Origin of the sequence: Nocardia coffeae (genome assembly GCF_019890715.1) — a bacterium.
Taxonomy (GTDB): Bacteria; Actinomycetota; Actinomycetes; order Mycobacteriales; family Mycobacteriaceae; genus Nocardia; species Nocardia jiangxiensis.
In genome coordinates, this window is sequence record NZ_JAINZY010000006.1 from 1 (window position 1) to 57671 (window position 57671).

55 protein-coding genes and 1 pseudogene are annotated in these 57671 nt (G+C 67.3%); 34 read left to right on the plus strand and 22 right to left on the minus strand.

Features of this window, described 5'->3' with window-relative positions; genetic code table 11:
- The first annotated feature begins 29 nt into the window (after positions 1-29).
- Complete coding sequence (locus K7711_RS22020) at positions 30-1088, plus strand: TIGR03857 family LLM class F420-dependent oxidoreductase (protein WP_222971345.1); 1059 nt, start codon at positions 30-32, stop codon at positions 1086-1088.
- Entirely contained in the window at positions 1085-2146 is a 1062-nt protein-coding gene (locus tag K7711_RS22025) for a phosphotransferase family protein (protein WP_222971346.1), read from the plus strand. The genes K7711_RS22020 and K7711_RS22025 overlap by 4 nt, the downstream gene beginning before the upstream one ends.
- A 147-nt stretch (positions 2147-2293) precedes the next feature.
- Here K7711_RS22025 and K7711_RS22030 read toward each other — a convergent pair whose 3' ends face one another.
- Positions 2294-2902, minus strand: a complete 609-nt coding sequence (locus K7711_RS22030) for a TetR/AcrR family transcriptional regulator (protein ID WP_222971347.1) — start codon at positions 2900-2902, stop codon at positions 2294-2296.
- 143 nt (positions 2903-3045) lie between these two features.
- Between K7711_RS22030 and K7711_RS22035 the strand changes: the two genes are divergently transcribed.
- Genes K7711_RS22035 through K7711_RS22045 form a run of 3 tightly spaced genes read left to right on the plus strand, consistent with a single transcriptional unit; the run spans position 3046 to position 6154 of the window.
- A complete protein-coding gene (locus K7711_RS22035; RefSeq protein WP_222971348.1) occupies positions 3046-4422 on the plus strand; it encodes a flavin-containing monooxygenase in 1377 nt (458 codons plus the stop codon).
- Positions 4419-5375 (plus strand): alpha/beta hydrolase, encoded by a 957-nt coding sequence (locus K7711_RS22040; protein ID WP_222971349.1) that lies wholly within the window; start codon positions 4419-4421, stop codon positions 5373-5375. Before K7711_RS22035 ends, K7711_RS22040 begins: the two co-directional genes overlap by 4 nt.
- Positions 5372-6154 carry an SDR family NAD(P)-dependent oxidoreductase gene (locus tag K7711_RS22045; protein ID WP_222971350.1) on the plus strand — a complete coding sequence of 261 codons (783 nt, stop codon included), beginning with the start codon at positions 5372-5374 and terminating at the stop codon, positions 6152-6154. Before K7711_RS22040 ends, K7711_RS22045 begins: the two co-directional genes overlap by 4 nt.
- Before the next feature lie 43 nt (positions 6155-6197).
- Here K7711_RS22045 and K7711_RS22050 read toward each other — a convergent pair whose 3' ends face one another.
- On the minus strand, positions 6198-7802 hold the full coding sequence (locus tag K7711_RS22050) for an FAD-dependent oxidoreductase (RefSeq protein ID WP_235747613.1): 1605 nt from the start codon (positions 7800-7802) through the stop codon (positions 6198-6200).
- 119 nt (positions 7803-7921) lie between these two features.
- Here K7711_RS22050 and K7711_RS22055 point away from each other — a divergent pair, with 119 nt between their 5' ends.
- On the plus strand, positions 7922-8518 hold the full coding sequence (locus K7711_RS22055) for a TetR/AcrR family transcriptional regulator (RefSeq protein WP_222971352.1): 597 nt from the start codon (positions 7922-7924) through the stop codon (positions 8516-8518).
- Positions 8519-8676: 158 nt separating this feature from the next.
- Here K7711_RS22055 and K7711_RS22060 read toward each other — a convergent pair whose 3' ends face one another.
- The gene (locus tag K7711_RS22060) at positions 8677-9819 is read right to left on the minus strand and encodes an acyl-CoA dehydrogenase family protein (RefSeq protein ID WP_222971353.1); all 1143 of its coding nucleotides are present in this window, start codon (positions 9817-9819) and stop codon (positions 8677-8679) included.
- A 131-nt stretch (positions 9820-9950) separates the two neighbouring features.
- Between K7711_RS22060 and K7711_RS22065 the strand changes: the two genes are divergently transcribed.
- A complete protein-coding gene (locus K7711_RS22065; RefSeq protein ID WP_222971354.1) occupies positions 9951-10526 on the plus strand; it encodes a TetR/AcrR family transcriptional regulator in 576 nt (191 codons plus the stop codon).
- 128 nt (positions 10527-10654) lie between these two features.
- Positions 10655-11464 carry a COG4705 family protein gene (locus tag K7711_RS22070; protein WP_222971355.1) on the plus strand — a complete coding sequence of 270 codons (810 nt, stop codon included), beginning with the start codon at positions 10655-10657 and terminating at the stop codon, positions 11462-11464.
- A 34-nt stretch (positions 11465-11498) separates the two neighbouring features.
- Here K7711_RS22070 and K7711_RS22075 read toward each other — a convergent pair whose 3' ends face one another.
- Positions 11499-12089: a TetR/AcrR family transcriptional regulator gene (locus tag K7711_RS22075; protein WP_222971356.1), complete on the minus strand. Its 591-nt coding sequence runs from the start codon at positions 12087-12089 to the stop codon at positions 11499-11501.
- 109 nt (positions 12090-12198) lie between these two features.
- Here K7711_RS22075 and K7711_RS22080 point away from each other — a divergent pair, with 109 nt between their 5' ends.
- Together K7711_RS22080 and K7711_RS22085 are read left to right on the plus strand one after the other, a co-directional pair.
- On the plus strand, positions 12199-13431 hold the full coding sequence (locus K7711_RS22080) for an NAD(P)-binding domain-containing protein (protein WP_222971357.1): 1233 nt from the start codon (positions 12199-12201) through the stop codon (positions 13429-13431).
- Between the two features lie 24 nt (positions 13432-13455).
- Entirely contained in the window at positions 13456-14454 is a 999-nt protein-coding gene (locus tag K7711_RS22085) for an NAD-dependent epimerase/dehydratase family protein (protein ID WP_222971358.1), read from the plus strand.
- A gap of 12 nt (positions 14455-14466) precedes the next feature.
- Here K7711_RS22085 and K7711_RS22090 read toward each other — a convergent pair whose 3' ends face one another.
- Positions 14467-15093 carry a GntR family transcriptional regulator gene (locus K7711_RS22090; RefSeq protein ID WP_222971359.1) on the minus strand — a complete coding sequence of 209 codons (627 nt, stop codon included), beginning with the start codon at positions 15091-15093 and terminating at the stop codon, positions 14467-14469.
- A gap of 198 nt (positions 15094-15291) precedes the next feature.
- Between K7711_RS22090 and K7711_RS22095 the strand changes: the two genes are divergently transcribed.
- The 6 genes from K7711_RS22095 to K7711_RS22120 all read left to right on the plus strand — a co-directional run bounded on the left by K7711_RS22095 (position 15292) and on the right by K7711_RS22120 (position 20170).
- Positions 15292-16128: an ABC transporter permease subunit gene (locus K7711_RS22095; protein WP_308014880.1), complete on the plus strand. Its 837-nt coding sequence runs from the start codon at positions 15292-15294 to the stop codon at positions 16126-16128.
- On the plus strand, positions 16125-16856 hold the full coding sequence (locus K7711_RS22100; protein ID WP_222971360.1) for an ABC transporter ATP-binding protein: 732 nt from the start codon (positions 16125-16127) through the stop codon (positions 16854-16856). Before K7711_RS22095 ends, K7711_RS22100 begins: the two co-directional genes overlap by 4 nt.
- 21 nt (positions 16857-16877) lie before the next feature.
- Complete coding sequence (locus K7711_RS22105) at positions 16878-17942, plus strand: ABC transporter substrate-binding protein (protein ID WP_222971361.1); 1065 nt, start codon at positions 16878-16880, stop codon at positions 17940-17942.
- A gap of 15 nt (positions 17943-17957) precedes the next feature.
- A complete protein-coding gene (locus K7711_RS22110; RefSeq protein ID WP_222971362.1) occupies positions 17958-19322 on the plus strand; it encodes an LLM class flavin-dependent oxidoreductase in 1365 nt (454 codons plus the stop codon).
- A complete protein-coding gene (locus K7711_RS22115) occupies positions 19319-19729 on the plus strand; it encodes an OsmC family protein (protein WP_222971363.1) in 411 nt (136 codons plus the stop codon). Before K7711_RS22110 ends, K7711_RS22115 begins: the two co-directional genes overlap by 4 nt.
- 171 nt (positions 19730-19900) lie before the next feature.
- Entirely contained in the window at positions 19901-20170 is a 270-nt protein-coding gene (locus tag K7711_RS22120) for a hypothetical protein (RefSeq protein WP_222971364.1), read from the plus strand.
- A 71-nt stretch (positions 20171-20241) separates the two neighbouring features.
- On the opposite strand, the gene car is transcribed toward K7711_RS22120, so the two are convergent.
- The 3 genes from car to K7711_RS22135 all read right to left on the minus strand — a co-directional run bounded on the left by car (position 20242) and on the right by K7711_RS22135 (position 25338).
- Complete coding sequence (gene car, locus K7711_RS22125; RefSeq protein ID WP_222971365.1) at positions 20242-23760, minus strand: carboxylic acid reductase; 3519 nt, start codon at positions 23758-23760, stop codon at positions 20242-20244.
- 244 nt (positions 23761-24004) lie between these two features.
- Positions 24005-24562, minus strand: coding sequence for a TetR/AcrR family transcriptional regulator (locus K7711_RS22130; RefSeq protein WP_222971366.1), 558 nt, complete (start codon positions 24560-24562; stop codon positions 24005-24007).
- Positions 24563-24726: 164 nt separating this feature from the next.
- Positions 24727-25338 carry an SACE_7040 family transcriptional regulator gene (locus tag K7711_RS22135; protein WP_222971753.1) on the minus strand — a complete coding sequence of 204 codons (612 nt, stop codon included), beginning with the start codon at positions 25336-25338 and terminating at the stop codon, positions 24727-24729.
- Between the two features lie 132 nt (positions 25339-25470).
- On the opposite strand from K7711_RS22135, the gene K7711_RS22140 reads away from it, so the two are divergent.
- The 5 genes from K7711_RS22140 (at position 25471) to K7711_RS22160 (ending at position 31784) form a co-directional block, all read left to right on the plus strand.
- Positions 25471-27066: a carboxyl transferase domain-containing protein gene (locus K7711_RS22140; RefSeq protein WP_222971367.1), complete on the plus strand. Its 1596-nt coding sequence runs from the start codon at positions 25471-25473 to the stop codon at positions 27064-27066.
- 180 nt (positions 27067-27246) lie between these two features.
- Positions 27247-29289: an acetyl-CoA carboxylase biotin carboxylase subunit gene (locus tag K7711_RS22145; protein ID WP_222971368.1), complete on the plus strand. Its 2043-nt coding sequence runs from the start codon at positions 27247-27249 to the stop codon at positions 29287-29289.
- Complete coding sequence (locus K7711_RS22150; protein WP_222971369.1) at positions 29286-30449, plus strand: acyl-CoA dehydrogenase family protein; 1164 nt, start codon at positions 29286-29288, stop codon at positions 30447-30449. The genes K7711_RS22145 and K7711_RS22150 overlap by 4 nt, the downstream gene beginning before the upstream one ends.
- Positions 30446-30946 (plus strand): MaoC family dehydratase, encoded by a 501-nt coding sequence (locus tag K7711_RS22155; protein WP_308014881.1) that lies wholly within the window; start codon positions 30446-30448, stop codon positions 30944-30946. The genes K7711_RS22150 and K7711_RS22155 overlap by 4 nt, the downstream gene beginning before the upstream one ends.
- 1 nt (position 30947) lies before the next feature.
- Complete coding sequence (locus K7711_RS22160; RefSeq protein WP_222971370.1) at positions 30948-31784, plus strand: HpcH/HpaI aldolase/citrate lyase family protein; 837 nt, start codon at positions 30948-30950, stop codon at positions 31782-31784.
- Between the two features lie 13 nt (positions 31785-31797).
- Here K7711_RS22160 and K7711_RS22165 read toward each other — a convergent pair whose 3' ends face one another.
- Positions 31798-32571 carry an IclR family transcriptional regulator gene (locus K7711_RS22165; protein ID WP_222971371.1) on the minus strand — a complete coding sequence of 258 codons (774 nt, stop codon included), beginning with the start codon at positions 32569-32571 and terminating at the stop codon, positions 31798-31800.
- A gap of 165 nt (positions 32572-32736) precedes the next feature.
- On the opposite strand from K7711_RS22165, the gene K7711_RS22170 reads away from it, so the two are divergent.
- The 3 genes from K7711_RS22170 (at position 32737) to K7711_RS22180 (ending at position 35396) form a co-directional block, all read left to right on the plus strand.
- Entirely contained in the window at positions 32737-33486 is a 750-nt protein-coding gene (locus K7711_RS22170; protein ID WP_222971372.1) for a CoA transferase subunit A, read from the plus strand.
- A gap of 70 nt (positions 33487-33556) precedes the next feature.
- Complete coding sequence (locus K7711_RS22175; protein WP_222971373.1) at positions 33557-34210, plus strand: CoA transferase subunit B; 654 nt, start codon at positions 33557-33559, stop codon at positions 34208-34210.
- Positions 34203-35396, plus strand: a complete 1194-nt coding sequence (locus K7711_RS22180) for an acetyl-CoA C-acetyltransferase (RefSeq protein ID WP_222971374.1) — start codon at positions 34203-34205, stop codon at positions 35394-35396. Before K7711_RS22175 ends, K7711_RS22180 begins: the two co-directional genes overlap by 8 nt.
- A 74-nt stretch (positions 35397-35470) precedes the next feature.
- Here the strand turns inward: K7711_RS22180 and K7711_RS22185 are convergent, their stop codons facing one another.
- From K7711_RS22185 to K7711_RS22210, 6 genes are all read right to left on the minus strand, one after another.
- On the minus strand, positions 35471-36610 hold the full coding sequence (locus K7711_RS22185; protein WP_308014882.1) for an MBL fold metallo-hydrolase: 1140 nt from the start codon (positions 36608-36610) through the stop codon (positions 35471-35473).
- A gap of 17 nt (positions 36611-36627) precedes the next feature.
- Positions 36628-38097 (minus strand): NAD-dependent succinate-semialdehyde dehydrogenase, encoded by a 1470-nt coding sequence (locus K7711_RS22190; protein WP_222971375.1) that lies wholly within the window; start codon positions 38095-38097, stop codon positions 36628-36630.
- A gap of 64 nt (positions 38098-38161) precedes the next feature.
- Entirely contained in the window at positions 38162-38560 is a 399-nt protein-coding gene (locus tag K7711_RS22195; RefSeq protein ID WP_222971376.1) for a RidA family protein, read from the minus strand.
- Positions 38557-39417 carry a fumarylacetoacetate hydrolase family protein gene (locus K7711_RS22200; RefSeq protein WP_222971377.1) on the minus strand — a complete coding sequence of 287 codons (861 nt, stop codon included), beginning with the start codon at positions 39415-39417 and terminating at the stop codon, positions 38557-38559. Before K7711_RS22200 ends, K7711_RS22195 begins: the two co-directional genes overlap by 4 nt.
- Positions 39414-39920, minus strand: coding sequence for a YybH family protein (locus K7711_RS22205; RefSeq protein ID WP_222971378.1), 507 nt, complete (start codon positions 39918-39920; stop codon positions 39414-39416). The genes K7711_RS22200 and K7711_RS22205 overlap by 4 nt, the downstream gene beginning before the upstream one ends.
- Before the next feature lie 23 nt (positions 39921-39943).
- Positions 39944-41218, minus strand: coding sequence for an FAD-dependent monooxygenase (locus K7711_RS22210; RefSeq protein ID WP_222971379.1), 1275 nt, complete (start codon positions 41216-41218; stop codon positions 39944-39946).
- A gap of 108 nt (positions 41219-41326) precedes the next feature.
- Here K7711_RS22210 and K7711_RS22215 point away from each other — a divergent pair, with 108 nt between their 5' ends.
- From K7711_RS22215 to K7711_RS22250, 8 genes and pseudogenes are all read left to right on the plus strand, one after another.
- On the plus strand, positions 41327-42376 hold the full coding sequence (locus K7711_RS22215) for an amidohydrolase family protein (RefSeq protein ID WP_222971380.1): 1050 nt from the start codon (positions 41327-41329) through the stop codon (positions 42374-42376).
- 48 nt (positions 42377-42424) lie between these two features.
- Positions 42425-43738, plus strand: coding sequence for a DUF3500 domain-containing protein (locus tag K7711_RS22220; protein WP_222971381.1), 1314 nt, complete (start codon positions 42425-42427; stop codon positions 43736-43738).
- Between the two features lie 41 nt (positions 43739-43779).
- The gene (hpaD, locus tag K7711_RS22225) at positions 43780-44775 is read left to right on the plus strand and encodes a 3,4-dihydroxyphenylacetate 2,3-dioxygenase (protein WP_222971382.1); all 996 of its coding nucleotides are present in this window, start codon (positions 43780-43782) and stop codon (positions 44773-44775) included.
- Between the two features lie 151 nt (positions 44776-44926).
- Positions 44927-45628, plus strand: a pseudogene (locus tag K7711_RS22230) (RraA family protein); the annotation flags it as partial.
- Positions 45628-46413 carry a 2-oxo-hept-4-ene-1,7-dioate hydratase gene (gene hpaH, locus K7711_RS22235; protein ID WP_222971384.1) on the plus strand — a complete coding sequence of 262 codons (786 nt, stop codon included), beginning with the start codon at positions 45628-45630 and terminating at the stop codon, positions 46411-46413. The pseudogene K7711_RS22230 and the gene hpaH, both read left to right, overlap by 1 nt.
- A complete protein-coding gene (locus tag K7711_RS22240) occupies positions 46398-47195 on the plus strand; it encodes an HpcH/HpaI aldolase family protein (protein WP_308014883.1) in 798 nt (265 codons plus the stop codon). The genes hpaH and K7711_RS22240 overlap by 16 nt, the downstream gene beginning before the upstream one ends.
- Positions 47196-47356: 161 nt before the next feature.
- Positions 47357-47851, plus strand: coding sequence for a hypothetical protein (locus tag K7711_RS22245; RefSeq protein WP_222971385.1), 495 nt, complete (start codon positions 47357-47359; stop codon positions 47849-47851).
- A gap of 35 nt (positions 47852-47886) precedes the next feature.
- A complete protein-coding gene (locus K7711_RS22250) occupies positions 47887-48576 on the plus strand; it encodes a hypothetical protein (RefSeq protein WP_222971386.1) in 690 nt (229 codons plus the stop codon).
- Between the two features lie 78 nt (positions 48577-48654).
- Here the strand turns inward: K7711_RS22250 and K7711_RS22255 are convergent, their stop codons facing one another.
- Positions 48655-49989, minus strand: coding sequence for a hypothetical protein (locus tag K7711_RS22255; RefSeq protein ID WP_222971387.1), 1335 nt, complete (start codon positions 49987-49989; stop codon positions 48655-48657).
- 111 nt (positions 49990-50100) lie between these two features.
- Between K7711_RS22255 and K7711_RS22260 the strand changes: the two genes are divergently transcribed.
- Positions 50101-50577, plus strand: a complete 477-nt coding sequence (locus K7711_RS22260) for a MarR family winged helix-turn-helix transcriptional regulator (RefSeq protein ID WP_222971388.1) — start codon at positions 50101-50103, stop codon at positions 50575-50577.
- Between the two features lie 43 nt (positions 50578-50620).
- Here K7711_RS22260 and K7711_RS22265 read toward each other — a convergent pair whose 3' ends face one another.
- From K7711_RS22265 to K7711_RS22290, 6 genes are read right to left on the minus strand one after another with little or no spacing between them, the layout of a single operon-like run.
- Positions 50621-52180, minus strand: coding sequence for an MFS transporter (locus K7711_RS22265; RefSeq protein ID WP_222971389.1), 1560 nt, complete (start codon positions 52178-52180; stop codon positions 50621-50623).
- On the minus strand, positions 52177-53040 hold the full coding sequence (folP, locus tag K7711_RS22270; RefSeq protein WP_222971390.1) for a dihydropteroate synthase: 864 nt from the start codon (positions 53038-53040) through the stop codon (positions 52177-52179). The genes K7711_RS22265 and folP overlap by 4 nt, the downstream gene beginning before the upstream one ends.
- The gene (locus tag K7711_RS48475) at positions 53040-53933 is read right to left on the minus strand and encodes a bifunctional 5,10-methylenetetrahydrofolate dehydrogenase/5,10-methenyltetrahydrofolate cyclohydrolase (RefSeq protein ID WP_222971391.1); all 894 of its coding nucleotides are present in this window, start codon (positions 53931-53933) and stop codon (positions 53040-53042) included. Before K7711_RS48475 ends, folP begins: the two co-directional genes overlap by 1 nt.
- Positions 53934-53963: 30 nt before the next feature.
- Positions 53964-54875, minus strand: a complete 912-nt coding sequence (purU, locus tag K7711_RS22280; protein ID WP_222971392.1) for a formyltetrahydrofolate deformylase — start codon at positions 54873-54875, stop codon at positions 53964-53966.
- Positions 54872-55741, minus strand: coding sequence for a methylenetetrahydrofolate reductase (locus K7711_RS22285; protein WP_222971393.1), 870 nt, complete (start codon positions 55739-55741; stop codon positions 54872-54874). Before K7711_RS22285 ends, purU begins: the two co-directional genes overlap by 4 nt.
- A 13-nt stretch (positions 55742-55754) precedes the next feature.
- A complete protein-coding gene (locus tag K7711_RS22290) occupies positions 55755-57101 on the minus strand; it encodes a hypothetical protein (RefSeq protein ID WP_222971394.1) in 1347 nt (448 codons plus the stop codon).
- A gap of 74 nt (positions 57102-57175) precedes the next feature.
- On the opposite strand from K7711_RS22290, the gene K7711_RS22295 reads away from it, so the two are divergent.
- Positions 57176-57643 carry a MarR family winged helix-turn-helix transcriptional regulator gene (locus K7711_RS22295; RefSeq protein ID WP_222971395.1) on the plus strand — a complete coding sequence of 156 codons (468 nt, stop codon included), beginning with the start codon at positions 57176-57178 and terminating at the stop codon, positions 57641-57643.
- The last annotated feature ends 28 nt before the right edge of the window (positions 57644-57671 follow it).

Sequence of the window (57671 nt, forward strand, 5' to 3'; positions counted from 1 at the left end):
AGTCACCGAAGAACTCAAGGCGCTCTGACATGTCGACCACACTCGATGAACTCGGCTACTACCTCCTCGCGGGTGCGGCCAGCACCGGGCCCGCCGCCTTGATCGAGGAAGCGCGTCAGGGGGAGGAGATGGGGTTCGGCACCGCCTTCATCTCCGAGCGGTGGAATGTCAAGGAGGCCGCCTCGCTCGTCGGCGCGGCCTGCGCGGTCACCGAACGCATCCAGATCGCCACGGCCGCAACCAATCACAACACCCGGCATCCGCTGGTGACCGCATCGTGGGCCACAACGATGCACCGGCTCTCGGGTGGCCGGTTCACCCTGGGGATCGGTCGCGGCATCGCGCCCATGCAGGCCGCCTTCGGCGTGCCGCCGGTGACCACGGCGCAGATGGAAGACTGGGCGCAGGTGATGCGCCGATTGTGGCGCGGCGAGGCCATCATCGGACACGACGGGCCGATGGGCCGGTATCCGGCGCTGGTGCTGGATCCCGATTTCGACGAGGACATCCGGCTCGGTCTGGTCGCCTTCGGACCGAAAACCCTTGCCCTGGGCGGACGTTCGTTCGACGACGTCATCCTGCACACCTACTTCCCGCCCGAAACCCTGCGTCGCTGCGTCGACACGGTGAAGATCGCGGCCGAACGCGCCGGTCGCGATCCCGCGGACGTCCGAGTGTGGTCCTGCCTGGCGACCGTGGGCGACCATCTGCCCGAACCTGTCCGGCTGCGCAAGACCGTCGCGCGCCTGTCCTCGTATCTCCAGGGCTACGGCGATTTGATGGTGCGGACGAACCGATGGGATCCCGCTGTGCTGCAACGTTTCCGGAACGATCCGGTGGTCACCTCGATTCCGGGCGCGATCGACGCCAAGGCCACCGACGAGCAGATCGCGCATATCGCCGAACTGATTCCGGACGAATGGCTCGCCGCCTCGGCCACCGGCTCGCCCGATGCCTGCGTGGACCGCATTCGCACCGAATTCGATCTCGGGGCGGACCGTGTCATCCTGCACGGTGCTTCACCGCGAGAACTGGAACCGATCGTGACGGCCTACCGCAGCCGCCGTGACGCCGAGGAGATCCGATGACCGATCTCGACGATATCCCCACGGATGCAAGCGAACTCACTCCGGACTACCTCACCGCCCTGCTGAGTGATGCGGGGCAGGACGTAGTTGTCGAGTCCGTGACCGCCACGCCGATCGGCTCGGGCCAGATGGCGGGTTCCTTCCGCCTGGACCTGGCGTACCGAAGTGCGACCGGCCTCCCGCCTCGCATGGTCGCCAAACTTGCCACCGGCCCGAAAGCGCAGCGCGACTTCGGATCCGGCGCATTCCGCAACGAGGTGCGGTTCTACCGCGATCTGGCCGCGACGGTTCGTGCGCCGGTTCCGCGCTGTCACGCCTCGGCGGTGTCCGAGTCGGGGAGCGAATTCCTGCTGCTGCTGGACGATCTCGCGCCCGCCGAACAGGGCGATCAGATCGCCGGATGCACCGTGGCGCAGGCGCGCGCCGTGGCCGTCGCGGCCGCCGGCCTGCACGGACCGCGCTGGTGTGACGAGACGCTGTTCGACGAGCCCGGACTCGCCCTGCCGACCGACGCGGATCGCGAGCTGATGGAATCGGTACTCGCCCCCATGACTTCGAGCTTCCGGGACAGATTCGCCGATCGTCTCACCGCACCGGAATCCGCCCTGCTGGACTGGCTCGAACGGACTGCCGGGGCGTGGCTGGTCGCCCCGATCGAGCAGTTCGCCCTGCTGCACGGCGATCTGCGCGTGGACAATGTCATGTTCGGCCCCGACGACACCGCCACCATCATCGACTGGCAGACCATCACTCCCGGACAACCGTTGCGCGACATAGCGTTTCTGCTGTCCACCAGCCTGACCGTCGACGATCGCCGGGCCGCGGAACAGAGCCTGCTCGCCGACTACCACGCGGCCCTGCTCGCGCAGGGTGTCACCGGTTACTCTCTGGAAGAATGCCGCCGCGACTACGCGGCCTCGCTCATCCAGGCTCCGCTGATCATCGTCTTCGGTTGCGGCGCAGCCCAACCCACGGAACGCGGCGACCGCATGTTCCTGACCATGCTCTCCCGCAGTGCCGCCGCGGTACACGATCTCGTGCCGGACGCACTGAGCTGACCGCATAGTGGCCGGAGCGTGCCATGGTTCGATTCCGGGGTGGAGGTCGACCCTCGTTGGTGCCGCGTGCCCATACGGCGTGGGTCGCAACGACCGTGTCGGGAGGGCAGTCGCGTCGGCCGGGATCGCTGACTGTACTGCGGCGCTTCAGGATTCGCGCAGTGGATCGGCACGCAGCCCCGGCAGGACGAAGCGGCGCATATGACGCAGGACCGCGGCCGGGTCGTCGGCGTCGATCGTCTCGCCGGGGATGGTGCCCAGGCTGATCAAGACCCGCGCGACCCATTCGGCGACCTCGGCCAGATCGTGGTGGCGGTGGATCTCGCCGCGGGCGGCCGCGGCCTCGACATAGGGCAGCCAGAACGTCGCCAGGTCCGGGACCAGACCCGTGACGCCCGCGCCCGCGCAGGCGGCGAACTCCTCGGGTTCGGTCATGCGCAGTCGCAGTGGTAGGGCGCCCGGCTCGTCATAGGTATGGCGGCCGATGCGCACGCCCGCGACGAGTTGTTCGGTGAAGCTGCCCAGGGTGTCCAATTCGGCGCGGGCATCGCTCCAGTAGCTGTCGCTCAGACGCACGATCGCCGCACCCAGCAGCGCCGACTTGTCCGGGAAATGCCGGTACAGCCATGCCCGCGACACCCCGGCCTCCTCGGCCACCTCGATGACGGTGGTGGCGCGAATTCCCTTGCGCGCCAGCAGTACCTGGGCAGCGTCGAGTAGCCGGTCCACCACCTGTGTCGTCGGTGCCTCGGTCACGCGCCCCGCTTCCGGTCGAAGGTCCGCCGAGGGCGGATCACCACTGGTTCCGCGAAAACCATAGCAAAGCGTAGACAGATCTGAGATTCTGTCTACCGTAGACAGAATCGTTCATCTGTCTACTGGTTCGGAAGGGATCGAGAATGTACCTACCGCGCACGGCCGTGATCGGCGCCGGTATCAGCGGGCTGACCGCGGGCAAGATGCTCAACGACTACGGCGTGCCGTACGTGTGCTTCGAATCCTCGGATCGGGTCGGCGGCAACTGGGCGTTCGGCAATCCGAACGGCCATTCCAGCGCCTACCGGTCCCTGCACATCGACACCTCGAAACATCAGCTGTCCTTCCGCGACTTCCCGATGCCCGAGAGCTATCCGGACTTCCCGCACCACACCCAGATCAAGCAGTATCTCGACGACTATTGCGCGGCTTTCGATCTCGGCTCGGCCATCGAATTCGGCAACGGCGTCACCCACGCGCGGCGACTGCCCGGCGGCGGCTGGGAACTCGACACCCAACAGGGACAGGCCCGGCGATTCGATCTGCTGGTGGTCGCCAACGGACATCACTGGGATCCGCGCTACCCGAATTTCCCGGGCGAGTTCACCGGTCACACGATGCACGCGCACCACTACATCGACCCGCGCACCCCGATGGACTTCCGGGACCAGCGAATTCTGGTGGTGGGCCTGGGCAACAGCGCGGCCGATATCGCCGTCGAGCTGTCCTCGAAGGCGCTGGGCAACCGGCTCACCCTGTCCACGCGCTCGAGTGCCTGGATCGTGCCCAAGTACATCGCGGGTCGTCCCGCCGACAAGTATTACCGCACGAGCCCCTATGTGCCGCTGTCCTGGCAGCGCAAGATCGCCCAGTGGGGGCAGCCGCTGACCGCGGGACGACCGGAGAACTACGGTCTGCCGACGCCGAATCACAATTTCTTCGAGGCACATCCGACGCAGTCGGTGGAGTTGCCGCTGCGCTTGGGCTCCGGTGATGTGCTGCCCAAGCCGAATATCACCCGATTCGACGGGCGCACAGTGTATTTCGAGGACGGCAGTAGCGATGATTTCGACATCATCATCTACGCGACCGGCTACAACATCACCTTCCCGTTCTTCGATCCCGACTTCATCAGCGCCCCGGACAACCGGATCGACCTGTACAAGCGAATGTTCCTGCCGGGCATGGAGGATCTGGTGTTCGCCGGATTCGCGCAGTCGACCCCGACGCTGTTCCCGTTCGTCGAATGCCAGGCGCGCCTGATCGGCGCGTATGCGGTCGGCGGATACCGGCTGCCCGCCGAGTCCGACATGCACCGAGTGATCGTCTCGGACCAGCAGCGCTACACCGGCCACATGCTCGACCGTCCGCGCCATACCCAGCAGGTCGACTACTTCCTCTACGAGCACGACATGCGCACCCGCGAGCTGCCCGCCGGAGCCCAGCGCGCGGCCTCGCAGGGTCCACCGATCTGGTCGCACGCGGGAGAGCAGGCAACGACGCAGGAGGCGAACAGATGAGCACGGACTATCGGCAGATCACCTTCCGCTCGGAGGGAACGGACTGTGACGCATGGTTTTTCGAGCCGAGCCCGGGTGGCGCCTTCCAGCGGGCCGAAGGGTGCCCGGTGGTGGTGATGGCGCACGGTTTCGGTGGGACGAAGGATTCCGGGCTGGAGCCGTTCGCACGGGCGCTGAGTGATTGCGGGCTGGCCGTGTTCGCCTTCGACTATCGGGGGTTCGGTGCCTCGGGAGGTGTTCGGCGGCAGCGGGTTTCGATGGTCGAGCAGGCGGGCGACTATCGGGCTGCGGTTGCGGCGGCCGCGCGGCAGCCCGGGGTGGATGCGGCGCGGGTGGTGCTGTGGGGTGTGTCGATGTCGGGTGGGCACGCGTTGACCGTCGCCGCGGATCGTACGGATGTGTGCGCGGTGATCGCGATGGTTCCGCTGGTGTCCGGGGCGGCCGCGGGGCGGCTGGCCTACGAGCAGGTGGGGCCCGGGGCGATCGCCGGATCGACGGTGCGGGCCGTGCGCAGTGCGCTGTCGTCGCGGGTGGGACGGGAGGCGGTGATGATGCCGCTGGTCGGCCGTCCGGGCGAACGTGCGGCGCTGACCGCCGACGGATATTACGAGAGTTATCTGGCTCTTGCCGGTCCGACCTGGCGTAACGAGGTGGACGCGGCGGTCGGGCTGGAGCTCGGCGGTTACCGGGTGGGACGGCGCGCGAGTCGCATCGCTGCGCCGGTGCTGATGCAGATCGCCGATTTCGACCGGGTCGCGCCACCGCATCCGGCGGCGAAGGTCGCCTTCGCGGCGCATGCCGAGGTTCGGCACTATCCGTGCGATCACTTCGACATATTTCCGGGGCAGGCGTGGTTCGAGCCCGCGCTCGCGCACCAGATCCGTTTCCTGAGCAGACATCTCGCCGAGGTCGCGACGGTCGATGCACAGGTCGATGCGGAGCGGACCGCATGAGCGCGCCGCAGGTCCGCACAGCGGTGGTGACGGGCGGGGCGTCGGGGATCGGCGCGGCTACGGTCCGGGCGCTGGTCGCCCAGGGGTATCGGGTCGTGGTGGCCGATATCGACGGAGACGCCGCGGGTCGGCTGGCCGACGAACTCGGTGACGCGGTGACGTCCGCGCGGATGGATGTGACCGACGAGGATTCGGTCGCCGAGGTATTCGCCGCCGCGTCGGGCGCGCAGGCGGTCGTGCACTGCGCGGGCGTCTCGGTGCCCGGCCCCATCACCGAACTCGAGCTGTCCGGCTGGCGCACAACCGTCGACGTCTGCCTGACCGGCTCCTTCCTGGTGGTCAAGCATGCCGGACGTCATCTGGCCGACGGCGGCAGCATCGTCTGCATCGCCTCCCTCAACGGTCGGCAACCGGGCACCGGCATGGCGGCCTACTGCGCCGCGAAGGCCGGTGTGCTGATGTTGATCGAGGTCGCCGCACTGGAACTGGCCGAGCGCGGTATCCGGGTCAATGCCATCTCGCCGGGCCTGGTCGACACTCCGCTGGTGGCGGGTGTCGCGCTGGTGCCGGGCCTGCGCGAGGAATATCTGGAGAACACCCCGCTCGGCCGCAGTGGTCGTCCCGAGGAGATCGCGGATGCGGCAGTGTTCCTCGCCTCGGATCAGACCCGGTGGATGACCGGCTCGACCATCGATCTCAACGGCGGCGCCCATCTGCGGCGTTACCCGGATGTGCTGGGACGGGTCCGGGCGATGGCGGAGGATGCGTCCGGTACGTGATCGGTTGCGCCGCAGCGGTATATGAGAACGGGTGCGATCACCTTCACACCCGGCTCTCGGCGGCCTCGGCCCGGGTCGCGGCGGCCGCGGTGGCCAGAACGTTCTCCAGTTCGTGTGCCGCATCCTGTGGTGCGGCAGGAGTACGCCAGGCGACGTAGCCATCGGGACGGATCAGCGTCGCACCCGTGGGGCCGATGCCGTAGGCGTGTTCGAACACTGCGGGTTCCTCGAACCGCACGTCGGTGCCGATCTGCTCGAAGACGACTCCGATACCCAGCCTCTCCGCGACTTGCGCTGCCGCGGAACGCCATTGGTCGTCGCGGGACAGCAATACCCAGTCGTGCCGGATCAGATCCAGCGTCGAGCGTTCGTGCCCGTCTACGGTGACCCACAGGTGCGGTGCGCGGGTACCGGGCTGACCGGCCCATTCGTCGGGCCGGGCGGCCGCAGGTAGGGACGAGTCCGCACCCAGGACCGCCGTGGAACGGTACAGCTGGCCCAATTCGATGGCAGCATCCTCGAGCACCGGGGTATCGGACTTCGCACCGGGCAGATACGCCTTGTAATCGGCACGGGCGAAGAGTTGATCGTGGCGCAGGTCCGCGACCGGACGGCGCTCGGCGTCGTAGGTGTCCAGCAGTCGGGAGTGGGACTTCCCGGACAACACCGCCGCCAGTTTCCACGCCAGGTTGTGCGCGTCGTCGATACCGGTGTTGGCGCCGAATCCGCCACGGTTGGGCGGCAATTGGTGCGCCGCGTCGCCCGCCAGGAAGATCCTGCCGGCCGAGAAACGGTCGGCGATCAGAGCCGTCAGATTCCATCGTCCGGTGGTGACGAGTTCGATCGGGATGTCGGTGCGGCCGATCGCGCGTTGGACGACCTCGATCCGCTGATCGGCGTCACGTTCGACGTCGTCGGACAGCATCAGCACCCAGCGACCGTCGCCGTAGGTGGTCAGGAATGCCCGCAGATCGGGCTGTTCGATCTCGAACTGGACCACCCCGTGTCGCAGGTACTCCTCGAGCGGGGCCCGGAACAGGATGCTGCGCTGCACCGAGAGCGGGCCGACGCCGTGCCGCTCGATACCCAGCTCGGTGCGCACCCCGCTGTCGCCACCGTCGGCGGCCACCACGTATCGGGCGCGCAGGGTGTACTCGTGGCCGTCGTCGCGGCGTCGCAGCACGGCGGTGACGCCGTCCTCGTCGGCTGTGAGCCCGAGAAGTTCGGTGCCCGAACGCAATTCGGCACCCAGCTCCATCGCCCGGTCGCGCAGCAACGGTTCGAGCCGATCCTGGGTGATGGCGACCGCGTGCACCGGTGACTGTTCGGCCCCGTACGCGCCGCCCCCGTCCGGGGTCCACGGATACTCCTGGATCCAGTTCCCGGTCAGACTCTCAACCCGGGCTCGCCGCGGCGGCTTCATCCCCTGCGTGGAGGCGGGTACCTCGATGCCGACCTGACGGAAGTGCTCGACCGTGCGGGTGGTGAACCCGATCGCGCGCGGGTGCGGCGAACTGCCGTAGTGCTTGTCGATCACTACGACGGGCACGCCCCGCCAGGACAGGAAAACGGCCGCGGACAAGCCGACGAGGCTGCCGCCGACGATGAGAACCGGTGTGGTGTCGATGTTTTCGATGTTGGTGTTCATCGTGATCATCCCTTCCCATGGTGTCGGTGGTGGTGAACTCTCAGAGAAAATGTAACTCACTAACAAACGTTACTCAATAACGAATCTGAGTGAGTTACGTCATTTGATAGAGTTCCGACATGACCAGCGAGCCGTCCGGACTGCGGGAACGCAAGAACGCCCGGACACGCCGCGCGCTCGCCGAGGCGGCGGAACGGTTGTTCCTGGAGAAGGGCTACGACCAGGTCGGCATCAAGGACATCGCCGATGCGGCCGATATCTCGGTGCCGACGATGTTCCGCCACGTCCCCGACGGCAAGGAAGCGGTGATGTTCGACGACGGGGTCGAGCGTCGGGAAAGTCTGCTCGCCGCGGTTCGCCGGCGTCCGCCGGGTCTGTCGCTGATGGCCGCCCTACGTGAGTTCATGGCAGGCCGGGGTCCGTTCCTCGTCGATCCGGGCCCGGAAATGCTCCGGCGCACCGAACTGATCATGAACACACCCGCGCTGCGTGAGTACTCCCGCCGATTGTGGATTCGCTGCGAAGCCCCCCTGGCCACGGCCATCGCCGCCGAACTCGGTCGCGAGCCCGACGACGTCACCGTACGCGCCATCGCGCGCTACGTCCTGGAGATTCCCCAATTCCTCGGCGACGAGCCCGATCCTCGCGCCGCACTCGACGCGGTCTTCGCCCTGCTCGAACGCGGCCTGGACGGGGTGAGTCGCCCTGCGTCCTAGACCATGCGGGGCGGGGCCGGACGAGGGGCTGCCGCCATATGATCGGTTGTGCGACAGTGTATACGGGCTCTGATGCAGTTTCGGTGCGTCGGATCCGCCGGGACGGCACGGCGCGGCCCCGGAACGTTGGAGTCGTCCGGGGGCCGTAGTGGATCGGGTCAGGATCCGGCGAGGGTTCGGGCGATGACCAGGCGTTGGATCTGGTTGGTGCCCTCGAAGATCTGGGTGATCTTGGCTTCGCGCATGTAGCGTTCGACGCGGAAGTCGCGGGTGTAGCCGTAGCCGCCGAGGACCTGGACCGCGTCGGTGGTGACCTTCATGGCGGCGTCGGTGGCGACGAGTTTGGCGACGGATGCGTTGCGGGAGTAGGGGAGTCCCGCGTCGCGGCGGCGGGCCGCGTCGAGGTAGGTGGCGCGGGCGGAGTCGACGGCCGCGGCCATGTCCGCGAGCAGGAAGCCCAGGCCCTGGTGGTCGATGATCTTGCGGCCGAACGTTGTTCGTTCTTTGGCGTAGGCCACGGCCTCGTCGAGGGCGGCCTGGGCCAGGCCCACGGCTACCGCGGCGATGCCTAGGCGTCCGGAATCCAGTGCGCTGAAAGCGATCTGGAGGCCCTGGCCCTCCTCGCCGATGCGGCGGGCGGAGTCGACGATCGCGTCGTCGTAGTGCGCGGTGGTGGTGGGGACCGCGGACAGGCCCATCTTCTCCTCGGGCTTGCCGAAGCTCAGTCCCGGGGTCTGCTTGTCGACCAGGAAGCACGAGATGCCGCGTGAGCCCTCGCCGGTGCGGGCGAACAGGGTGTAGAAGTCGGCGATGCCGCCGTGGGTGATCCACGCTTTGGTGCCGGAGATGCGGTAGCCGTCCGGGGTGGGTGTGGCCTTGCAGGCCAGTGCCGCGGCATCCGACCCGGCTTGCGGTTCGGACAGGCTGTAGGCCCCGATCGTGCTGCCGCCCAGCATATTCGGCAGCCAGCGCTGCTTCTGCTCGTCGGTGCCGAACACCATCAGGGGGTGGCACGAGAGGCTGTGCACGCTGACCGCCACAGCCACCGCCGCCCACCGGGCCGCGATCTCCTCGAGCACCTGCAGGTACACCTCGTACGGCTGGTCGCCGCCGCCCCACTCGGACGGATACGGCAGGCTCAGCAGACCGGCCTCGCCCAGGGTGGCGAAGACCCCGTCGGGATAGGTCTCGGCCTTCTCGTGGGCATCGGCGATCGGTGCGAGCGCCTTGTCGGCGATATCGCGGGTCAGCTGGATCAGATCCTGTGCCTCGGCGGTGGGCAGCAGACGATCGACGGCCACGGACAACTCCCTTGCCACTCGAATGAGATGGGTACGTACACCAGTACCGAGTTACGAGTCACAGTACTGCCAGACGCACAGTACTGCAAGGAGTACTTCAGTACTATTCGGGATATGGCATCATCGCGGACATGGCTCCGACCGAGTTCGCCACGCAGCGGCGCACCGAACTGTTCGACGCCCTGGTCGATCTGTTCCTCGCCGAAGGTTTCGCACACCTGACCCTGGGCGATATCGCCGCGCGGCTGCGTTGTTCGAAGTCCACGCTCTACACCCTGGCCGGGAGTAAGGAACAGCTGGTTCGCACCGCGACCGTGCACTTCTTCCGCCGCGCCACCGAACAGGTCGAGGCCCGCGTGCGGCCGGTCACCGGCGCACAGCAGCGGATCCTGGCCTACCTGTCCGCCGTCGGCACCGAGCTGTCGACCGCCTCGGACCGGTTCATGACCGATCTGGACGCCTTCCTACCTGCCCGCGAGATCTACGAACGCAACACCCGCATCGCCGCGGACCGCGTCCGCGAACTGATCGACGAAGGCGTCACCGCGGGCGAATTCCGCAGTGTCCATGCGGCATTCGCCGCCGACCTCACCGCCACCATGATGGTCCGTATCCAGCAGGGCGGCGTGCGGAACCGCACCGGACTCGATCACGCCGACGCCTACCGCGAACTCGCCACATTGCTCACCGCGGGAATCAGCGCCTGAAAATGCTTGTGGCGCAGTAATGATCGGTGTCCGGGCGTCCGCAGCCGGGTGTCGTGCCCGAACGGGTATACCCGACGTTCACCTGCGTCTCAGCGTCTCCACAGCGGCGCCCCGGCAAGGTGCGCGTCATGGATTACGTATCGGGGTACAAGCTGCCGCAGATCACTGTGCTGTTCTGGGTTCTGAAGATCGCCGCGACCACGTTGGGGGAGACCGGCGGGGACATGCTGTCGCAGACTCTGAACCTGGGGTATGTCGCCGCGTCGGTGGTGTTGTTCGCGATTTTCCTTGTGGCACTGGTGGTTCAGCTGCGGGTGCGGCGATTTCATCCGGCGCTGTACTGGCTGGTGATCGCGGCGACCAGTACGGCGGGCACCACGATGGCCGATCTGCTTACCCGGGGGCCGGGCTCGGGCACCTCCACCGACGGCGGGCTGGGATATGCGGGCGGAGCCGTGGTGTTGATCGCGGGACTGGCGCTGGTGTTCGCGGTGTGGAAGGTCACCGGCCTGAGCTATGACGTCACCAGGGTCACCACGTTCCGGGGTGAGTTGCTGTATTGGGCGGCGATCTTGTTGTCGAACACGTTGGGCACCACGACGGGTGACTATCTGGCCGACGAGACCGGGCTCGGGTACTGGCGTGCGGCGGTGGTGATCGCGGTGGTGATGGCGGTGATCCTGGCCGCGCACTACTTCACTCGGATCTCCGGAGTGGTGCTGTTCTGGATCGCGTTCATTCTGACTCGTCCGTTGGGTGCGACGGTGGGCAACTATCTGTCCAAGGAGCGCAGCAAGGGCGGTCTCGAGCTGGGCACCTACACGGTGTCGGCGGTCCTTGCCGCGGTACTGATCGCCGGTGTCGTCTACACGTACATCGCCATGCGCCGCACCCGGGAACCGGCTGCCCGTGATCTGGTCGGAGCGGACGCCGGGTGATTCCGGCCTCGTCGTCGGACGGAGAGAAGCGGAATCAGTTCTCGCGGTCGTCGATGAGAGTCTGGATGGCGTTCGCGTAGTACCGCAGCGATTCCGGGCCCCTCAGGTGGGCGCTGGATTCGAACAGGCAGATGCTCATCAGGATGCCGCCGATCTGGGCGGCGATCAGCTGGGCGCGCAGTTCCGGATTCGGGCCGGGGAGCCGCTCGGTCAGCGGTTCGATGATGTTGCGGGCGGTCGACTCGTCGAGGTAGCGGCGCACGTCGGGACGGTCCAGTGCGCCCAGGAGCGTCGCGTGCAGGCGCAGCGTCGAGTCGTCCGCCTCGATCAGCCGTTGCAGGATCGCGCGGCCGAGAGTGTCCAGCGGGCCCTCGACGAGTCCGCGCAGCTGCGGGGCCACGGTGACGGCCTCGAGGAAGAGTTTCTCCTTCGAACCGAAGTGCCGGATCACCACGGCGGGGTCGCTGCCGGCCTCGGTGGCGATGTCGCGCAGGGAGGCTCCGCTGAATCCGCGTTCGGCGAACAGCTTCGTCGCGGCCCGCCGGATCGCGTCGGGCGTCTCGGGGGAACGCGGGCGACCGGGCCGACGCGTGGGTGCGGGATCGGTGTTGCCGGATGCGGTCACCTGCCGAGTCTGTCCGAGCGCGGTAATTCTGTCAACGGCATTGACAGAAATGGGTGGGCGGAGAACAGTTGTCAATGACGTTGGCAAAACCCTCCGAAGGAGCACCGAGATGACCGAGGACGCGAAGACCGCGCAGACGACCCTTCGTGTCGGTGTGGTCGGTCTGGGGATGATCGGCGGCGGGGTCGCGGTGAGTCTCGTTCGGCGCGGCCGGATTCCGATCGTGTACGACGTTCGCCCGGACGCGTCCGACGGGCTCGACGGCGTGCCCCAGCAGGTCGACACGCTCGCCGAGGTGGCGCGCGAGAGTGATGTCATCCTGGTCGCCGTGGTGACCGCGGATCAGGCTCGCGAGGTGCTCACCGGCACCGAGGGTCTGCTCTCGGCGGCCCGCCCCGGCTCGACCGTGGTGTTGTTGTCCACCGTGAGCATCGAGACCGTTCGCGAACTCGCCGCGGTGTGCGCGCAGCACGAGGTGGCCTTCCTGGATGCCGGCGTGACGGGCGGGACCGAGGCGGCGAACAACGGTCTCACCGTGATGGTGGGCGGTCCGGAACAGACTGTGCACCAGGCGCTTCCGGTTCTGGAGGATTTCGCGAAACAGGTCGTGCACTGCGGGGATCTCGGCGCCGGGATGGTCACCAAACTCGCCCGCAACGCCTTGACCTATGCCGTCTGGGCGGCGGTGCGCGAGGCCGCCTCGATCGCCACCGCGGGCGGAGTGTCGCTGGATCGGCTGCTGCAGGTGTTGCAGAACACCGACGGCGGCACCTCGCCGCTGACCCTGCTGCAGGTACACGCCGCGGGCATCGAGATTCCCGAGGAGCGAATCGAATCGGCGGATGCGTTGGCGCAGAAGGATCTTGCCGCGGCGCAGGAATTCGCGGGCAGCGTCGGGCTGGAAGTGCCGATCACCGATGTGGTGCGGCCCCGGATGCGTGCGGTCTACAGCGGTGAACTGCCGGACGCGCTACCCGAGGACCCGCGCGAACGCGGCCTGGCCATGATGGACCGCGTCTACGGCACCGGTTATCACGAACTCGTTCCGCGCAACACCACCATCCCCAGCATCGAGCACACCGTCGAGCGGTTGTTCGCCCAGGTCTGGGCGCGGCCCTATCTGACATTGCGCGACCGGCGACTGCTCACCTTCGGCGTCACCGCCATGCGGGACCGGGGCGATCTGCTGCGCACCCAGCTGTCCGGCGCGATGGCCAACCAGGAATTCACCCTCGACCAGCTCCGCGAGATCGTGTTGCATCTGCACTACTACACGGGCTGGCCCGCGGGGTCCACGGTGCAGGGAGTTTTCGAGGAACTCATCGCCCGGACCGCGGCGTAGCCGATCGAAGCGGAGGTACCAGCGGTGGACACACCCCAACTCGTCATCGGTGCGAGCGGTTTCCTGGGCTCGCACGTCACCCGGACGTTGGTCGAACGCGGTGCGCGCGTGCGGGTGATGGTGCGCAGGACCAGTTCGCTACGCGCACTGCGGGATCTGGACGTGGAATACGTCTTCGGCGATATCACCGATCCCGATTCGCTGCGGGCGGCGATGCGCGACTGCGAGGTCGTCTACTACTGCGTCGTCGACGCGCGGCCGTGGTTGCGCGATCCCGCGCCGCTGTTCCGCACGAACGTGTCGGGTCTGCGCACCGTCCTGGACGTCGCGGCCGAGGCCGGGCTGCGGCGCTTCGTGTTCACCAGTTCGGTGGCGACGTTGCCGATCGGGACCGAAGTGATCGACGAGGCTGCGGGACAGCACAATTGGGAGCGGCTCGGCGGTGCGTACGTGCGCTCGCGGGTGCGGGCCGAGCGGCTGGTCCTGGACTACGCGCGTGATCGCGGATTGCCCGCGGTCGCGATGTGCGTGGCGAACACCTACGGGCCCGGCGATCATCTGCCCACTCCACACGGTGGGTTCGTGGCGGCCGCCGCACGCGGCAAGTTGCCGTTCTATGTGCGGGGCGCGGGTGCGGAGGTGGTCGATATCCGTGATGCCGCAACGGCTCTGGTGCTCGCCGGGGAACGGGGCAGGCCGGGGGAGCGGTACATCGTCTCGGCCGGATTTCGCAACACTCGCGAATTGCACGATCTCGCGGCCGGTGTCACCGGCGCGGCCCCGGCGCGTTACGGAATACCCCGTGCGGTGCTACCGGTGGCCGGGATCATCGGCGAACTCGTCGCCCGGATCAAGGGGACGGACGTGCGCGTGACGCGCACGACCATGCGTCTGATGCACACCATGACCCCGCTGGATCATTCGAAGGCCGAGCGCGAACTCGACTGGCATCCGCGCCCGATCGAGGACACGATCGCCGACGCCGCGCACTTCTTCACCCGGAACAGGAAGCGCCGCGACTGACGCGGCGCCGGGTCATGCTTCCCGGGCCGCGGCCGCTGCGATGCGCAGGTCCCGGGTGCGGACCTGGTGGGCGATCATGGCGGTGCGGGCGGCCTCGGCATCACCGGCGACCACCGCGGCCAGAATGTCGCGGTGCTCGTTCTCGATCTGCGCGAGATTGTCGGGTGACTGGGAGCGTTCGGTCTCGTAGACCGCCATCTGGGCGTCGAGCCGATCCATGAGTTCCTCGATGGTCCGGTTGTGCGCCGCCGCGCGCAGCGCGTGGTGCCAGTCGCTGTGCCGGCGCAGGCTCGTTTCGGGATCGCTTGCGGCGATGGCGGTTTCGAACATCCGCGTGAGCCGGGCCAGATCGATCTCCGAGCGGCGGGTCGCGGCGGAGAAGGCCACGGCCGATTCCAGGGCGATGCGCGCGTCGAAGATCTCGAGCAGTTCCTCGCTGGTGCGTTCGCGCACCCGGTAGCCGCGCGGGGCCTGCACCACCAGACCCTCGTATTCGAGCCGGTGCAGCGCCTCGCGCACCGGCGTCCTGGACACGCCGAGCTCGACCCCGACCGTCGCCGGAATCAGTTCCGTGCCCGGAGGGTAGGTCTGCCCGACGATGCGGTCGCGCAATTGCTTGTACGGCGACTCGTTGCTCATCGGCCCCGCTCCCTGTCGACTCCCTGTCCGCTTGCCTTCCAACGACTACCAGTACCGGTCGCCTGGCGCAAAGAGTTTGAATCCCGCTGTATACAACTGGCGTCATTTGTGTTCGATGGTGTCAGTGTCTTGCTCGCACATGTTGTTCTGCGAGGAGAGTCATGTACGTTCCCGTCCGGTCGCCGAGGTCTCGGCACCGTGTCTGACACCCTGACCACACCGGTCGCCCGGCCACTGCGCAGCACCGCGACCGTCCGCCGCCGGATACCGTTGACCGCGCTGCTGCCCTGGACGATGCCGGTCCTGCTGATCGTCGGCTGGCAGTGGGCCGCGTCCACCGGGATCGTCTCGGCCGAGATCCTGCCGCCACCCAGCAAGGTGCTCGATACCGCCGCAAACCTCTGGGGCACCGGCGAATTGCCCCGCTACCTGGGCGCCAGCATTCGGCGGGTGGCGATCGGATTCGGCATCGGCGCAGCCCTGGGCCTCGGGCTGGGATTCCTGGTGGGCCTGTCGCGCATCGCCGAGGCGCTGATCGACCGCAGCGTGCAGATGCTGCGCGCGGTCCCGCATCTGGCGGTGGTGCCGCTGCTGATCGCCGCGTTCGGCATCGGCGAATTGCCGAAGGTCGTGCTGGTGGCCCTCGGCGTCGTGTTCCCGGTCTATCTGAACACCGTCTCCGGAATCCGCTCGGTGGACCCGAAACTGGTGCAACTCGGCCGGTCCTACGGGCTCGGATATGCCGGTCTGCTGCGCGAGATCGTGATCCCGGGAGCCATGCCGATGATTCTCACCGGCATCCGGTACGCGCTCGGCGTCGCCTGGCTGACGCTGGTCATCGGCGAAACGATCGCCACCAGCGACGGCATCGGCTATCTCGCGCAGAACGGCCGCGACCTGCTGCGCAACGACCGCATCGTGCTGGCGATCGTGCTCTATGCGCTGGCCGGGCTGATCGCCGATCAGCTGGTCCGGCTGGTGGAGCGGCGGGTCCTGCGCTGGAATATCAACTACCGCAAGGGAAATGAGCGATGAGCCGGGTGCGCGCCGGGGGCGGGCTGGAACTGTCCGGCGTCGGCCATCGATATCGGGGTCAGCAGATCTTCGAGGGCATCGACCTCACCATCGAGCCCGGGGAGTTCGTGACGATCCTCGGGCCCAGCGGGGTCGGCAAGTCGACGCTGCTGCGGCTGCTGGCGGGGATCGAACAACCCGCCGCGGGCCGCGTCCGCTCGACCGGGGACGCGGAAGTGCTCTCGCGCATGATGTTTCAGGAGGATCGACTGCTGCCCTGGCGTTCGGTGCTCGACAACGTCCAGCTCGGTGTGCGCGGTCATCGCGACCGCGCGGTGGAACTGCTGCACGCGGTGGGGCTGGCCGGGCGCGAGCGGGACTGGCCGCAGGAGTTGTCCGGTGGACAGCGCCAGCGCGTCGCCCTGGCCAGGGCGCTGCTGCACCGTCCCGACGTCCTGCTGCTCGACGAGCCCTTCGGGGCGCTGGACGCCATCACCCGCGTCACCATGCAACGCCTGCTCGAACGGCTGCTCGCCGAACATCCGCGCACGGTCGTCCTGGTCACCCACGACGTGGAGGAGAGCCTGATCCTGTCCGACCGCGTGCTGCTGCTGACCGGCTCCGGCATCGCCCGCGACATCCGCATCGATCAGGCCCGCCCCCGATCGCCCGGCGACATCGAACTGGCCGCCCGCAAAGCCGATCTCCTCGACGCGCTGCTCGCCGCCGACCAGGCACTGCAGCCCTGACTCCCGAACGGAAGGTTCTCCATGTCATCACCCCCACGCACCCTGAACAGACGCGGATTCGTCGCCGCCGGAGCCGGACTGCTGGGTCTGTCCGCCCTCGCGGCGGCGGGTTGCGGCACCGGCGAGAAGGACGACGGCCCGCTGAAGCGGGTGCGTTACGCGTTGATCGGCGACGGCCGCGCCGAACCGGGCACCGTGCTGCGCAACAAACTCAGCGGCGTGGACCTCGGCGGCGAACTCGGCGTGCCGATCGAGTGGCCCACCGGATTTCCGGCCTCGCTGCCGGTGATGGAGGCGATCAAGGCGCACAGCGTGGACTTCTCCTTCGCGACCGCCACCGCCGTCATCTACGCCATCGGCGGCGGGGTTCCGATCGTCCCGCTGGTCGCCTACCCGCTCCCGGCGAACGAGGTCGACATCCTGGTTCCGCAGGGTTCGCCGATCCGGTCGGCCGCGGATCTGAAGGGCCGCCGCGTCGCCGACCAGCGCGGCACCACCGGAACCTACAGTCTGATCAAATATCTCGACAGCGCCGGACTCACGATCTCCGACGTCCAGTACGCGAATCTGACCGCCGCCGATGCCGAGGCCGCCTTCGCCCAGGGCAAGGTGGACGCCTGGATCACCTGGCAGCCCACCGCGGAATTGGCTCGCCGCAAGCACAATGCGGCGACGCTGCCCGATGTGCGCACCTACGACTACGCCTTCTTCGTGGCGAGCGAATCGTTCGCGAACAATCATCCGCAGCAGGCCGCGACGCTGGTGCGCAACGTGCGCGACGCACAGCGCTGGATCGAGAGCGATCCGCAGCGCGCGGTCGACGCCTTCACCCGGCTGGGCGGGTTCGGCAACAGCACATTGGAAGCCCAGGTCTATCAGGACCTGATCGAGAGCCGACGGCTGTCGTACTCCGGCGCGGGCTCCTTCGGCACGGTCGGCCACGACGCGATCGCGGGCACCCAGGACCTCGCCGACAACTTCCACCGCCTCGGCGTCTATCCGGACCGGGTCGATGTGACCGGCTGGCTGCAGAACTCGCGATTCGACGCGATAAAGCGCGTCATCGACCAGGAACTCACGAAATAGATTGCGACCGTAACCATGTCGATCCCACAGATGCATCTCGCCGCCTTCGTCACCGCCGGGCCGGGCCGACCGGGCGGCTGGCGGCACCCGTCCTCGGTGCCGGGGTGGCTCAACGCCGAGTACTACCAGAACATCGCCCGCACCCTCGAGGCCGGACGTTTCGATCTGGCCTTCTTCGCCGACATCCTGTCGGTGCCGGACCGATTCGGCGGCAGCACCGACAGCCAACTGCGCAACGGCGCGCTGGGCTCGCTGCGCCTGGATCCGCTGCACGTGCTCTCGTCGATGAGCGCGGTCACGACCCGGCTGGGCCTGGCCGCCACGGTGTCGACCACCTATGCCCAGCCGTACACGGTGGCGCGCTCGTTCGCCACCCTCGATCATCTCAGCGCCGGGCGCGCGGCCTGGAATATCGTCACCTCCTTCCAGGAAGCGGAGGCACGAAACTTCAACCGGGACAGTCAGTTTCCGCGCGAACTGCGTTACGAGCGGGCCGACGAATTCCTGGAGGTCGCCGGGAAGCTCTGGGACAGCTGGGACGAGGACGCCCTGGTTCTCGACGCCGCGCAGCCGCTGTTCGCCGATCCGGCGAAGGTGCACGAGATCGACCACGACGGCGAATTCTTCACCGTTCGTGGACCACTCAACGTGCCGCGCCCGCCGCAGGGCTATCCGGTGCTGATCCAGGCGGGCGCCTCGGCGAAGGGCAAGGATTTCGCGGCTCGCTGGTCGGACGTCATCTTCTGCAGCCACGCCTCGCTCGATTCCGCGCGGGCCTTCTACACCGAGATCAAGGAACGCGCGGCCACGCACGGACGTGATCCCGGGCAGATCAAGATCCTGCCGTCCATCACGCCGATCATCGGCACCACCACCGAGAACGCCCGCCGGTTGCACGACGAGATCTACGACATGGTGCCGCCGCTGGGCGGATTGTCCACGCTCGCTTACCATCTCGACGTCGACCTGTCGACGTTCCCGTTGGACGAGCGGCTGCCGGAGGTCGAGGTGCCCGGCGTGGAGGGGCACTACCGCGAGGTCCGCGAGATCACCGAACGCGACGGGCTGACCCTGCGCGAACTCGGCAAGCAGTACGGCGGCCGGGTCGAGGGCGGATTCGTCGGGACCGCCGCCGAGGTGGCCGACGGGCTCGAGGAGTGGTTCACCGGCGGCGCGTGCGACGGGTTCACCGTGCAGGTGCCCTACCAGCCGGGCGGATTCGAGGAGTTCACCCGGCAGGTGGTGCCGGAACTGCAGCGCCGCAACCTGTTTCGCACCGAGTACGAGGGGCGGACGTTGCGCGAGAATCTCGGTCTGGAGCGTCCGGGAGCGGGTGAGTGGGCGCACCGCGCACCGGTGTCCCGACGGGTGGCGTCATGAGCGACAACACCGTGACGGTCTCGGGCCACACCATTTCGGGCGTTCCCGGCCGGTTCGTCCTGGATGCCCGCACCAACCACCTGATCACCGATTCCCGTTTCGGTCCGGGCGAATCCGTGCAGGCGGGGGAGTTGTTCCTCGCCTCGCTGGTCTCCTGTGCGATGGCGAATATCGAATCGACCGCCACCGAAGCCGGTTATCCGGTCACCGGCATCCAGGTCAGCGCGAGGCACACGCGCGGGGTGGTCGATCCGACGCGCTACGAGGACACTCGGATCACGGTGCGGATTCAGGGGGTCGATGCGTCGGCAGCCGAAGAGCTGGCCGCGAGATTCACCGAGACCTGCCCGATCTACAACACCGTACGCCGCGGCACGGGCATCGAGTTGGAGGTCTTCGCCGAATAGCCTCGACAGACGTTCGGCCGCAAGCTATTTCGGCATGTCCCAGCGGTCGGGTGCGGGTGCGCGACGACGGCCTGTCCGGTGTCGGGCGATTCGGGAGTTACCCTGAACGGACCAAACGGCTGAAGGGAGGCAGCGATCGTGTGGCGATCGAGGGTGCTGAAGGATCCGCCGGTGGAACTCACCCGGTCGGAACGGCAGATGGGGTTGCGAGATGCGCGCGACGCGGCCCGCCAGGCGCGCAAATCGATGTGGCGAACCGCCGAATCGCAATATCGGCGCTACCGATCCACCGTGGGTGACGCGTATCTGGCCTGGCCGCAGTGGCATGCGGAATACCTGCGCACCTACCGAGGGCGCAACGCCATCACCACCGGGGCGGCGAACCCGTGGGGAGGTATGCCGCCCGGCGGCATCGGCGTGGGCGGTGTCGGTGGACCATGACGATCGCTCACTGACGATGAGCCGACCATTTCCCGGGGCGGGGCCGACGAGGCACCCCGCCCCGGAACGGTTCACAGCAGGTCGAGCTGGTGCAGGTCGTCGATGTATTTGACGATCAGACCGGGGGTGACCTGCGGGATCTCGTGCCGTCCGCCGACTCCGGTCTCGGCGACCGCACGCCGGAACTCGTCCGTCGGTGCGATCCCGCCGGACACCGGGGCCTGCGGCTTCTCGTAGGAGTGCAGCAGCGGCAGGAGCGAGTGCCGGCGTTGCTTCTCCGGCAGTGCCTTGATCGCCGTTTCGAAACGGGTCAGCCAGTCGGCGTAGTCGTCCACCCGCTTGATGGCGTAGCCCGCGTCGATGAGCCAGTCGACGTAGGTGTCCAGCGAAATCCCGTCGTCGTGCGGGTTGAACAGGTGGTAGGTGCGATAGCCGTCCGGGTGCTGGACGCCCAGGGTGTCCACCGCCTCGGCGCTGAAATCGACCGGCAGCCCGTCGTAGTGCGCGCGGGGTCGGGAGCCGTCCTCGCGCAGGGTGTAGAAGGACTTCGGCGCCAGGCCGGTGGCCACCAGGGTGAGCATCAGCCGGGTGAACATGTCGGGCACGTTGAGCTGGCCGGTGTAGCTGCTGTGGGCCAGGATCATGTCGGACCGGAACACCGTCACCGGCAGTCCGAACGCGTCGTGCGCCTCCCGGAGCAGGACCTCTCCAGCCCATTTGCTCATCGCGTATCCGTTGGCGTAGCCGTCGTGGACGCGCCGCGTCGAACTCAGCTCGCGGATGTCCGTGGTCTCGTCGAAGGTTCCTGGCACCATCTGGTCCGCGACGCCGAGGGTCGAGACATTGGTGAACGACTTGATCCGGGTGGTGATCGCCAGCCGGATCAGCTCGGCGGTGCCGAAGACGTTCGGTCCGAACATCTGGTCGTAGGGCAGCACGTGGTTGACCAGCGCGCCCGGGTGCATGACCACGTCGACTTCCGCGGTGAGGCGGTTCCAGGTGCTCTCGTCCAGGCCCAGCCGCGGCGCGCCGAGATCACCCGCGAGTACCTCGAGGTGCTGCTCGGCGAGTTTGCGGTAGTGGGCCAGCAGTTCGGCGTCGCCGGTGTCGAAGGTGTCGTCGAGCCGTTGACGAGCTGCCGCGTCATCGCTGCCGCGCACGACGCAGATCAGCTTGCCGCCGCGTTCGGACAGGCGCTCGAGCCAGTCGATGCACATGAACCGGCCGAGGTATCCCGTTGCGCCGGTGAGGAATACGGTCCGGGGCCCGGTGTGTTCCGGGGCGGGCAACTGCTCGGCGGCCGCGAGGATCTCGCGGTCGATGAACTTGTCCAGGCGCAGATCGCTCGCCGTGATCTCGGTCGCGCCGACGCCGTGCACCGAGCTGAAGGTCGGCAGGGTGCCGGTCTGATTCAGTTGGGCCGCAATGTAATCCGCGATCGCATGCAGGTCGTTGGCGGGGCTGATCGCGATGCTGACCGGTACTTCGACCTCGAAGATGTCCTTGAGCAGATTCGAGAACGACAGCGCCGAGAGCGAATCGCCGCCCAGATCGGTGAAGTGCGCGTCGGGGCGGGTCTCGGCATCCGAGCAGCCGAGCAACGCCCGCGCCGAGCGCGCGACCGTCTCGAATACCGGCTGGTCCTTGCCGTTGGCCCGCAGTTCCTGCAACTCCGCGGCCTCACCCTGGGCGAGTTCGAGGTAGAGCTGTTCGAGCCGGTCGCCGTAGTGTTCGCGCAACCGGGGACGCAGCAGCTTGCGGATATCTGAGAGCAGACCGTTGGCCATGCTGAACGGTTCGGTCTCGATCAAGAAGTCGCGCGGGATCTCGTAGGGCTCGAGCCCGGCGTCCTTCGCGGTCTGCTGCAGCGCCTCGACCAGCACCGGCTCGAGCGCCTCGACGTTGCCCGCCCGTTCGAGCGCCTGTTCGGTCGGCACGATCACCGCCAGCAGATACGGCCGTTCGCTGTTGCCGTACGGGTAGATCTGGCGGATGGCCGGGTTCGTGCTGAACACCGCCTCCACCTTGGACAGCGCGACGAACTCGCCTTGGGAGAGCTTCTGCACGTTGTTGCGCCGGTCGACGTAGCGCAGCTCGTCCGGGCCGGTCTCGGCCATGATGTCCCCGGTCATGTAGTACCCGTCCGCGTCGAACATCGAGGCGGTCACCTCGGGGCGGTTGTAGTAGCCGGGGAAGATGTTCTCGGTCTTGATCAGCAGCTCACCGCGCGGGTACGGCCGGTCGGTGTTGAAGTAGCCGAGTTCGGGGACGTCGGCGAGCTTGTAGTCGATGACCGGCGGGCGAATCACCTTGTCGTCCATCACCACGATGCCGGATTCGGTCGAGCCGTAGCCCTCGATCAGCGGCACGGCCAGGCACGACTGGGCGAACGCCTTGAGCTCCGCGGAGATCGGCGCGCTGCCCACCAGGCCGTGCAGCACCCGGCCGCCGAGCACCCGGTCGCGCAGGTCCGCCTTGACGGCCGCGTCCAGCTGTTCCTGGTCGTCGAATTCACTACTGCGCGTGTGCAATTCGCTCTGGTACATCTGGAACAGCATGTCGAAGATGCGCGGCACCGCGGCAAGTTCGGTCGGACGCGCGAGCGCGATGTCCTCGAACAGCGTCGACAGGTCGGCGCGCGCGGTGAAGTAGTTGATCCCGCCGCGGCTGAACGCGCCCATGATCGATGCCCGGCCCATCAGATGGCTCATCGGCATGTAGTTCACCGTGATCGACGGGAAGTCCCGGGTGCCCATCGCCTCGCCGGTCCAGTGCCCGCGCACGAGGTGTTCGTGGTACATCGCCCCCTTGGGGGTGCCGGTGCTGCCGGAGGTGTAGATCAGCAGGGTGAGCGGGCTCTGGCCGGGCTCGGGGTCGAACAGCGGTGCGGTCGGCAGATCCGCTGCGGCAGTGACGATTTCGTCCACGGTATCGATGGCCTGGCTGGTGTCGGCCAGGCGCTGGGCGGCGGTCGCGAGCGCTTCGCGGTCGTCGTCGACATCGGGATTCGCGTCGAAGACCAGGATCCGTGGCTTCGCAGGCGAGGCCAGCGCCAGTTCGAGCGCCTTGTTCAGGTAGGCCAGGCTCGTCGCGAGCACTTTCGGCGCGGTCTCGTCGACGATCGCCTGCAACGCGGGGACCACCGAGCTGGGCTGCAGCGGCACCGCGACCGCGCCGAGGTAGGTGGTGGCCAGATCCAGCGTCAGATATTCGGCGCTGGTGAAGCCGATGGTGGCGATGAATTCGCCCGGGAGGATGTCCTGCGTGGACCAGGCGGTCGCGACGGCACGCGCCCGATCCCAGACTTCGCCGTAGGTTCTGGTCGTGAAGTCCGGCAGCAAATGCGTTGTGGTCCGCCCGGTTTCGGTGTCGCGCACCAGTTCGGTCCGGCGCTGCGCGACCGCGGGGCGGTCCCGGTATCCGGTCATGAGCTGTTCGACGGTCCTGGCCAGGCCGAGGCCGGGTGCGCGCACGGCCGCGGTGACCGCATCGAGCGGTAATGTCTCTCGGAACTCACGGTCGGACGCTCTGAGCTCCGCCTCCAGCCGAGCTGCCCTGTCCTGGGGGTCTTGCTGATCCTTCTTGGTCACGCCATCACCAGCTTCCGTAACGAGCTGCGGGTATCGGTCCAATACGGCTCTGGGAGAAGGGAAATCGCTCTGCCCCTGCTCGGACTCACCGGACCCCAGAACCTATTGCTTGACTGTACTGTCAAGTAATGTAATTAGCACGGCGAAGGACTGTGAGACTCCGCTCACTACGAAGGGTGATGATCGGGCGCGCAAGTGGGAACTCTGGTTGCCCTGAAGCCGCCGAGGGCCCGGCCGCTCGCGTCTAGGGTGTGGTGTTGTCACCAGGGGGTCGGGCGATCAGCGGCCAGAGGAAATCGACACTGTCCCGGTCGATTTCGAGGGACGTGCCGGCCGTCTCGAAGTGGTCGACCAGTTGCACCCCGTACAACATCTTCGCCGCAAGCGCGCAGTCGAGGTCGGCCCGGACCTCTCCGCGTGCCCGCATCGTCTCGAGTAGATCGGTGATCTCCCGGACCGGGGGTTCGAGCAGGTACTCCCGCAGCAGTTCGCGCAACTCGGGCAGGCGGTGGCTCTCGGCGAGGATGGTGGCGTACAGCAGGCCGCGTTCGGGCTCGTCGCGTTGATGCAGCAGTTCCAGCACGCGGACCAGCCGCTCCTTGGCGGGCAGATCGTGCCAGGCGCGCGGCATCTCCGGTAACTTGCGCTCCAGTGTGCGGCGCACGGCGTCCACGACCAGTGCCTGTTTGGTCTCCCAGCGCAGATAGACCGTCGGCCGGGTGGTGCCCGCATCCGCGGCGATCCTGGCCAGCGACATGCCCCGGTAGCCGTCCTCGACGAGTCGGTGAATGGTCGCCTTCACGACCGCTTCCTCGATGCCCGGCATGCGGGGCCGTCCCGCTGCTGGGGCCCGGTCGGTGGTTTCAGCCACTATCACCTCTGGGTCTGTCTCGACGAGCCGCCCCATCGTACTGTCCGCATGTCCGATTCGGGTGCGGATGCGTATCGCCGGTAGCGGGAGTGGGGTCATACGCCGGGGGCGAGGGCGGCGACGGTCATCCGCCGCAGCACGTCCCGGGTGAGGGTCGGGGACGTGCGGCCCATGCTGTGTGGCGTGGAGTTGATCAGTCCGAAGATCGCGTGCGCCTTGGTGCGCGCCTCGGTCTCCGACAGGGGCGGGTCGGTTTCGCGCAGCACCTGCACCCACAGTTCGACGTAGCGGCGCTGGTACCGGCGCACCTGGCGGCGGGCGGCATCGGGCAGTGAGCCGAGGTCGCGGTCCTGGATGCGGATCAGATCGGATTCGCCCAGTGCGAAGTCGAGGTGGAATTCGATCAGGCCGGCCAGGGCTGCGGTGGGGACAGTGGCCGCGTCGACGACATCGGTGCCGCCCTCGAACAGTCGCGCGCTGATCCCCACGAGCAGTTCGACCAACACCGCCTCCTTGTTGGGGAAGTGCCGGTAGACCGCGGGCCCGCTGATGCCGACCGCGGAGCCGAGATCCTCGAGCCGGACCCCGGTGTAGCCGCGTTCGGCGATCAGGCGTGCGGCCGCGGTGAGCAGCTGACGCCGCCGGTCGGCCTTGGCCAGACTGCGCCGGGTGAGCCTCGGCTCGTCGCTCGGTTCGTGGTCGGGCAGCACCGCAGGATCTCCTCTCCGCGCAGGGGGTGTGGACAACTCAGTTAATCACAGTTATCTTAAATTCGGTGATCGAGGATTAACCGAATCGACTCGACGGTCACGAATGGCCGGAATACGACGGGCGGCGAGATGGGTGTGGACCGGGACGGCAACAGGGCCGAACACGAGCGGTTGGTGGCGGAACTGCGCGACAACCTCCGGGTGGCCGCACGGGGCGGCGGTGAGAAGGCGCGTCAGCGGCACATCGACCGCGGCAAGCTGCTGCCGCGGGACAGGGTGAACACGCTGCTCGATCCCGGGAGCCCGTTCCTGGAACTCTCGCCGTTGGCGGCCAACGGCCTGTACGACGACCAGTGCCCGGGTGCGGGCATGATCTCCGGCATCGGGCGGGTCTCGGGCCGCGAATGCGTGATCGTCGCCAACGACGCGACGGTCAAGGGCGGCACCTACTACCCGATGACGGTGAAGAAACATCTGCGCGCGCAGGAAGTGGCGTTGCAGAACAATCTGCCGTGCATCTACCTGGTGGATTCCGGCGGCGCGTTCCTGCCGCGACAGGACGAGGTGTTCCCGGACCGGGAGCATTTCGGGCGGATCTTCTACAACCAGGCCACCATGAGCGCCAAGGGGATCGCCCAGATCGCCTCGGTGATGGGCTCGTGCACCGCGGGCGGCGCCTACGTTCCGGCGATGAGCGACGAGGCGGTGATCGTGCGCAATCAGGGCACGATCTTCCTCGGCGGCCCGCCGCTGGTGCAGGCGGCCACCGGCGAGGTGGTCACGGCCGAGGAACTCGGCGGGGGCGATCTGCACTCGAAGGTTTCCGGGGTGACCGATCACCTCGCGGTCGACGATCAGGACGCGCTGCGCATCGTGCGGAACATCGTCGCCACGCTGGGCCCGCGCACGGCGCGGCCGTGGGAGGTGGCCCCGACGCTCGATCCGGTCGCGGACCCGTCCGAGCTGTACGACGTCGTGCCCACCGATTCGCGCACGCCGTACGACGTGCACGAGGTGATCGACCGGGTGGTCGACCGCGGCGACGCGCCCGGCGGTTCGAGCTTCCAGGAGTTCAAGGCCGAGTACGGCAAGACGCTGGTCACCGGTTTCGCGCGGATTCATGGGCATCCGGTCGGCATCGTCGCGAACAACGGTGTGCTGTTCGGTGAGTCGGCGATGAAGGGCGCGCACTTCATCGAGCTGTGCGACAAGCGCAGCATTCCGTTGCTGTTCCTGCAGAACATCACCGGGTTCATGGTCGGGCGCGAATACGAGGCCGGTGGTATCGCCAAGCACGGTGCGAAGATGGTCACCGCGGTCGCGTGCGCGCGGGTGCCGAAGTTGACCGTGGTGATCGGCGGTTCGTACGGCGCGGGCAATTATTCGATGTGCGGGCGGGCGTATTCGCCGCGGTTCCTGTGGATGTGGCCCAATGCCCGGATCTCGGTGATGGGCGGCGAGCAGGCGGCCTCGGTGCTGGCTACGGTGCGCAGCGACCAGCTCGACTCCTCGGGCAACCCGTGGTCGGCGCAGGACGAGGAGGCGTTCAAGGCGCCGATCCGGGAACAGTACGAGGCACAGGGCAACCCGTACTACTCGACCGCGCGCCTGTGGGACGACGGGATCATCGACCCCGCCGACACCAGAACGGTTCTCGGACTGGCACTTTCGGTGTGCGCGAACGCACCGATCGAGCCGGTGTCCTACGGCGTATTCCGGATGTAGCGGTGGATCGGATGACTATGACGGCGACTGACGGCGAGGTTCGCCTGTTCCCTACCGTGCCGGTGGCCCGATCGGGCAGATGTGACGAGATGACGGTGAGCAGATGAAGACGACAACGGCGGATAACGAGGCTCGGCCGTTCCGCGACGTGCCCGCGGCCGATCGGACCGAGGTGACGACATGACGGTGAGCGGGATGACGATGACAACGGCGGATGGCGAAACCCGCATCTTCCACACCGTGCTGGTGGCCAATCGGGGTGAGATCGCGGTGCGGGTCATCCGGACGTTGCGGGCGATGGGGATTCGGTCGGTCGCGGTGTACAGCGAGGCGGACGCGGATGCGCGGCATGTGCGGGAGGCGGATGTCGCGGTGCTGCTGGGGCCCGCCGCGGCGCGGGAGAGCTATCTCGACATCGGCAAGGTGGTCGAGGCCGCGCGGCGGACCGGTGCGCAGGCGGTGCATCCGGGGTACGGATTCCTTTCCGAGAATGCCGGTTTCGCCGCCGCCCTGGACGCGGCGGGGATCGTGTTCCTCGGTCCGTCCGCGCACGCGATCGAGGTGATGGGCGACAAGATCACCGCGAAGAACGCGGTCGCGGCATTCGACGTGCCGGTGGTGCCGGGGATCGCGAAGCCCGGTCTGACCGACGCCGACCTGATCGCCGCCGCCGCGGACATCGGGTATCCGGTGCTGGTCAAGCCCTCCGCGGGTGGTGGCGGCAAGGGGATGCGGATGGTCGAGGATCCGGCCGAGCTGTCCGCCGCACTGGTCAGCGCGCGTCGGGAGGCGGCGTCCGCATTCGGCGACGACACGTTGTTCCTCGAGCGATTCGTGTTGCGGCCCAGGCATATCGAGGTGCAGATCCTCGCCGACACACACGGCAACGTGATCCATCTGGGCGAGCGCGAGTGCAGTCTGCAGCGGCGGCATCAGAAGGTGATCGAGGAAGCTCCGTCGCCCCTGCTCGACGAGGCGACGCGTGCCCGGATCGGCGCCGCGGCCTGCGACACCGCGCGCAGTGTCGAGTACGCGGGTGCGGGGACGGTGGAGTTCATCGTGTCCGCGGATCGCCCGGACGAGTTCTTCTTCATGGAGATGAACACCCGGCTGCAGGTCGAGCATCCGGTCACCGAGCTGGTCACCGGTCTGGACCTGGTGGAATGGCAGGTGCGCGTCGCGGCCGGGGAGAAGCTGACGATCGCGCAGGAACAGATCACGATGACCGGGCACGCGATCGAGGCGCGCGTCTACGCCGAGGATCCCGCGCGCGGCTTCCTGCCCACCGGCGGCACGGTCGTGGATCTCGTCGAACCGGCCGGTTCCGGGGTGCGCGTCGATTCCGGCCTGCGGGTGGGCACGATCGTCGGCAGCGACTACGACCCCATGCTGGCGAAGGTGATCGCCTACGGCGCCGATCGCGCGGCGGCGCTGCGCGGGCTGGATCGGGCGCTGGCCGAGACCGCGGTGCTCGGGGTCGTCACCAATATCGAGTTCGCGCGCTTCCTGCTCGCCGATCCGGACGTCGTGGCCGGTCGCCTCGACACCGGGCTGTTGGACCGGCGGGTGGCGGATTTCGCCGCCGCGGAGCCCTCGGACGATCAGATCATCGCCGCCGGGGTATATCGCTGGTTGAGCCTGTGGCCGAGCGGCGCTGCCGACCCCTGGGATGTGCCGACCGGATGGCGGGTGGGCGGTCCGCAACCGACCACCGTCCGGCTCGCGACCGCGGGCCGTGTCGTGCACGTCGGCATCACCGGCAGTCCCGACGCGGCGGTCGTCGCGATCGAGGACGGCCAGGCCCGGTCTCTGACCGCCTCGCTGGCCGGGGCCGAGCTACGCGTGACGATCGGCGGCCTCGGTGCGACGTACCGGGTCGCCGAAGAGAACGAAAGTCTCTGGCTGGCAACGTCTTCGGGCGTAGTGACGATCCGCCAGGTCGCAGAGGAGAATGTGCGTACCGGCGACGCGCACGCCGGAGATGCGGAGCTGACCAGCCCGATGCCGGGCTCGGTCATCGCGGTCGGTGTCGAGTCCGGCGCCGTGGTCACCGCGGGCACGACGATCGTGGTCGTCGAGGCGATGAAGATGGAGCACGCGCTCACCGCACCCGTCGACGGCACCGTCGAGATCCATGTCTCCGCCGGCGACCAGGTCAAGGTCGACCAGTTGCTGGCCCGGGTGATTCCCAACGAGCAGAACGAGAAGGACGACGAGAAATGACCGACTATCTATCCACCGGGGCGCTGCCGGACGAGTACGCCCAGCTGGCGAAGACGGTCCGCGACTTCACCCGCTCGGTGGTCGCGCCGGTCGCTGCCGAGCACGACGCCAACCACACCTTCCCGTACGAAGTGATCGCGGGGATGGCCGAACTCGGCCTGTTCGGCCTGCCGTTTCCGGAGCAGTACGGCGGGCAGGGCGGTGACTACTTCGCACTGTGCCTCGCGCTCGAGGAACTCGCCAAGGCCGACCAGTCCGTCGCGATCACGCTCGAGGCGGGCGTCTCGCTCGGTGCGATGCCGGTGTACCGCTTCGGCAACGAGGAGCAGAAGCAGGAGTGGCTGCCGCAGCTGACGAGCGGAAAGGCTTTGGCCGCTTTCGGTTTGACCGAGCCGGGCGCGGGCAGCGACGCCGGGGGCACGCGCACCACCGCACTCGCGGACGGTGCGGACTGGGTGATCAACGGCAGTAAGCAGTTCATCACCAACTCCGGCACCGACATCACGAAGCTGGTCACGGTGACCGCCGTGACGGGTGTGAAAGACGGTGGCAAGAAAGAGATCTCGACGATCCTGGTGCCCACCTCCACGCCCGGTTTCACTGCCGAACCGGCCTACAACAAGGTCGGCTGGCACGCCTCGGACACCCATCCGCTCAGCTTCGACGACGTCCGGGTGCCGCAGGAGAATCTGCTCGGTGAGCGCGGGCGCGGCTACGCGAACTTCCTGCGGATCCTCGACGAGGGCCGGATCGCGATCGCGGCGCTGTCGGTGGGCGCGGCGCAGGGGTGCGTCGACGAATCGGTCCGGTATGCCAAGGAGCGCGAGGCATTCGGCCGGCCGATCGGTGCGAATCAGGCGATCGCGTTCAAGATCGCCCGGATGGAGGCGCGTGCGCACACCGCCCGCACCGCCTACTACGACGCGGCGGCATTGATGTTGTCGGGCAAGCCTTTCAAGAAGCAGGCGTCGATCGCGAAGCTGGCCGCGAGCGAGGCGGCGATGGACAACGCCCGCGATGCGACGCAGATCTTCGGCGGCTACGGATTCATGAACGAATACGCCGTGGCACGGCACTACCGGGATTCGAAGATTCTGGAGATCGGTGAGGGCACCACCGAGGTGCAGCTGATGTTGATCGCGCGGGAGGCGGGGTTGTGAGCGAGGAATCGGTGAATCAGCCGCGCCGGATCGTGCAGCGCGGCTTGTGGTTCGAGGAGTTCGAGACCGGCGCGGTGTACGAGCACCGGCCGGGGCGCACCGTCACCGAGGCGGACAACGTGCTGTTCACCACGTTGACGATGAACACCCAGGCGCTGCATCTCGACGCCGCGTTCGCCGACGATCTGCCGCCGTTCAACGCGCGACTGGTGAACTCGATGTTCACCCTGTCCACCCTGGTGGGGTTGTCGGTGGCGCAGTTGACCCAGGGCACCATCGTCGGCAATCTCGGATTCTCGGAGATCGCGTTCCCCAAGCCGGTGTTCCACGGCGACACGTTGTACGCGGAGACCGAGATCCTCGACAAGCGAGAGTCGAAGAGTCGCCCGGGGGAGGGCATCGTCACCTTCGCGCACACCGCGCGCAATCAACACGGTGACATCGTCGCGACCGCGGTCCGCAAGACGCTGGTGCGCACACAGCCGGAAGGACAGTGAGATGGATTCGACGCAGGAGTCCTGGACCCCGGCGGGTCCGGCGTGGTTGTTCTGCCCGGCCGATCGGCCCGAACGGTTCGCCAAGGCGGCAGCTGCCGCGGATGTGGTGATCCTGGACCTCGAGGACGGCGTCGCGGCGGCGGATCGCGCGGCGGCGCGGCGGGCGGTGATCGATACACCGCTCGATCCGGAGCGGACCGTGGTGCGCATCAACGCGCACGGCACCGAGGATCAGCGCCTGGATCTGGAGGCGTTGCGGGAGACCCGCTACACCCGGGTGATGTTGCCCAAATGTGAGTCGGCGGAACAGGTTTCCTCGCTCGCGCCGCGCTCGGTGATCGCGTTGATCGAATCGCCGCTCGGCGTGGTGACGGTCGCGGAATCCGCGCGGGCGGCCAATACGGTGGCTGTGATGTGGGGTGCGGAGGATCTGATCGCGGGTCTCGGCGGTACAGCGAGCCGCCGCGCGGACGGCACGTACCGGGACGTCGCGGTCCACCTGCGTTCGACGTGTCTGGTGGCCGCGAAGGCATACGGCAAGCTGGCGCTGGACGGTGTGTTCCTGGACATCAAGAATCTCGACGGGCTGCGGGCCGAGTCCGATGACGCCGTCGCGGTCGGATTCGAGGTGAAGGTCGCGATCCATCCGAGTCAGGTGGCGGTGATCCGTGCGGCATACGCGCCCACTGACGAGGAATTCGATTGGGCTAGCAGGGTTCTCGCGGCAGCGGGGAGCGAGCGCGGCGTCTTCAGTTTCGAGGGCAAGATGGTCGACGCTCCGGTGTTCCGGCATGCGGAGCAGATCGTGCGGCGAGCGGGGGACCGGGCGCTCGGCTGAGCGCGCAGGTCGATCAGAGAGATTTGAGCCGAACCGAGAGGCGATGGGCATGCTCCAGCAGGAGTGTGCCCAGCTCGGTTCGTCTCGGCTCCCGGAAGCGGGTCTCCACACCGGTGAGGCTCAGCGCCCACGCGGGACGTTCGCCCCGATCGAAGACCGCGGCCCCGATGCCCCAGCTGCCCTCGACGATCAGTCCCGGGTTCACGGCGTATCCGTCGGCCAGGGTCGTCGCGATCCGTTGGCGCACTTGCACTTCCGAATGCACTTCACCCCATTCGGGGGTGAGGTCGGTGTGGCGCAGGTAGTCGTCGACCTCCCGGGCCGGGAGGTGACTGAGAATGGCCAGGCCCGCCGAGGCCACGCCCAGCGGGAAGCGTTTGCCTTCGTGCAGGACGTGCGAACGCAGCGGAAAGCTGCCCTCGCGGCACAGAATGCAGACCGTTTCGTCGCCTCGATGGGCGGACAGGAAGGCGCTCTCCCCGGTGAGCCGGGCGAGCTGATCGACGATGTCGCGGGCCTGGTCGGTGATGTCGTATCGGTTCGTGGCCACCGCGCCCAGCAGATACAACTCGGGTCCGAGCGACCAGCGTCCGGTCTTCGGATCCCGATCCGCCAGGCCCTGTTCGGCCAGCGAGACCAGCAGTCTGTGGGCCGTGGGGCGCGCCAGGCCGGTCGTATTCGCCAGTTCGGTGGTCGACGCGCCGTCGGACCGGTACGCGCTGATGGCGCGCAGCAGACGCGCCGCGCGTTCGACCACGTGCGAACTTTCCTGCGTCGACCGAGCCATACCCCGAGCATAGGCGCACGCGTTCACTATGTGGACGCCAGGGTGGCGATCCGGTCGAATGTCGAGCACTTCAGGCGAGATGCTTCCCAGCTAGAGCCACGATATTGTTCACTACCGGGGAACGAGTACGACGTCCGTTCAGTGGACGAAAGGTGCGGTAACCCAGTGGCGGTGAAGATATACGGTTCGGCGGCCGAGGCCGTCGCGGACATTCCCGACGAAGCCTCGCTCGCGGTGGGCGGATTCGGCCTGTGCGGCATCCCGAACGAGTTGATCGGCGCGCTGGCCGATCGCGGGGTGTCCGGGCTCGAGGTGTTCTCCAACAACTGTGGCGTCGACGACTGGGGTTTGGGAATCCTGTTGTCGGCCGGGCGGATTCGTCGCGTGACCGCGTCGTACGTCGGTGAGAACAAGGAGTTCGCGCGGCAGTATCTGTCGGGCGAGCTGGAGGTGGAGTTGACTCCGCAGGGCACCCTGGCCGAGCGGCTGCGCGCCGGTGGCGCCGGAATTCCGGCGTTCTACACCCCCGCCGGGGTCGGCACCCCGATCTCCGAGGGCGGGCTGCCGTGGCGCTACAACTCGGACGGTTCGGTGGCGATCGCGTCGCCGCCCAAGGAGACCCGTGAGTTCCGCGGCCGCAGCTACGTGCTCGAAGAGTCGATCATGGCCGACTATGCGCTCGTGCACGCCGAAATCGGCGACACGCTGGGCAATCTCGTCTTCGACAAGACCGCGCTGAACTTCAATCCGCTGGCCGCGATGGCCGGCCGGACGACGATCGTGCAGGTCGAGAAGCTCGTCCAGCCCGGTGAGCTGAACCCGTCGCAGGTGCATCTGCCGGGCGTGTTCGTCCAGCGGCTGGTGCACACGGGGACGCAGGAGAAGCGGATCGAGAAGAGGACGGTATCGGCATGAGCGGTCAGGCGCGGAGGAGGCAGCGGAGCGTAACCACGCAGCGCCCCGCTCATGACGGAAAGGATGCGGCATGAGCTGGACGCGTGAGCAGATGGCCGCCCGTGCTGCGGCCGAGATGGTCGACGGTGAGTACGTGAACCTGGGGATCGGACTGCCGACCCTGATTCCGAACCACCTTCCCGAGGGCGTGAACGTGGTGTTGCACTCGGAGAACGGCATCCTGGGCACCGGTCCGTATCCGACCGAGGACGCGGTCGACCCGAATCTCATCAACGCGGGCAAGGAAACCGTGACGGTGAACCCGGGGGCGGCGTTCTTCGATTCGGCGTTGTCCTTCGGCATGATTCGCGGCGGTCACATCGACACCGCGGTCCTGGGCGGTATGCAGGTTTCGCGCGAGGGCGACCTGGCCAACTGGATGGTGCCGGGCAAGATGGTCAAGGGGATGGGCGGCGCCATGGATCTGGTGCACGGCGCCCGGCGCGTCATCGTGGTCATGGAGCACACCGACCGCGACGGCGGACCCAAGATCGTCGAGCGGTGTTCGCTGCCGTTGACGGGCAAGGCCGTGGTGCAGCGGATCATCACCGATCTGGGTGTCATCGATGTGCAGGACGGCACGCTGGTGCTGCGTGAGCTCGCGCCCGAGGTGACCGTCGAACAGATCACCGCCGCAACCGGTTACGAACTCATCGTCGCTCTGGAGGAACGAGCCAATGTCTGACGCACACACTTCGGTCATCGTCGCCGGCGCCCGGACTCCGGTCGGCCGGCTGCTCGGCGGTCTGTCCGGCTTCAGCGGTTCGGATCTGGGCGGTCTGGCGATCAAGGCGGCGCTGGACAAGGGCGGCGTCGCGCCCGAGCAGGTCGACTACGTGATCATGGGCCAGGTGCTGACCGCGGGAGCGGGCCAGATTCCGGCGCGTCAGGCCGCGGTGGCGGCCGGTATCCCGATGGACGTTCCGGCGCTGACGGTCAACAAGGTGTGTCTGTCGGGCATCAACGCGATCGCGTTGGCGGATCAGCTGATTCGCGCGGGGGAGTACGAGATCGTGGTCGCCGGTGGCCAGGAGTCGATGAGCCGTGCGCCGCATCTGCTCACCAAGAGTCGCGAAGGCTTCAAGTACGGCGACGCGACCCTGGACGACCACATGATCGCCGACGGTCTGCAGGACATCTTCACCGGTCAGGCGATGGGGACGTTGACCGACGCCCGCAACGCCGTGGACGCGATCAGCCGCGAGGATCAGGACGCCTTCGCCGCCGCCTCGCATCGCAATGCCGCGTCGGCCTGGAAGAACGGTGTGTTCACCGACGAGGTGACGCCGGTGTCGGTGCCGCAGCGCAAGGGCGATCCGATCGTGGTGAGTCAGGACGAGGGGATCCGGGCCGACACGACCGCCGAGTCGCTGGCCAAGCTCCGCCCCGCCTTCGCCCCGGACGGCACCATCACCGCGGGTTCGGCCTCGCAGATCTCCGACGGCGCTGCTGCGGTGGTCGTGATGAGCAAGGCCAAGGCGCAGGAACTGGGTCTGAGCTGGATCGCGGAGATCGGCGCGGCGGGTGTGGTGGCCGGTCCGGATTCCACCCTGCAGGAGCAGCCTGCCAACGCGATCGCCAAAGCCTGTGCGCGCGAGGGTATTTCGCCGACCGATCTGGATCTGGTGGAGATCAACGAGGCGTTCGCGGTCGTCGGGATCGCCTCGGCCCGCAAGCTCGGCATCGATCCGGAGAAGGTGAACGTCAACGGTGGTGCGATCGCGATCGGCCACCCGCTGGGTATGTCCGGCGCCCGCATCGTGTTGCACCTTGCGCTCGAGCTGAAGCGTCGCGGCGGCGGTGTCGGCGCGGCGGCCCTCTGCGGTGGCGGAGGCCAGGGCGACGCGCTCATCGTTCGATCGGCCGGTTAGTCCGAGCCCGAGCGGGCCCATCCAGGAGGCGTCTTCGAGATGGGCGCTCGGATTCGATGCCGCCTTCAGCACAGTCAGATCATGAAGCGCTGAAGATCGGAGCCGACGGTGACCCGTCCCTCGTAGCCCTGTTGCGCCCAGTTTCTCCATCGCTGTGGGTCGAGGGTGTGTGCGGTGAGATCCCCGATATGGCTGAGTACCAACTGCGGCACCTCGGCTTTCGACGCGATGGCGCCCACCTTCTGGACTTCGACGTGAGAGTCGAGGAGGTGGTTGGTGAGCCGGGGATCGCCCGCGAAGCCCTTGATGTTGATCGCCTCGTGGACGAGAATTTCCGAGCCGCGGGCCAAGACGGGGATGTTGTCGGTGTAGGTGGTGTCTCCGGAGAAAGTGATCGCCCCATGGTCTGTGTCGAACCGGTACGCATAAGCGGGGAAAACCGGTCCGTGTGGCACCAGGACCGCGGAGACCTTCACCCGGTCGTCCTCCATGACGGTGAACGGCTGCATCACCGGCGCGGTATTCGTGTAATTCGCGCCGACGGCCGTCGGCGGCAGCACTTCGTGGACGTCGATGAGACTGCTGGTCTCACGGATGCCGGAGTCACGCATGAACACATTTGTGCTGTAGGCGTAGGCATTGTTGCAGTGTTCGGTGAGATCGGCGAGTCCCGGGGCCGGATCGGCCGGGGACTGTGTACGGCCTTGTCCGCCGCCGGGAAACTCGGGGAGGCCACCTGCGCGGCCGGGACCGTAGATCGGAGTTCGGTCCGGGGTCGTGTCCGCAGTCCCGGGCGACGCGGCGCCGCCGAGCAGGAAGAAGTTGTAGTAGTCCGCGATGTGGTCGGCGTGCAGATGCGTGAGGAAAACGGCGGCGAGGTCGGCGAGCCGGAGACCGGAGGTCACGTACTGGGTGAGCGCCGATCGCCCGGCGTCGATCAGGTACACCTTGCCCGCGACCACCACGGCACTCGAGATTCCGTGACGCGAGCGATCGGGCTGCGGGCCTCCCGCGGTTCCGAGAAGCACCAGTTCGGTGCCGTCGTGTCCGCCGGAGGAAGGGGACCTGGCGGGTGCGGGCGAGATCGAACAACCCGATGTCATACCGGCGACGAACGCGCCGATGCCGCCCAACGCTGTGCGTCGCGACAGCCGCGGGCCGTCGATCCCGGTGAGAGGATGATTTCCGGTGGTAGGCGTAGCGCAGTCGCACACGGTGATCGAACCTCCGATCACCCGAACGGATCGGGAGTCATGGTGTATTTGGTCTGCAAATACTCCTCGATGCCTTCGATGCCGCCCTCGCGTCCCAGGCCCGAGTGCTTCCAGCCGCCGAAGGGTGCCGCCGCGTTGGATACGACGCCGACGTTGAGGCCGGTCATGCCGGTTTCGAGGCGTTCGATCATGCGTTGGGCGCGGGCCAGGTTCTCGGTGTAGACGTAGGAGACCAGTCCGTATTCGGTGGCGTTGGCGATTCGCAGGGCCTCGTCCTCGTCGTGGAACGGGACGATCGCCAGGACGGGGCCGAAGATCTCCTCGTGCAGGATCCTGCTCTGAGCGGGAACATCGCCGAGAACCGTTGCGGGAAAGAATGATCCAGGTCCCGCCACGGCCGTCCCGCCGATGTGCAGGGTGGCTCCTCGATGCACCGCGTCACCGACCAGATCGTCCGCCTTGCGCACCGCGCGGTCGTCGATCAGGGGGCCGATGGTGACGCCGTCCTCGGTGCCTCGGCCCATGGTGAACGTGCGTACTCGGTCGGTGACTCGGCGGGTGAATTCGTCGACGACATCGCGGTGGACGATGAATCTGTTCGCCGCGGTGCAGGCTTGGCCGACATTGCGGAATTTCGCGGCCATCGCGCCGTCGACCGCGCGGTCCAGATCGGCGTCGTCGAATACGAGGAACGGGGCATTGCCGCCGAGTTCCATCGAGGTGCGCAGGACATTGTCGGCCGCCTGCGCCAGCAGTAGCTTGCCGACCGGCGTGGATCCGGTGAAGGAGAGTTTGCGCAGCCGCGGATCGGTGATGATCGCCGCCGAAACCGGTCCGGCGGATGTGGTCGTGACGACGTTGACCACTCCGGCGGGAAGTTCGGCCTCCCTGAGGATTTCGGCCAGGAACAGTGTGGTGAGCGGAGTGAGTTCGGAGGGTTTGATCACCACGGTGCACCCGGCGGCCAAGGCGGGCGCGATCTTCCGGGTTGCCATGGCGAGTGGGAAATTCCACGGGGTGATGAGATAGCACGGCCCGACCGGGTGTTTCGTGATGATCATCCGCCCGGAGTTCTCGGGTGTGTTCCCGTAGCGGCCGGTGACCCGGGATGCCTCTTCGCTGAACCAGCGCAGGAATTCGCCGCCGTAGGCGACTTCGCCCCGCGCCTCCGCGAGCGGCTTACCCATCTCGATCGTCATCAGCAACGCGATGTCTTCGGCACGCTCGCGAACGAGTTCGAATGCCCGGCGCAGGATTTCCGCACGAGCACGCGGCGGTGTGGCCGCCCACGCGGGAAACGCGTCACATGCGGCGTCGAGTGCGGCACGCCCGTCCGCGACATCCGCGTCCGCGATCTGTTTGATCCGCGCCCCGGTCGCGGGATCGTGGACCGCGAACCGAGCGCCGGTGCCTGCCGGACGCCACGAGCCCCCGATCAACAACCCATCGGGAACCTCCGCAAGCAGTTCGGCTTCGCTCGCGCTCATGGGTACTCCTCGAATTCTCTTGGCGGCGTTGAAGAATGGGTGTGCGCCTCCGGCGGGGATGCGATCACCGTGCGGCGGAATCGCCCAGGACCGCCAGCAGATCACAGTGGATCCGGCTGCCACCGTCGAGCTGGGCGGCGACGGCTTGACGGGCCGGACGGTTCGCGGGGTCGGGGAACATCGCCAGCCATTCCCGGTTGAGCGCGGCGCGGTCGCGGTAGTCCGCGAGCCAGAACGTCATCTTCAGGATGTCGTCCGTGGTACCTCCGGCCGCGGCCAGCAGTGCGCGCACGTGCTCGAACACGTTGGCGCACTGCTGATCCAGGCTGTCCGGCAGCTCGCGGGTGACCGGATCGCGTCCGGTCAGCACACCGGAGGCGAGAAAGGGGCCGATGCGGCTGCCGACCGGGATGGGGTTGGCGTGCGCGAATCCGGGCGGATCGACGCTGACGCGGCGAGTCATGCCCGCGCCTGCGCGATCACCCGGTTCTCGATGACGCCCAGTCCGGCGATCTCGGCCCGCACCACATCGCCGGGCACCAGGAAATCGCCTGTGGGAGCGCCGATTCCGGATGGTGTGCCGGTGGCCAGGATATCGCCGGGCATCAGTGTCATGACCTGGGTCAGGTAGGCGATCTGCGCGTAGATGTCGTAGATCATGTCGTCGGTCGACCAGTCCTGGCGGATCCGGCCGTTGACGGTCAGGGTCATGTGCAGGTCGAGCGGATCGGCGATCTCGTCATCGGTGGTCAGCCACGGCCCGATCGGACCGTGCGTATCGAAGGATTTGCCGAGGGTGAATGTGGGGGAGCGCTTGTGCAACCAGTCGCGCACCGAGACGTCGTTCGCGACGAGATATCCCGCGATGACCGATCGGGCGTCCTCGACCGGCACATGACGGCACTGTCGTCCGATCACCACGCCGAGTTCGATCTCGTAGTCGAGTTCTTCGGAGACATCGGGTTTCACGATGGCGTCGTAGGGCCCGACGATGCAGGAGGTCTGTTTGTTGAACCACATCTGGCTGGTCGGAATCGGAATACCGGCCTGCCGGGCCTCCTCGGCGTGTGCCCGGTAGTTCATGCCGATGCCGAGATACTTCTGCGGGTTGTCGATCGGCGCTTCGAGCACGACATCGGTCAACGCGTGGCTCGGGCCCTCGGCCGCGATGATCGAGTCCTTCAGCTCGTCGAGCCGGGGCAGGATCGCGCGCAGCGAGGTTCCGACACCGGGGACCTCCGAGATGTCGGTGAGGCGATCACCGTCGACGCGGCCGAGCCGGGATGGGTTGTCGCCGAGGCGAAATCGGGCGATTCTCATGATTGTCCGGCTCCGCTCTCCGCACGGGTGTCGATGGTGTCGCCCTCGTCGTCGGCTACGAGTTCCGAGGCCAGGGCGGGCCAGAGGTGCTCACCGTCGGGGGTCAGCTGGAAGTTCAGGAACACCCACGCGCCGTCCGCGCGACGCCGCAGCACCTGCGTGGCCATCCCGGCGACCACGCGCTCACCGCCCTCGGGCGTGCGCAGCCGGTTGATCAGCCGCCCGGTCATGATCGCGACCTCCGCGCCGATCAGCCGCACCCGCAACTTCTCCCGGCGCATCTCGATGTACGCCTGACGTTTCTCGACGTGCTCGAGCAGCTGCGCCTTGCTGTGCGTCAGCCCGGGAGCATGGATGTGCACCAGCGATTCGTCCATCAGTTCGCTCAGCCCGGCGGTGTCGGCGGCCATCAACGTCTCGTGCCGCCGCTTCTCGACCGCGAAGATCTCCTGCCGGGTCTGCTCGTCCGCGGTGGTCACCGGCGTGGGTTCGGATTCGGTCATCTCGATCCTTCCTGCGATGCGGGTCAGCGCGCGGTCTGTGCGTATTCGGTGCGGAATCCCGTTGCGGCGCCGGCCTCGTGGCCGGGGCGCGGCTGGCCTACCAGAGCGTGGTACTTGCTGAAGATCTCGTCGGCTTCGGCCAATGGCAGGACGTCCTCGATGTCCTCGAACGGCTCTCCGTTCGTGCGCTCCTCGACCATGCGCCGGATGACCTCGTAGCCCTCGCCGCGGTGCGACAGGACGATGCCGTTGACCATGGCCAGGCGCTGCGCCTCGAACGCGACGAGCGCTTCGTGCGGATCCTCGATCGTGGCGAGCTTGTCGGCCAGTGCGGCGCCGTCGACGATCGACTGGCACGCGCCGTTGCCTCCTCGCGGGTACATCGCGTGCGCGGCGTCGCCGATCAGGACGACCCGCCCGTCGACCCAGGTGTCGAGCGGTTCGTGGCGGATCAGCGGGAACAGGTAGACCTCGCCGGCGTCGCGCAGCATCTGCTGCACGTCCAGGATCGGGATCTCGGTCCGGTCGTAGTAGGGCAGGATCTCCTCGATCGAGCCGAGTTGATTCCAGTCCTCGACCGATTCGTCGCGGGTGGCCTCGACGACCCAGTTGACCAGGGTTTTCCCGCTGCCCTGCCAGTCGTCGGCGATCGGGTAGACGATCATGCTGGAGATCTGCGGAGCGCCGATGTGCAGGATCGTGCCGCCGGTGCCGAACGGTTCCATCAGTGTGGTGCCGCGCCACATGGTGATGCCGGAGTACACCGGATCCGCGCTCTCGGGATGCATCTGGCGGCGGACCACGGATTTGATGCCGTCCGCCGCGATGACCACATCGGCGGTGATCTGCTCGGTGGACCCGTCGATGTGCTCGATGTCGAGGGTGACCTTCTCCCCGTCCTGGTGGTATCCGAGCGTGCGGGCGCCCAGGACCACCGAATCCTCGCCGAGGCGTTCCAGCAGGGTCCGGTACATCAGCATCTGCAGCACGCCGCGATGCACGAACCGCTGTTCGTGCAGGTAGCCCATGTGGGTACCGCACAGCTCGGCGTAGATCTCCTGGCCGTACTTGTTGTAGAAGACCGACTCCCGGGCATCGACCGAGATCGCCCGGAACTCCTCGAACAGATCCAGCTCCTGGAACTCCTTCGTGCCGTAGACCTTGACGTCGATCCCGACGCCCAGGGGCCTGAGCTCGGGCACCGTCTCGTAGATCCGCGGGCGGAAGCCCTTCTGGTGCAAGCGAAGTGCTGCTGCTAGACCGGCCGGGCCGGCGCCGATGATGGCGATGTCGGTCATCGTTTCCTCGTTCTGCTGAGTGTTGTTCCGGTGAGCGTTGTCACGCTTCGAAAAATGTGTATGATTTCGAAAACAGTATCTTTATAGCAGAAGTCAGGAGAGGCCTGCATGACCGTCGTCGACATCAACATCCACCACCTGCCCGAGGACCTGTTCACCAACGAGGCGATGCTCAACGGATTCCTCAGCAGCGTCCCGCGCGGGTTCGGCGAGATCGCTCGCGTGGAGACCATGGACAGCGGCAAGAAGCACATGATTCTGGAGAAGCCCGCCGGCCATCAGAACCTCAACTACGTCGAGGGCGACTACTCGGCCGAGGCGAAACTGGCCGTGATGAACGACGCCGGTGTCGATTACGGCATCATGCGCGTTCCGGTGTGGCAGGAGTGGCTGGGGCTCGAGACGTGTAAAGCCGTGAACGACAACGCCTTCGAGATCACCAAGCGCTCGGAGGGGCGGTTGTTCATGACCGCGTGCGTCCCGCCGTGGGGCGGTAAGGAGAACATCTACGAACTCGAGCGCTGCATCGGCGACCTCGGGGCGGTCGGTGTGCAGCTGGCCTGTCACTACGGCCAGATCTATCTGGACGACCCGGTATTCGAGCCCTATCTGAAGGTCATCGAGAAGCTCGACATCCCGGTGATCGTGCATCACACGCCGCTGCCGGTCGAGTGGCGCACGGTGATCGACTACACGAACCTGCGCCGCGAGTTCGGCCGCATCGTCGACCAGGCGACCGCGGTGGGCCGCGAGCTGTTCAGCGGCATGTTCGACCGGATGCCCGGCCTGCGGTTCGTGCACACCATGCTCGGCGGCAACTGGTTCGCCAACCAGGCGCTGCTGACCCCGCACGTGTCGAACAAGAAGGAGTCGCTGGTCCGCCTCGATTCGACCGGCGGCAAGGAGATCCAGAACTTCATGGAGCGCAACATCTTCTTCGACCTGACCCACCCGCACTCCTGGGGCAAGGATCAGATCGAGTGCGCGATCAAGGTCAACGGCGCGGACCACTACATGTTCGGCTCCTCGTTCCCGGTCTTCTACGGCTGGATGAGCCAGGGCGTCAACTTCATGCAGAACGAGGTCGAGCTCACCGCCGAGCAGCGCGATCTGATCATGTACGGCAACGCCAAGCAGATGTTCAAGCTGCCGATCTGAGGCATTCGCCGGACCACCGCAGACCGATCACGACCGAGGCAGAAGGCGATGAGCAAGGACATACCGCAGGACGGCGAGGACATCGACGGTTTCTTCTCGACCGCGCGGACGGCCGGGCGCGAAGCGGCCGTGGAACTCCCGGCCGAGGGATACACCGCATATCTGTTCGACCGCGACGATCCGCAGATCGCCCGGTTCCGCGGGATGACCTACGAGGAGTTCGCGACCGACCGATATCTGTCCGCCGATTTCCTGCGGGATCTGCTCGGCGCCTGGGATGAACTGCTCGACGAGCCGTTCGTCGGCATCACCTCCGACGGTGTCGTCCGGGAGGGGCTCTACCCCCTCCCGGACGCGCCCGCGAGCGATGACAGCGAGGCGGTCGCCGCCGCGGAGCGGATGCTCGCGCTGCTCACCCCGCAGGAGTGCGAGAAGTTCACACATCCGCTGGGCGACAACGATTTCCGGGCATGGAGCAATCCGGAGTTCGTCTTCCATCGGGTCGGTCTGCGGCTGGAAGATCTCGACCAGGAGCGCTCGGACGCCTTCCTGAACCTGGTGCGGGCGTCGCTGAGTGCCGAAGGATATGAACGCGTCCGAGAAGCCATGGCGCTCAACGGTTTCCTCGGGGATCTGGTGGACCTGCCGACCATCATGAACGACCGCAGCTACTGGGCGTCGCTCTACGGCACACCTGCCGTCGGCGGCGCGTGGGGGTGGCAGTTGTTCGGACATCACGTCGCGGTCAACTTCGTCTCGGTGGCCGGACGGCACGTCGCCGCACCGGTGTTCATCGGGGCCGAACCGGCGATCTCGGACGGCGCCCGGCCGCCGATCTTCGACAAGCGGGAGCGGCTCGCGATCGAACTCGCGTCCTCGCTGGGTGCCGATCAGCGGGCGAAGGCCGTGGTGTACGAATCGGTGCTCGATCCGGCGATGCCCGAGGGCCGCCTGCACCCGGCGGACGAACGACACGTCGCGGGCGCGTTCCGGGACAATCGGGTAGTTCCGTACGAGGGCATCCGGGCCGGTGAACTCGACGAACGTCAGCGAAAGTTGTTGCGCGCCATCGCCGAGGACTTCCTGCTCATCCAGGACGTCCAGCGGATGCTGACGATGGCCGAGTTCGACGCCCATCTCGACGAGACCTGGTTCTGCTGGTACGGCGCGACCGACGGCACCCAGCCGACCTATCTGCGCATCCAGAGCCCGGTGTTCCTGGCCGAACTGGATCACCACGCGGGCGTGTGGCTGACCAATCGGCTACCGGCTCGATTCCACGTGCACAGCACGTTCCGGCTGCCCAACGGCAACGACTACGGGCGAAGCTATGTCGCCGAGTGGGAGTCGCGCTCCGACTGAGGAGCGCTCATCGACCGTCCCACAATCGTTTTGGAGTCATCATGCTACCTGTCACCAACCCCGATCCGGCCTTCCGGATCACCCGCGCGAGCCATGTGACCATGGCCGTCACCGATCTGGCGAAGAGCCGGGACTTCTATCGCGACGCCGTCGGCCTGGTCGTCACCGAGGAGACCGACGACACCGTGTACCTGCGCGGTCTGGAAGAGGCCGCGCACCACAGCCTGATCCTGGAGCAGTCCGACACCCCGCAGGCGCGTCGGGTCGGTCTGCGGGTGCGCAGCGATGTGGACATCCGGCTCGCGGAAAAGTTCTTCGCGGACAACAACATCGAGCATCAGCGGGTCGAGCGTGCGCATCAGGGGGCGACCCTGCAGTTCCGCGACCCGGTCGGCACGCTCATCGAACTCACCTCCGAGATGGACGTGGTGCCGCGCCGGATGCAGCACTACGACGAGTTCAGATCCGGTGCGCCGCAACGTATCGACCATTTCCAGGTGGTCACCTACGACGTGCAGAAGGCCACGGATTTCTGGACCGGGCTGGGCATGCGGATGTCCGAGTACACCGCCAAGGACGGCACCGACGAGTTGTGGGGCACGTGGATGGAGGTCAAGGGCAACACCCACGATCTGGTGTTCACCAACGGTCGCGGTCCGCGACTGCACCACTTCGCCTTCGCCGTCCCCGACGCCACCTCGCTGATCCACGCCGCCGACGTCGTCGGCGCACTCGGATTCGGCAACGAGATCGACCGCGGCCCGGGGCGGCACGGCATCAGCAATGCCCTGTTCCTGTACCTGCGCGATCCCGACCAGCACCGGGTCGAGCTGTTCAATACGCACTACCAGTTCATCGACCTCGAAACCCCGCCCATCCGCTGGGACGTCACCGATCCCCGGCGCGCGCAGCTGTGGGGGATGCCCGCCTCGCGTCGCTGGTTCTTCGAGGCCAGCGAATTTCCCGGCGAGCCGGTGCACGACCCGCTGTTGCAGGCCAACCCGGAAACCCTCGAGGGCTACCTCGGGATCCATTGACGGGTGCCGCACCACCTGACCAACTCGAACTATCGAAAGAAGTTGTCATGCACCACGGACAACACCCTTGTTCTCACCTACTCGCCGTGAACCACCGAATGCCCGAGGCGGAAGTCCGATGACGACGGTGGATGAGGGGAATCCCACGCAATTGTCGATCACGTTGCGGGACAAGCTGATGCGTGCGCCCGTCGCGGGTCTGTCGGCACAGTTGCGTAAGCGCGGGCTGAACAACGTGACGATCGAGGGGGTTCGGCCGCTGACGCCGGGCGGGAAGATGGTGGGCACGGCGCGAACGCTGCGGTTCGTGCCCAACCGGGAGGATCTGTTCGCTGCGCACGGTGGCGGATACAACGCGCAGAAGCGGCTGTTCGATGCGGTCGGCCCGGGGGAGATCATCGTCATCGAGGCGCGCGGGCAGGCGGGGTCGGGCACGTTGGGGGATGTGCTCGCGTTGCGCGCACATGTCGCGGGTGCCGCCGGAATCGTCACCGACGGGGGCGTCCGTGATATCGAAGCCGTTGCGGCGGTGGGGATTCCGGTCTACGCCGTGGGCGCGCATCCCGCGGTGCTCGGGCGCGTTCACGTGCCGTGGGACATCGACCTCACCATCGCCTGCGGCGGCACGACGATCCAGCCCGGCGACATCGTGGTCGGCGACGACGACGGTGTGATCGTGCTGCCGGCGGCCATGGCCGAGGACGTCGTGGACGACGCGCTGGCGCAGGAGGACGAGGACGCCTGGATCGCCACGCAGGTCGCCGCCGGACATCGGGTCGAAGGGCTGTTCCCGATGAATGTGCAGTGGCGGGCCAAGTACGAGCAGTCGCGCGCCGGGGAGCAGGACCACTGATGCTGCCCACCGAGACGATCACCGCCCTCGCCGACGAACTGGCCGAGGCCGGGCGCAGCCGCGGCGTCGTCCCGCGGATCACCGCCCGCTACCCCGACGCCGTCGTCGAGGACTCCTATGCGATCCAGGCGATGTGGCGGGACCGCAACATCGCCGACGGACGTCGGCTGGTCGGCCGCAAGATCGGCCTGACCTCGCGTGCGATGCAGGCCGCCACCGGAATCACCGAGCCCGACTACGGCGTGATCTTCGACGACACGGTGTGGGAGAACGGCGCGGTCGTGCCCTTCGACGACTTCTCCAACGTCCGCATCGAGGTCGAACTGGCCTTCGTGCTCGCCCAGCCGTTGCGCGGCCCGCACTGCACCGTGTTCGACGTACTGCGAGCGACCGAATTCGTCACTCCCGCACTGGAAATCCTCAACTCGCACATCGAACTCGAGGGTCGCACGATCGTCGACACGATCGCCGACAACGCCGCCTACGGCGGTCTGGTGCTGGGCGGTAATCCGACCGCACCGGGCGAGGTCGATCTGCGGTGGGTGTCCGCGCTGCTGTATCGCAACGAGGCGATCGAGGAGACCGGCGTGGCGGCCGGGGTGCTGAACCATCCGGCGACCGGTGTCGCGTGGCTGGCGAACAAACTGCATCAGCACGACGCGCACATCGGCGCGGGGGAGATCATCCTGGCCGGATCGTTCACCCGCCCGGTGTGGATCCGGCGCGGCGACAGCGTGTTGTGCGACTACGGACCGATGGGAACCATCTCGTGCCGCTTCGACTGACCCCCACCTTCCGAGATGTGCTGGCCACCAGCGCGCGTCCGCTGGCCGGGATGTGGGTGTGCTCGGGCAGTGCGCTGATCGCCGAGATCTGCGCGGGCAGCGGCCTGGACTGGCTGCTGATCGATATGGAACACGGCCCCAGCGGACTCGAATCTGTTCTCGCGCAACTGCAGTCGATCGCCGCGTACCCGATCTCGCCGGTGGTCCGGGTGGCCTCCGATGATCCTGTGCTCATCAAGCAGGTCCTGGACCTCGGCGCGCGGAACCTGTTGGTGCCCATGGTGTCTTCCGCGGAACAGGCCCGCCGGGTCGTCGAGGCGACCCGGTATCCACCGCGCGGTCGGCGCGGAGTCGGCTCGGCGCTGGCCCGATCGGCGCGCTGGAATCGCGTCGAGGGATATCTGACCGACGCGGATTCCCATGTGTCGCTGTTCGTTCAGGTCGAGACGATCGACGCGGTCGAGGTCGCCGGGGATATCGCGGCGGTCGACGGCATCGACGGCGTATTCGTCGGCCCCTCGGATCTGGCCGCGTCGATGGGCGTGCTCGGGCAGCAAGCCCATCCGGATGTCGTCGCCGCGGTGCTTCGTGCGTTCGACGCGGTCCGGTCCGCGGGAATTCCCGTGGGAGTCAACGCATTCGACCCCATCGTCGCCGACGGATACCTCACCGCGGGGGCTGCGTTCGTCCTCGTCGGGGCGGACGTGGCACTGCTGGCGCGCGGTTCGGAGGCATTGGCCGCCCGATTCATCGCCGAATCGGGGTCGAACGGCTCGGCGTGACACCGCCGCACAGCGGGCGGTGAGCATTCAGCAGCTCGTCGAAGCTGTTGCGGTAGCGGCACATTCGAATTCGGCCCGATCGGGCGGGCCGCGACCGAGCCGCGCAGATTTCCCGGCCGGATCGGGTCGGGAAGAACAGGAACACTCGAGATGAGGAAGTTATGAACACTATCTCCCGAGCCGGGACGTTGGCTGCCCTCGCGGTGGCCGCGACGGCGGCCGCCGGTGGCCTCGCCTCCGCCGCACCCGCGCCGGCCGTCCCGTCGCCGGTGGTCAACGCCGCCGAATCTCCCTCTGCCCCAAGCGATCTCGACCGCAGCGCGGCGATCGACAACGCGGTCGGGGCGGTGAGCAACGCCTTCAACAACGGCGCCAATGACGGCAAGCTGTTCGGCGGCGCGCTCGGCGCCGCGGTGGGCTGCCCCGTCGGCGCGATCACCGGTGGCACGCTGACCGTCCTGACCACGGCCGGGACGTTGACCCCGATCGGCGTCGTCGGCGGCTGCCTGCTCGGCGGCGTCACCGGCGGCGGGCTCGGCACCCTGGTCGGCGGCGCGATCACCGGTATTCCGCCGCTGGTCGGCACCGCCACCGACCAGTACAACCAGTTGCACGCCAAGGGATTCGTCTCCGCCCCGCTGCCCGCCGCGCAGTAGCTCCCGGCCGATCGCCGGACCTCCATCACGATGAAGTGAGTATCACCATGAAATACACCACCGCGGGAACCACGGTCACCGCACTGACCGCCGTCGCCGTCGCGCTCGGCGCGGGCTCGGCACACGCGGACGCACCCGCCGTCGACCCCGGCACTGTGGGCGTCCAGATCGCGCCGGGCATCCAGTTCACCGGTTCGACCACCGACAATTCCTCGATGCTGACCACCCCGATCGGGGCGGTGACGATGCACGACGGCCAGGTCTCGGTCCAGAACGCCACGCAGCAACAGGTTTTCGGCACGCCGCTGCACACGGTGGCGAGCGATCCGGCCGCGCCCGCCCCGACGCCGGTCGCCGCGCCCACCGCGCCCGCCGCCACCGGCGACGTTCTCGGTGACGTGCACACCGCCTGGCAGCAGGCCGGCGCATACACCGGTCTCGCGGCCGGAATCGGCGGTATGGCAGGCGGATTCGCCGGTGCGGCGGTCGGCTGCCCCGTCGGCGCGGTCACCCTCGGCAGTATGGTCACCGTGATGTCCGCGGCCGTGCTGACCGTGCCCGGCGTGATCGGCGGCTGTATGGCCGGTGCGGCGATGGGTGCGGCGGTCGGCGGCATGCTGGGCGCCGGAGCCGTCGGCATCCCTGTCGGTGTGGCCGTCACCGTGGACAAATACAACAAGATGCAGGCTCAGCGAGCCGCGACGCCCGCAGCCCCGCGTAGCTGACCCTTCCCGGCGGGATTCGCTGTCCGGATTCGGTCGCGACGGGTGAGGTGGCACCGCTGCGGTGCCACCTCGTCTCGGTCAGTTCCGCCGGTATCCCGCTCGGGCGAATTCGTTGTAGGGGCAGGGCTGTACGGTCGCGCGGATGACCGGGAGGCCCAGGTCGGCATCGGGCGCGGCGTCGTCGCCGGGATGATCGCCCCAGACGACCGTGACCTCCGTGCCGGGCACGGCTGTCTTCTCGGACACGAGCGCGAGGCTCAGCATCGTGCCGTAGGGGTCGCTGAAGGCCGTGTATTCGGTGTTGCCGACCGGTGCGCCGTCGCGTTCGACGCGCTGTTTGGCCAGCGTGTTCACGATTCCGTGGTCCGCGCCCAGCGCCCGCTGGACGTCGTCGGCGTCCAGCACCAGCGTCACCTTGTGGCGTCGATCGGCCTCGCGCAGCGCGCGCAGTGCATCGCGGCCGAGGAAGTCGTGGTCGAAGGAGATCGATCGCCCGTAGTCGAGTTCGTAAGGGGTGCAGTAGTAGTCGGCGATGTCCGGTGAGTAGAAGCTGCCGTGCAAGGGCTGCATGCCGTCCGGCGTGTGCAGTGGCAGCCACGAACGGTAGGCGGTCTGCTCCGCGGTCGCGTCGTAGATCGCCGGGACCGGTGCGGGGATCCAGCCGCCCTCGGCCTGGGCAGTCGGGTAGGCCTGCGAGCCGACGAGTTCGAGCCCGAACTGTTCCCCGGCCGCGATGAGCGCGTCCTTGACCGCGGCGCGGTCCGCGTGGTCGCCGATGAATTCGTAACCGGGCTGGCCCGCCATTCCGTGCCGGAGCGCGCGAAAGGTCTTCCCGGCCAACGTGACATAGGTGGTGTGGAAGAATTTCGTCACCGGCAGCGGACCGCCGAAGGCCGCTTCGATCAAGCGCTGCGCCGAGGGGCCCTGGATCTGATACCGGAAGAACGGCGGGATGTGCTCGGGGTCGCGCGAACAATCGGGATCGCTGGTCAGCTCGACGTCGTATCCGCCTTGCCGCGCATGGTATTTGATCCAGTTCTGCGCGGTCGGCCGCCCGGTGATCACATAGTCCTGTTCGCCGCGGCGCAGCAGGATTCCGTCGCCGACCAGGAAACCGTTCTCGTTCACCGTGACGAGCTGCTTGGCCTGGTCGACGGCGAATTTCCGATAGTCGTTGGCGGTCAGCTCGCTGAGCATCCGGGTGGCGTCCGGACCCGAGACGAAGGTGTCCCACATGTGGTACGACAGGTCCAGCAGGGCGACCGTGTCCTTCCAGGCGGCCTGCTCCACCCGCCAGCCCGAATACTCCGGCGTGACAACAGGCGGAGTCCAGATCCGGGGGTCGTCCGTCCAGCGGAGCCGGAGCGCGGAACCAGCCTGTTCGATGCCGTCCTGGAGGCTGGGTGATGCCATCATGCGTTCCTCTCGTCGAAACTCGCGTCATCCGAGCGATCTAGATGACAGATATATGGCATCATAACAGACAACTGATAACTAGTATCGTGTCCGAGGAGGTCTACACGGATGAATGACGACGTGACGGCATGGGACGACCAGCTCACGCATGTGCTGTGGCGGGCGCAGAACGCCGCGCATCGCCGGGTGCAGGACTCGTTGGACGAGCTGAACGTGACCACGACTCAGCTCGGGCTCGCGGTCCATCTCGGTCAGCTGGGCCCGTTGTCCGCGGCCGATCTGTCGAGAATGTTCCACATCGCCCCGCAGAGCGTGGCAACGGCGCTCAACCGCCTGGAGAAGCTCGGGTGGGTGCGTCGGCGCACCCACCCGATCCACGGACGGGTCGTGCTCTTCGAGCTCACCGATTCCGGCCAGGCCGATGTCGCGCGCGGCCGCGAGCTGATGGCCACGGCCAATGCCGAGGTCACTTCTGTCCTGGCGGACAGCGAGACCGTGATGCTGATCGAACTGCTGCGCAGAATCACCATCGGTGTCGACGGGCCCGATCTGCCGGCGGTCTCGGCCTGGCCGGTCAAGGGGTAGTGCAAGGCCCGGGTCCGGACGAGCCGAACCCGGGTGCGAGGCACTAGATCCGGGTTCTGCGCACGCCGATGAGCACCAGGGCGATGACTCCGGCCAGCAGCATGCCGATACCGGCGATCAGTGCGCAGGTGTGCAGGGCATCGCCGAAACTCACGCCGTAGGCGGCATGCGCGAGCGCGGTGCCGCGACCGCTGCCCAGGTGCAGGAACGCCCCGGCCTGAATACCGGCCTTGGACACGATGCCGGCGACCATGCCCTGGTCGCCGATGCCCAGACCGGAATCGGCGAGGTGCCGGGGCAGTGCGGCCAGGAGGCGATCGGTCAGGACGACACCGAACACCGCGGGACCCAGTGCACTGCCGATCTGCCGCAGCGCGCTGTTCGCCGTGCCTGCCGTACCGGCCAGGTGTGCGGGCACGCTGTTCACCGCGATCGTGGTGATCGGCGCCAGCGCCAGCGCGATGCCCAGGCCGAACAGTCCGATGACGAGAACCGCGGTGGCCGTGCTGGTGTCGGCTCGGAAGAATCCCATGCACAGCGCCGCGACCCCGCCGATCGTGAGACCGGCGATCAGCACGAGACCGGGTGTGAGCCGGTACATCATCCGGCCCAGGGCGGGGCCGAGCAGCACGGCGAAGCCGTTGAGCGCGATGAGCAGGACGCCGATGTCGAGCGTCGAGGCGTGCCGTACCAGGCCGAAGAACTCGCTGAGTGTGAACACGAGCCCGACCTGGGCGAACAGCGTGATCGTCATGACCAGCGCGGCACCGGAGAAGGCGGCCGAGCGGAACAACCGGACGTCGAACATCGGGGTGGGGGAGCGCAACTCCGCCAGCACGAAGGCGGGCAATGCCAGCACGGCCACCACGAAGGCGATCACCGCGCCGGGGTTGCCCCATCCGGCGGCCCCGCCCTGGATGACGCCGAAGACCAGGCCCGTGAGCCCGACGATGGCCAGCAATTGTCCGGGCACGTCCAGGTGGCGAGTTCGCTCGACGCGGGACTCCGTCAGTGCGACGGCCGCGATGATCAGGGTCGCCGCGCACAGGACGAGTTCGGGTAGGAAGATCCAGCGCCAGCGGAAGTGTTCGGCGATGAGCCCGCTGAACACCGGTCCGAGGGTCAGGCCCAGTCCGAGCGAGCCGGTCCACAGCGCGATCGCGGCGGCTCGGCCGCGATGATCCTCGCGAGCGTGGCTGACCAGCGCCAGCGTCGTGGGCATCATTGCGGCGGTACCCATTCCGGCGAGTACGAGTCCCACGTAGATCTGCACCACGCTGTCGGCGGTGAGACAGACCACCCAGCCGACGCAGGACACTGCCATCGCGGCCAGATAGATCCGCTTCCTGCCGTATCGCTCACCGAGCGTTCCGAAGGTCAGGACCAGGACCGCGGTCGGCAGGATGAAAGTGTCGGTGATCCATTGGAGTTGACTGGTCGAGGCATGCAGTCCGGCTCCCAGGATCGGCAGGGCCGCCGATACGCCGACGAGCGGAAGATAGGAGACGAACGCGCCGAGACACGCGAGGGCGATAGTGATCCTGCCCCGGTTCGGCGTTGCGGATACTTTGGCGGACAACCGGTTCGGTGGTTTGACGGTCATCGTGTGTGGATCCTCTCGGGTGTAACCATCGTGGCGAGATATGGATCATGTTCCGGCGCAGGCGAATACAACTGGCTCCCGACCTCGCGGGCGATCGCCGTGGCGGTGACGTCGTGCACGCGAACCGCCCATGCCACACCTGCCGCGGCGAGATGGGAAGACACTGCCGCGGTGGCGATATCGAGCTCGGCCGTGTCCGGCGAGCTTCCCGCGACGGCGGCGACGAATCGTTTTCGCGACGCTCCGACGAGTACGGGTGCGCCGATGGTCGCGATGGTGTCCAGCCGAGCGAGAATCGCCCAGTTCTCGGCCGCGGACTTCGAGAAGCCGAGCCCCGGATCGATCACGATCTGCTCCGGCCGCACCCCGGCGGCGCGTGCTCGGGCGATTCGCCGGAGGAGTTCCTCTCGCACATCGGTGACGACGTCGTCGTAGTGCACCAGCGTCCCGCTGGGCCCGTGCGAATGCGTGACGACGTAGCGGTGTCCCGATCGCCGCACCACCCGGAATATGTCGGGGTCCTCGCCGCCGGACACGTCGTTGATCATGGTCGCACCCGCGCGCACGGCAGCCTCGGCGACCTCGGCGAGCGTGGTGTCCACACTGACCGCGACGCCGTGCGCGGCCAGTTCGCATATCACCGGGATCACCCGGCGCCGCTGCGTTCGCGAATCGACCCGCATCGCCCCGGGACGAGTCGATTCGCCGCCGACATCGATGATGTCGGCGCCCTGTGCGGCGAGTTCCAGCCCGCGCGCTATCGCGTCGTCGTGTTCGGCGTACCGTCCGCCGTCGCTGAACGAGTCCGGGGTGACGTTGACGATGCCGACGATCTTCATCTCGGATTCTCGGTTCCGCATCAGGCCGAATGAGCCGTCGTCCGGTGCCCGGAGGGCGAGGTGAGCTGCACGGACTGTTCTGCGGCGGTGATGGTGTTCGACAGCAGCACGGCGACGGTCATCGGCCCGACCCCGCCGGGCACCGGCGTGATGGCGCCGGCCACCTGACGCACGCGCTCGAAGTCGACATCGCCGACCACCCCGTTCGCCGTGCGGGTGATGCCGACATCGATGACGGTCGCGCCCGGCCGGATGTGCTCCGCGGTGATCAGCCCCCGCACCCCGGTGGCGGTGATGACGACGTCGGCCGAGCGGGTCAGCGCCGCGAGGTCGGCGGTGTACTCGTGCGCCATGAGTACGGTCGCGTCGCGCTCGAGGAGCATCTGCGCCATCGGGCGCCCCACGAGTGCCGATGTGCCGACGACTGCGGCTACCTTGCCGCGCAACGTGATTCGTGTCGTGTCGAGCAGCCGCATGACTCCGGTCGGGGTGCACGGACGCAACCCGGGGACGTGCCGGGCCAGGCGACCGGCGTTCACCGAGCCGAGCCCGTCGACGTCCTTGTCCGCGGGAATGCGATCGATGAGCGCGGCCGAATCACGCACGGACGGCACGGGTAGTTGCAGCAGAATGCCGTCCACTTCGAGACTTTCGGCGAGTTCGTCGATCACTCGCTCGATATCGCCTCGCGTGGAGTTCGACGGCAGCCATCGGTGCTGGTCGCCGAACCCGCATTCCGTGGCGAGACGTCGCTTGTTGTCGACGTAGACCTGGCTCGCCGGATCGTCGCCGACGAGAATTGTCGCCAGACCCGGCGCCCGACCGGAATTCAGCCGGAATTGCTGCACACGGTCCGCGACGTGACGTCGAATATCCCGGGCGATGGCCGAACCGTTGATGATGGTCGCAACCACGCTGAACCTTTCGTCGGTGGTTGTTGTGGGTCAGGAGAAGACCACGGTGTGATTGCCGGTCCGGATGATCCGGTCCTGGCTGTGCCATTGCACGGCGCGGGCCAGCACCGATCGCTCCACATCGGCCCCGCGGCGTTGCAGATCGGCGGTGGTGTCGGCGTGCGTGACCCGCACGACGTCCTGTTCGATGATCGGTCCCTGATCGAGTTCCTCGGTGACGTAATGCGCTGTCGCACCGATGAGTTTCACCCCGCGGTCCTTGGCCTTGGCATAGGGCCCCGCGCCGACGAACGCCGGCAGGAAGGAATGGTGGATGTTGATGATCGGCACGCCGACCTCCTCGATGAAACCGGCCGAGATGATCTGCATGTACCGGGCCAGCACGATGAAATCGACGTTGCCGCGCAACAGCCGCAGGTGTTCGTGCTCGGCCGCGGATTTGTCCGATCCGCTCGACGGGACGTGGAAGAACGGAATGCCGAAACTGCGCACTTCCTCGGCGGTGTCGGAGTGGTTGGACACCACCATCGAGATCGTCACCGGCAGTTCGCCCCGCCGCTGCCGCCACAGCAACTCGACCAGGCAGTGGTCGGATTTCGAGGCGAAGATGGCGACGCGTTTGGGGACGCTCATATCCCGGAGGGTGAACTCCAGATCGAAGCCGCCCTCGGCGAGGCGGGAAGTCAGTGTGTCATCGATGTCGGGGAGTACGGCGGTGAGGTTGTCGACCCGGAATTCGGTGCGCTGGAAGAATTCTCCGCCGTCGAGATTGTCGGAGTACTGGTCCAGCGAGATGATGTTCGTGCCGAACTCCCGCAGCACCGACCCGACGGTGGCGACGATTCCGGGGCGGTCGGTGCCGTGCACGATGAGCGAGGCGATGTCGCGCACGGGCCGGGTGACGGTGCTGGGGATGCTGATCGTGGGCTGGGTGATGGTCATCGCGGGGCGCCCTTCCGGAAATCCTCGATCCACTCGGCCGTGGTTCGGATCCCGCCGAAGGTGTAGAAGTGCACGCCGATACGTCCGTGCCGGGTGTGGTCGTATTCGCCGATGAGCCTGGTGATGAACCGGTCAGGTCCGGCGGTGCCCAGCAGATTGGTGAGGGAGAACCCGTATTTCTTGGCGATGCCCGCGCTCGTCCCGACACCGAAACGCCTGCCGTAGCCGATGAGGCGTTTGATGCCCGCGGGTCCGGGCACGCCGATCCGGATCGGCAGATCGATACCGCGTTGCCGGACCCGGGCGCACCAGTGCAGGGCGGCGTCCACGTCGAAGCCGAATTGGGTGATGATCTCGCCCCGCACGCCGAGTTCCGCGATCGCGGCGGCCTTCTTCTCCAGTGCCGACCACAGCGTGTGGTCATCGATGTGCGGATGACCTTCGGGATAGCCGCCGATGCCGATTCGCTCGACGCCGTAGCGCTCGACGATGCCCGACCGGATCAGATCGATCGTCTCGTCGTATGGCCCCTCCGCACGGGCGGGATCACCGGCGATCAGGAAAAGCGCTGCGGCAGTGTGGTCTTCGTGCAGTGCGTCCAGGAATGTCTCGAGCTCGAGTTCGGAGGCGATCCGCCGGGCGGAGATGTGGACCACGGGCTCGAAGCCCGCGGCGCGCACGGCCGCGGCGGCGTTGCGCCGCATCGCGAAATCCTCGTTGCCCAGGAACGTGACGTTGATGCGGGTGCCCCGGGGAATCACCGGCGCCGCATGGTGCAGCGCGGCGATGTCCTTGGCGGTCATCTCCAGGGAGAAGTCGGCCAGCACCCCTTCGTCCCGCATCGCGTCGAGGGAAGAAATGGTCATGATCGCGCGTGCCCTACCCCTCGACCGTCGCGTTCGAGCGGTACCGGGTGCGGGTGAACTCGTTGTACGGCGAGGGCTGGACGGTGGCGCGAATGCGTGGCAGACCCAGGTCGGCATCGGGTGCGGTGCCCGCTCCCGGGTGATCACCCCAGACGACCTCGACCTCGGTGCCGGGTGCGGTGTACTCGTCGTCCACCAGGGCCAGCGACAAGATGGTGCCGACGGGGCCGATCGTCGCGGTCCAGAAGGTGATTCCGGCAAGGCCGCTCGCGGTCTGGATGCGGTAGCGGCCGTAGCTGAGCTGGAATCCGTGGTCCGCGCCGAATTCCCGGTCGACGTCGTCGCGGTCGAAGACCAGCGTCACCCGGGAGCGATGAACTTCGTCCTTGGCCTTGTGCAGGGCATCACGCCCGGTGAAGTCGTGGTTGAACGAGATCGATCGCCCGTAGCCCAGCTCCCAGGGCGAGCAGTAGTAGTCCTCGATGTTCTCCGAGAAATAACTTCCGTGCAGCGGCTTGCGGCCCTCGTAGGAGAACAGGCTCAGCGATCTGCGGTAGGGCTCGAGTGCGGGATCGGTGTAGATCGCGGGTGTGGGCGTCGGGATCCATCCGCTCTCGATGCCGTTGCTGAAGTAGGCCAGACCGCCCACGCGCTCGATGCCCGCATCGGTTCCGGCGTTCAGCAGTGCGTCGCGAACCGCCTCGTGGTCCTGGTAGCGGCCGATGAACTCGTATCCGGCCTGACCCGACATCCCGTGTCGCAGTGCGCGAATCCGCTTTCCGGCCAGCGTGACGTGCTGTGAATGGAAGAACTTGACCTCGGGAAGCGGCCCGCCGAACGCGCGCTCGACGACTTCCATCGCCCGCGGTCCCTGGATCTGGTAGCGGAACAACCGTGGATCGCGGTCGGTGCGGACCGAGGAATCCGGGTCGGTGTCGAATTCGACGTCGTAGCCGCCTTTTTCGCCCCAGTACCGCACCCAGCTCTGCGCGGCGGGCACGCCGCTGAGGGTGTAGGCGTTCGCGGCCTCCCGCAGCAGGATTCCGTCGACGATGATGTTGCCGTCCTCGGCGACCGGGATGAACTGCTTGGCCTGGTCGATCGCGAACCTCTCGTAGTCGTTGGCGCTGATCTCGCGCAGCAGGCGGGTCGCGTCCGGACCCTCGATGCGCGTGTCGAACATGTGGTACGAGAGGTCGAACAGCGCCACGCCCGAGCGCCATGCCTCCTGTTCGATGGCCCAGCCTGCGTATTCGGGTGCCACCACCGGCACCGACCACGGTTCGACGCCTGGCTTCCAGAGCAGATTGACGGCCGATCCGGCCTGTTCGATGCCGTCCTGAACGCTTGGGTTGCCCACGGTGTGCTCCCTGCCACTTCCATAGTGTGTATGTGTACGAAATCATACGCACTATGCTGGATAGCATGTCAAGCGTGAGTGAAGAAACAGAAGAGGTTCAGGGGCGACTCGCCTTCGACGATCAGCTGGCAGACGTCGTCGACGCGATCAACAATGTCGCGCGCAAGCTGGCCCTGCGCGGGGAGGACATCCGCCGCGAGATCGTTCCACTCACGGGCACCGAGGTGGAGGTGCTTCGCGAGATCATCCGGAGTCCCAGTACCAATCCGACCCGGATCGCCACGGCCACCGGCCTGCGGCGCAGCAATGTCAGTGCGGCAGTGCGGGTTCTGGAATCTCGCGACTTCATCACGAAGGAGCAGAGCGCCGAAGACGCGCGTTACGTGCAACTCACGGCCACCGATCTCGCTCTGGAAAGTACGCAGAGTGTCCGGGCGTTGTGGGTGCGGCGGCTGCGTGCGGCCGCGCCCGAGGAACTCCTCGAGCAGGCCGTGACGTTTCGTGAGGTCCTGATGGCGCTGGATCAGGCTCTCCGGCACTGAATCACGCTGCCGCCGTTCGGTTTCGAAG

Coding starts and splice junctions, on each gene's coding strand:
- purU (WP_222971392.1), bottom strand. CDS start 54,875: ATGACCATCACCCAGCCCACGATCAGCATCCCCAGCACCGTCACCCGG.
- K7711_RS22215 (WP_222971380.1), top strand. CDS start 41,327: ATGACCGTCGTCGACATCAACATCCACCACCTGCCCGAGGACCTGTTC.
- K7711_RS22150 (WP_222971369.1), top strand. CDS start 29,286: ATGACCGACTATCTATCCACCGGGGCGCTGCCGGACGAGTACGCCCAG.
- K7711_RS22090 (WP_222971359.1), bottom strand. CDS start 15,093: ATGAGCAACGAGTCGCCGTACAAGCAATTGCGCGACCGCATCGTCGGG.
- K7711_RS22145 (WP_222971368.1), top strand. CDS start 27,247: ATGACGGTGAGCGGGATGACGATGACAACGGCGGATGGCGAAACCCGC.
- K7711_RS22040 (WP_222971349.1), top strand. CDS start 4,419: ATGAGCACGGACTATCGGCAGATCACCTTCCGCTCGGAGGGAACGGAC.
- K7711_RS22160 (WP_222971370.1), top strand. CDS start 30,948: ATGGATTCGACGCAGGAGTCCTGGACCCCGGCGGGTCCGGCGTGGTTG.
- K7711_RS22210 (WP_222971379.1), bottom strand. CDS start 41,218: ATGACCGACATCGCCATCATCGGCGCCGGCCCGGCCGGTCTAGCAGCA.
- K7711_RS22080 (WP_222971357.1), top strand. CDS start 12,199: ATGACCGAGGACGCGAAGACCGCGCAGACGACCCTTCGTGTCGGTGTG.
- K7711_RS22025 (WP_222971346.1), top strand. CDS start 1,085: ATGACCGATCTCGACGATATCCCCACGGATGCAAGCGAACTCACTCCG.
- K7711_RS22285 (WP_222971393.1), bottom strand. CDS start 55,741: ATGACCATTTCTTCCCTCGACGCGATGCGGGACGAAGGGGTGCTGGCC.
- K7711_RS22165 (WP_222971371.1), bottom strand. CDS start 32,571: ATGGCTCGGTCGACGCAGGAAAGTTCGCACGTGGTCGAACGCGCGGCG.
- K7711_RS22140 (WP_222971367.1), top strand. CDS start 25,471: ATGGGTGTGGACCGGGACGGCAACAGGGCCGAACACGAGCGGTTGGTG.
- hpaH (WP_222971384.1), top strand. CDS start 45,628: ATGCTGCCCACCGAGACGATCACCGCCCTCGCCGACGAACTGGCCGAG.
- K7711_RS22100 (WP_222971360.1), top strand. CDS start 16,125: ATGAGCCGGGTGCGCGCCGGGGGCGGGCTGGAACTGTCCGGCGTCGGC.
- K7711_RS22195 (WP_222971376.1), bottom strand. CDS start 38,560: ATGACTCGCCGCGTCAGCGTCGATCCGCCCGGATTCGCGCACGCCAAC.
- K7711_RS22260 (WP_222971388.1), top strand. CDS start 50,101: ATGAATGACGACGTGACGGCATGGGACGACCAGCTCACGCATGTGCTG.
- K7711_RS22175 (WP_222971373.1), top strand. CDS start 33,557: ATGAGCTGGACGCGTGAGCAGATGGCCGCCCGTGCTGCGGCCGAGATG.
- K7711_RS22020 (WP_222971345.1), top strand. CDS start 30: ATGTCGACCACACTCGATGAACTCGGCTACTACCTCCTCGCGGGTGCG.
- K7711_RS22255 (WP_222971387.1), bottom strand. CDS start 49,989: ATGGCATCACCCAGCCTCCAGGACGGCATCGAACAGGCTGGTTCCGCG.
- K7711_RS22265 (WP_222971389.1), bottom strand. CDS start 52,180: ATGACCGTCAAACCACCGAACCGGTTGTCCGCCAAAGTATCCGCAACG.
- K7711_RS22245 (WP_222971385.1), top strand. CDS start 47,357: ATGAACACTATCTCCCGAGCCGGGACGTTGGCTGCCCTCGCGGTGGCC.
- K7711_RS22045 (WP_222971350.1), top strand. CDS start 5,372: ATGAGCGCGCCGCAGGTCCGCACAGCGGTGGTGACGGGCGGGGCGTCG.
- folP (WP_222971390.1), bottom strand. CDS start 53,040: ATGCGGAACCGAGAATCCGAGATGAAGATCGTCGGCATCGTCAACGTC.
- K7711_RS22190 (WP_222971375.1), bottom strand. CDS start 38,097: ATGAGCGCGAGCGAAGCCGAACTGCTTGCGGAGGTTCCCGATGGGTTG.
- K7711_RS22050 (WP_235747613.1), bottom strand. CDS start 7,802: ATGAACACCAACATCGAAAACATCGACACCACACCGGTTCTCATCGTC.
- K7711_RS22105 (WP_222971361.1), top strand. CDS start 16,878: ATGTCATCACCCCCACGCACCCTGAACAGACGCGGATTCGTCGCCGCC.
- K7711_RS22205 (WP_222971378.1), bottom strand. CDS start 39,920: ATGACCGAATCCGAACCCACGCCGGTGACCACCGCGGACGAGCAGACC.
- K7711_RS22070 (WP_222971355.1), top strand. CDS start 10,655: ATGGATTACGTATCGGGGTACAAGCTGCCGCAGATCACTGTGCTGTTC.
- K7711_RS22055 (WP_222971352.1), top strand. CDS start 7,922: ATGACCAGCGAGCCGTCCGGACTGCGGGAACGCAAGAACGCCCGGACA.
- K7711_RS22180 (WP_222971374.1), top strand. CDS start 34,203: ATGTCTGACGCACACACTTCGGTCATCGTCGCCGGCGCCCGGACTCCG.
- K7711_RS22220 (WP_222971381.1), top strand. CDS start 42,425: ATGAGCAAGGACATACCGCAGGACGGCGAGGACATCGACGGTTTCTTC.
- K7711_RS22115 (WP_222971363.1), top strand. CDS start 19,319: ATGAGCGACAACACCGTGACGGTCTCGGGCCACACCATTTCGGGCGTT.
- hpaD (WP_222971382.1), top strand. CDS start 43,780: ATGCTACCTGTCACCAACCCCGATCCGGCCTTCCGGATCACCCGCGCG.
- K7711_RS22035 (WP_222971348.1), top strand. CDS start 3,046: ATGTACCTACCGCGCACGGCCGTGATCGGCGCCGGTATCAGCGGGCTG.
- K7711_RS22110 (WP_222971362.1), top strand. CDS start 17,958: ATGTCGATCCCACAGATGCATCTCGCCGCCTTCGTCACCGCCGGGCCG.
- K7711_RS22065 (WP_222971354.1), top strand. CDS start 9,951: ATGGCTCCGACCGAGTTCGCCACGCAGCGGCGCACCGAACTGTTCGAC.
- K7711_RS22200 (WP_222971377.1), bottom strand. CDS start 39,417: ATGAGAATCGCCCGATTTCGCCTCGGCGACAACCCATCCCGGCTCGGC.